The organism is Stenotrophomonas sp. Nf1 (assembly GCF_003028475.1).
Classification (GTDB): domain Bacteria; phylum Pseudomonadota; class Gammaproteobacteria; order Xanthomonadales; family Xanthomonadaceae; genus Stenotrophomonas.
On the sequence record NZ_PYTV01000010.1, the window covers coordinates 57023 to 112350 of the forward strand.

Annotated in this window: 57 protein-coding genes, 1 other RNA gene and 2 pseudogenes (2 of these 60 running past the window's edge); 21 read left to right on the top strand and 39 right to left on the bottom strand. The window is 65.4% G+C overall.

The genetic code is table 11. The features are described from left to right. From C9412_RS16965 to C9412_RS16980, 3 genes are all read right to left on the bottom strand, one after another. A protein-coding gene (locus C9412_RS16965; protein WP_107232713.1) for a prephenate dehydrogenase crosses the window boundary here: on the bottom strand, positions 1-707 show its 5' portion. It extends 418 nt beyond the left edge of the window; the window shows 707 of its 1125 coding nt (coding positions 1-707); the start codon lies at positions 705-707; its stop codon lies off the left edge, out of view. Next, complete coding sequence (pdxY, locus tag C9412_RS16970) at positions 704-1612, bottom strand: pyridoxal kinase (protein WP_107232714.1); 909 nt, start codon at positions 1610-1612, stop codon at positions 704-706. The genes C9412_RS16965 and pdxY overlap by 4 nt, the downstream gene beginning before the upstream one ends. Positions 1613-2065: 453 nt before the next feature. Then, complete coding sequence (locus C9412_RS16980) at positions 2066-3265, bottom strand: MFS transporter (protein ID WP_107232715.1); 1200 nt, start codon at positions 3263-3265, stop codon at positions 2066-2068. 72 nt (positions 3266-3337) lie between these two features. Here C9412_RS16980 and C9412_RS16985 point away from each other — a divergent pair, with 72 nt between their 5' ends. Beyond that, positions 3338-4135 carry a helix-turn-helix transcriptional regulator gene (locus tag C9412_RS16985; protein WP_107232716.1) on the top strand — a complete coding sequence of 266 codons (798 nt, stop codon included), beginning with the start codon at positions 3338-3340 and terminating at the stop codon, positions 4133-4135. A gap of 59 nt (positions 4136-4194) precedes the next feature. Here C9412_RS16985 and dnaJ read toward each other — a convergent pair whose 3' ends face one another. From dnaJ to hrcA, 4 genes are all read right to left on the bottom strand, one after another. Then, entirely contained in the window at positions 4195-5319 is a 1125-nt protein-coding gene (dnaJ, locus tag C9412_RS16990) for a molecular chaperone DnaJ (protein WP_107232717.1), read from the bottom strand. Between the two features lie 154 nt (positions 5320-5473). Further along, the gene (dnaK, locus tag C9412_RS16995) at positions 5474-7396 is read right to left on the bottom strand and encodes a molecular chaperone DnaK (RefSeq protein ID WP_107232718.1); all 1923 of its coding nucleotides are present in this window, start codon (positions 7394-7396) and stop codon (positions 5474-5476) included. A gap of 182 nt (positions 7397-7578) precedes the next feature. After that, positions 7579-8094, bottom strand: coding sequence for a nucleotide exchange factor GrpE (grpE, locus tag C9412_RS17000; RefSeq protein ID WP_008267012.1), 516 nt, complete (start codon positions 8092-8094; stop codon positions 7579-7581). A gap of 63 nt (positions 8095-8157) precedes the next feature. Beyond that, the gene (hrcA, locus tag C9412_RS17005) at positions 8158-9222 is read right to left on the bottom strand and encodes a heat-inducible transcriptional repressor HrcA (RefSeq protein ID WP_008266321.1); all 1065 of its coding nucleotides are present in this window, start codon (positions 9220-9222) and stop codon (positions 8158-8160) included. Between the two features lie 114 nt (positions 9223-9336). Between hrcA and recN the strand changes: the two genes are divergently transcribed. Further along, positions 9337-10998 carry a DNA repair protein RecN gene (gene recN / locus C9412_RS17010; RefSeq protein WP_107232719.1) on the top strand — a complete coding sequence of 554 codons (1662 nt, stop codon included), beginning with the start codon at positions 9337-9339 and terminating at the stop codon, positions 10996-10998. Positions 10999-11098: 100 nt separating this feature from the next. Here recN and C9412_RS17015 read toward each other — a convergent pair whose 3' ends face one another. Beyond that, positions 11099-12016 carry a LysR family transcriptional regulator gene (locus tag C9412_RS17015; protein ID WP_107232720.1) on the bottom strand — a complete coding sequence of 306 codons (918 nt, stop codon included), beginning with the start codon at positions 12014-12016 and terminating at the stop codon, positions 11099-11101. Between the two features lie 96 nt (positions 12017-12112). On the opposite strand from C9412_RS17015, the gene C9412_RS17020 reads away from it, so the two are divergent. Continuing rightward, entirely contained in the window at positions 12113-13369 is a 1257-nt protein-coding gene (locus C9412_RS17020) for an SGNH/GDSL hydrolase family protein (protein WP_107232721.1), read from the top strand. Positions 13370-13484: 115 nt separating this feature from the next. Here C9412_RS17020 and fur read toward each other — a convergent pair whose 3' ends face one another. After that, on the bottom strand, positions 13485-13892 hold the full coding sequence (gene fur, locus C9412_RS17025) for a ferric iron uptake transcriptional regulator (RefSeq protein WP_005409235.1): 408 nt from the start codon (positions 13890-13892) through the stop codon (positions 13485-13487). 103 nt (positions 13893-13995) lie between these two features. On the opposite strand from fur, the gene bamE reads away from it, so the two are divergent. After that, a complete protein-coding gene (gene bamE, locus C9412_RS17030; protein ID WP_107232722.1) occupies positions 13996-14388 on the top strand; it encodes an outer membrane protein assembly factor BamE in 393 nt (130 codons plus the stop codon). Between the two features lie 35 nt (positions 14389-14423). Here bamE and C9412_RS17035 read toward each other — a convergent pair whose 3' ends face one another. Together C9412_RS17035 and C9412_RS17040 are read right to left on the bottom strand one after the other, a co-directional pair. Further along, the gene (locus C9412_RS17035; protein WP_107232723.1) at positions 14424-14681 is read right to left on the bottom strand and encodes an RnfH family protein; all 258 of its coding nucleotides are present in this window, start codon (positions 14679-14681) and stop codon (positions 14424-14426) included. Between the two features lie 3 nt (positions 14682-14684). Continuing rightward, positions 14685-15110, bottom strand: coding sequence for a type II toxin-antitoxin system RatA family toxin (locus C9412_RS17040; RefSeq protein ID WP_107232724.1), 426 nt, complete (start codon positions 15108-15110; stop codon positions 14685-14687). Between the two features lie 57 nt (positions 15111-15167). Between C9412_RS17040 and smpB the strand changes: the two genes are divergently transcribed. After that, entirely contained in the window at positions 15168-15671 is a 504-nt protein-coding gene (gene smpB / locus C9412_RS17045; protein WP_057496832.1) for an SsrA-binding protein SmpB, read from the top strand. A gap of 117 nt (positions 15672-15788) precedes the next feature. Here smpB and C9412_RS17050 read toward each other — a convergent pair whose 3' ends face one another. Both C9412_RS17050 and C9412_RS17055 read right to left on the bottom strand, forming a co-directional pair. Next, positions 15789-16361: a hypothetical protein gene (locus C9412_RS17050; RefSeq protein ID WP_107232725.1), complete on the bottom strand. Its 573-nt coding sequence runs from the start codon at positions 16359-16361 to the stop codon at positions 15789-15791. A 158-nt stretch (positions 16362-16519) separates the two neighbouring features. Then, positions 16520-17608: a hypothetical protein gene (locus tag C9412_RS17055; protein WP_258190333.1), complete on the bottom strand. Its 1089-nt coding sequence runs from the start codon at positions 17606-17608 to the stop codon at positions 16520-16522. A 248-nt stretch (positions 17609-17856) separates the two neighbouring features. On the opposite strand from C9412_RS17055, the gene ssrA reads away from it, so the two are divergent. Together ssrA and C9412_RS17065 are read left to right on the top strand one after the other, a co-directional pair. Continuing rightward, positions 17857-18210, top strand: a transfer-messenger RNA (tmRNA) gene (gene ssrA / locus C9412_RS17060). A gap of 256 nt (positions 18211-18466) precedes the next feature. Beyond that, positions 18467-19579, top strand: coding sequence for an integrase arm-type DNA-binding domain-containing protein (locus C9412_RS17065; protein ID WP_258190334.1), 1113 nt, complete (start codon positions 18467-18469; stop codon positions 19577-19579). A 3-nt stretch (positions 19580-19582) separates the two neighbouring features. Here the strand turns inward: C9412_RS17065 and C9412_RS17070 are convergent, their stop codons facing one another. Continuing rightward, positions 19583-20092 carry a hypothetical protein gene (locus C9412_RS17070; protein ID WP_107232726.1) on the bottom strand — a complete coding sequence of 170 codons (510 nt, stop codon included), beginning with the start codon at positions 20090-20092 and terminating at the stop codon, positions 19583-19585. 493 nt (positions 20093-20585) lie between these two features. On the opposite strand from C9412_RS17070, the gene C9412_RS17075 reads away from it, so the two are divergent. The 3 genes and pseudogenes from C9412_RS17075 to C9412_RS17090 all read left to right on the top strand — a co-directional run bounded on the left by C9412_RS17075 (position 20586) and on the right by C9412_RS17090 (position 22817). Continuing rightward, positions 20586-21497, top strand: coding sequence for a hypothetical protein (locus C9412_RS17075; RefSeq protein WP_146160169.1), 912 nt, complete (start codon positions 20586-20588; stop codon positions 21495-21497). Positions 21498-22082: 585 nt separating this feature from the next. Then, positions 22083-22286, top strand: a pseudogene (locus tag C9412_RS17085) (SOS response-associated peptidase family protein); the annotation flags it as partial. Between the two features lie 99 nt (positions 22287-22385). Then, positions 22386-22817 carry a hypothetical protein gene (locus tag C9412_RS17090; protein ID WP_107232729.1) on the top strand — a complete coding sequence of 144 codons (432 nt, stop codon included), beginning with the start codon at positions 22386-22388 and terminating at the stop codon, positions 22815-22817. Positions 22818-22845: 28 nt separating this feature from the next. On the opposite strand, the gene C9412_RS17095 is transcribed toward C9412_RS17090, so the two are convergent. After that, positions 22846-23532 (bottom strand): hypothetical protein, encoded by a 687-nt coding sequence (locus C9412_RS17095; protein WP_107232730.1) that lies wholly within the window; start codon positions 23530-23532, stop codon positions 22846-22848. A gap of 49 nt (positions 23533-23581) precedes the next feature. Between C9412_RS17095 and C9412_RS17100 the strand changes: the two genes are divergently transcribed. Then, positions 23582-23953: a hypothetical protein gene (locus C9412_RS17100; protein ID WP_181358740.1), complete on the top strand. Its 372-nt coding sequence runs from the start codon at positions 23582-23584 to the stop codon at positions 23951-23953. A 352-nt stretch (positions 23954-24305) separates the two neighbouring features. Further along, complete coding sequence (locus C9412_RS17105) at positions 24306-24710, top strand: DUF4145 domain-containing protein (protein ID WP_107232731.1); 405 nt, start codon at positions 24306-24308, stop codon at positions 24708-24710. On the opposite strand, the gene C9412_RS17110 is transcribed toward C9412_RS17105, so the two are convergent. The 3 genes and pseudogenes from C9412_RS17110 to C9412_RS17120 form a co-directional block, all read right to left on the bottom strand. Then, positions 24697-25125: a hypothetical protein gene (locus C9412_RS17110; RefSeq protein ID WP_107232732.1), complete on the bottom strand. Its 429-nt coding sequence runs from the start codon at positions 25123-25125 to the stop codon at positions 24697-24699. The two genes, C9412_RS17105 and C9412_RS17110, sit on opposite strands and share 14 nt — an antisense overlap. Continuing rightward, a pseudogene (locus C9412_RS17115) lies at positions 25115-25561 on the bottom strand (hypothetical protein). The gene C9412_RS17110 and the pseudogene C9412_RS17115 overlap by 11 nt, the downstream one beginning before the upstream one ends. Continuing rightward, positions 25524-25757 carry a hypothetical protein gene (locus C9412_RS17120; RefSeq protein ID WP_107232733.1) on the bottom strand — a complete coding sequence of 78 codons (234 nt, stop codon included), beginning with the start codon at positions 25755-25757 and terminating at the stop codon, positions 25524-25526. The pseudogene C9412_RS17115 and the gene C9412_RS17120 overlap by 38 nt, the downstream one beginning before the upstream one ends. Before the next feature lie 291 nt (positions 25758-26048). Here C9412_RS17120 and C9412_RS17125 point away from each other — a divergent pair, with 291 nt between their 5' ends. Then, positions 26049-26645 (top strand): DUF4145 domain-containing protein, encoded by a 597-nt coding sequence (locus C9412_RS17125; protein ID WP_181358741.1) that lies wholly within the window; start codon positions 26049-26051, stop codon positions 26643-26645. 23 nt (positions 26646-26668) lie between these two features. Here C9412_RS17125 and C9412_RS20730 read toward each other — a convergent pair whose 3' ends face one another. Together C9412_RS20730 and C9412_RS17130 are read right to left on the bottom strand one after the other, a co-directional pair. Beyond that, positions 26669-26872, bottom strand: a complete 204-nt coding sequence (locus C9412_RS20730; protein ID WP_181358744.1) for a hypothetical protein — start codon at positions 26870-26872, stop codon at positions 26669-26671. After that, positions 26869-27060 (bottom strand): Ref family recombination enhancement nuclease, encoded by a 192-nt coding sequence (locus C9412_RS17130; RefSeq protein WP_258190336.1) that lies wholly within the window; start codon positions 27058-27060, stop codon positions 26869-26871. The genes C9412_RS20730 and C9412_RS17130 overlap by 4 nt, the downstream gene beginning before the upstream one ends. 50 nt (positions 27061-27110) lie before the next feature. On the opposite strand from C9412_RS17130, the gene C9412_RS17135 reads away from it, so the two are divergent. The 3 genes from C9412_RS17135 to C9412_RS20735 are packed head-to-tail and all read left to right on the top strand — an operon-like array spanning position 27111 to position 28564. Beyond that, on the top strand, positions 27111-27458 hold the full coding sequence (locus tag C9412_RS17135; protein ID WP_258190337.1) for a DNA cytosine methyltransferase: 348 nt from the start codon (positions 27111-27113) through the stop codon (positions 27456-27458). Then, positions 27421-27798 carry a hypothetical protein gene (locus C9412_RS17140; protein WP_107232735.1) on the top strand — a complete coding sequence of 126 codons (378 nt, stop codon included), beginning with the start codon at positions 27421-27423 and terminating at the stop codon, positions 27796-27798. Before C9412_RS17135 ends, C9412_RS17140 begins: the two co-directional genes overlap by 38 nt. A 1-nt stretch (position 27799) precedes the next feature. Then, positions 27800-28564 (top strand): hypothetical protein, encoded by a 765-nt coding sequence (locus tag C9412_RS20735; protein ID WP_146160171.1) that lies wholly within the window; start codon positions 27800-27802, stop codon positions 28562-28564. 199 nt (positions 28565-28763) lie between these two features. Here the strand turns inward: C9412_RS20735 and C9412_RS20740 are convergent, their stop codons facing one another. After that, complete coding sequence (locus tag C9412_RS20740) at positions 28764-29447, bottom strand: hypothetical protein (protein WP_181358742.1); 684 nt, start codon at positions 29445-29447, stop codon at positions 28764-28766. A 19-nt stretch (positions 29448-29466) separates the two neighbouring features. Between C9412_RS20740 and C9412_RS17160 the strand changes: the two genes are divergently transcribed. Next, positions 29467-29766, top strand: a complete 300-nt coding sequence (locus tag C9412_RS17160; RefSeq protein ID WP_258190338.1) for a hypothetical protein — start codon at positions 29467-29469, stop codon at positions 29764-29766. 652 nt (positions 29767-30418) lie between these two features. On the opposite strand, the gene C9412_RS17170 is transcribed toward C9412_RS17160, so the two are convergent. The 3 genes from C9412_RS17170 to C9412_RS17180 all read right to left on the bottom strand — a co-directional run bounded on the left by C9412_RS17170 (position 30419) and on the right by C9412_RS17180 (position 32451). Then, complete coding sequence (locus C9412_RS17170) at positions 30419-30805, bottom strand: hypothetical protein (protein WP_146160173.1); 387 nt, start codon at positions 30803-30805, stop codon at positions 30419-30421. Next, the gene (locus tag C9412_RS17175; RefSeq protein ID WP_146161740.1) at positions 30802-31722 is read right to left on the bottom strand and encodes a hypothetical protein; all 921 of its coding nucleotides are present in this window, start codon (positions 31720-31722) and stop codon (positions 30802-30804) included. Before C9412_RS17175 ends, C9412_RS17170 begins: the two co-directional genes overlap by 4 nt. Positions 31723-31989: 267 nt before the next feature. Further along, entirely contained in the window at positions 31990-32451 is a 462-nt protein-coding gene (locus C9412_RS17180; RefSeq protein ID WP_107232742.1) for an isoprenylcysteine carboxylmethyltransferase family protein, read from the bottom strand. 153 nt (positions 32452-32604) lie between these two features. Here C9412_RS17180 and C9412_RS17185 point away from each other — a divergent pair, with 153 nt between their 5' ends. After that, positions 32605-34611, top strand: coding sequence for an alpha/beta fold hydrolase (locus tag C9412_RS17185; RefSeq protein WP_107232743.1), 2007 nt, complete (start codon positions 32605-32607; stop codon positions 34609-34611). Positions 34612-34629: 18 nt separating this feature from the next. Here the strand turns inward: C9412_RS17185 and C9412_RS17190 are convergent, their stop codons facing one another. Next, positions 34630-35853 carry a cytochrome P450 gene (locus tag C9412_RS17190; protein WP_107232744.1) on the bottom strand — a complete coding sequence of 408 codons (1224 nt, stop codon included), beginning with the start codon at positions 35851-35853 and terminating at the stop codon, positions 34630-34632. A 385-nt stretch (positions 35854-36238) separates the two neighbouring features. Here C9412_RS17190 and hchA point away from each other — a divergent pair, with 385 nt between their 5' ends. Then, positions 36239-37111: a glyoxalase III HchA gene (gene hchA / locus C9412_RS17195; protein ID WP_107232745.1), complete on the top strand. Its 873-nt coding sequence runs from the start codon at positions 36239-36241 to the stop codon at positions 37109-37111. Positions 37112-37173: 62 nt separating this feature from the next. On the opposite strand, the gene C9412_RS17200 is transcribed toward hchA, so the two are convergent. Further along, a complete protein-coding gene (locus C9412_RS17200) occupies positions 37174-38397 on the bottom strand; it encodes a cytochrome P450 (protein WP_107232746.1) in 1224 nt (407 codons plus the stop codon). A 407-nt stretch (positions 38398-38804) separates the two neighbouring features. Here C9412_RS17200 and C9412_RS17205 point away from each other — a divergent pair, with 407 nt between their 5' ends. Next, complete coding sequence (locus tag C9412_RS17205) at positions 38805-39659, top strand: endonuclease/exonuclease/phosphatase family protein (protein WP_107232821.1); 855 nt, start codon at positions 38805-38807, stop codon at positions 39657-39659. A gap of 17 nt (positions 39660-39676) precedes the next feature. Here the strand turns inward: C9412_RS17205 and C9412_RS17210 are convergent, their stop codons facing one another. The 7 genes from C9412_RS17210 to C9412_RS17240 all read right to left on the bottom strand — a co-directional run bounded on the left by C9412_RS17210 (position 39677) and on the right by C9412_RS17240 (position 47916). Further along, a complete protein-coding gene (locus tag C9412_RS17210) occupies positions 39677-39940 on the bottom strand; it encodes a hypothetical protein (RefSeq protein WP_107232747.1) in 264 nt (87 codons plus the stop codon). A 151-nt stretch (positions 39941-40091) separates the two neighbouring features. After that, positions 40092-41513, bottom strand: coding sequence for an efflux transporter outer membrane subunit (locus C9412_RS17215; protein ID WP_107232748.1), 1422 nt, complete (start codon positions 41511-41513; stop codon positions 40092-40094). Beyond that, positions 41507-42244 carry an SDR family oxidoreductase gene (locus C9412_RS17220; RefSeq protein WP_006433769.1) on the bottom strand — a complete coding sequence of 246 codons (738 nt, stop codon included), beginning with the start codon at positions 42242-42244 and terminating at the stop codon, positions 41507-41509. The genes C9412_RS17215 and C9412_RS17220 overlap by 7 nt, the downstream gene beginning before the upstream one ends. Positions 42245-42308: 64 nt before the next feature. After that, positions 42309-45479: a multidrug efflux RND transporter permease subunit gene (locus tag C9412_RS17225; protein ID WP_107232749.1), complete on the bottom strand. Its 3171-nt coding sequence runs from the start codon at positions 45477-45479 to the stop codon at positions 42309-42311. Positions 45480-45606: 127 nt separating this feature from the next. Then, entirely contained in the window at positions 45607-46830 is a 1224-nt protein-coding gene (locus C9412_RS17230) for an efflux RND transporter periplasmic adaptor subunit (protein WP_107232750.1), read from the bottom strand. A 91-nt stretch (positions 46831-46921) separates the two neighbouring features. Next, complete coding sequence (locus C9412_RS17235) at positions 46922-47692, bottom strand: SDR family oxidoreductase (protein WP_107232751.1); 771 nt, start codon at positions 47690-47692, stop codon at positions 46922-46924. Beyond that, positions 47689-47916: a hypothetical protein gene (locus C9412_RS17240; protein WP_107232752.1), complete on the bottom strand. Its 228-nt coding sequence runs from the start codon at positions 47914-47916 to the stop codon at positions 47689-47691. Before C9412_RS17240 ends, C9412_RS17235 begins: the two co-directional genes overlap by 4 nt. 147 nt (positions 47917-48063) lie before the next feature. On the opposite strand from C9412_RS17240, the gene C9412_RS17245 reads away from it, so the two are divergent. Next, positions 48064-49095 (top strand): LysR family transcriptional regulator, encoded by a 1032-nt coding sequence (locus C9412_RS17245; protein ID WP_005416157.1) that lies wholly within the window; start codon positions 48064-48066, stop codon positions 49093-49095. Positions 49096-49570: 475 nt separating this feature from the next. Here the strand turns inward: C9412_RS17245 and C9412_RS17250 are convergent, their stop codons facing one another. The 6 genes from C9412_RS17250 to C9412_RS17275 form a co-directional block, all read right to left on the bottom strand. After that, positions 49571-50266 (bottom strand): OmpA family lipoprotein, encoded by a 696-nt coding sequence (locus C9412_RS17250; RefSeq protein WP_010484399.1) that lies wholly within the window; start codon positions 50264-50266, stop codon positions 49571-49573. A 139-nt stretch (positions 50267-50405) separates the two neighbouring features. Further along, positions 50406-51821, bottom strand: a complete 1416-nt coding sequence (locus C9412_RS17255) for a deoxyribodipyrimidine photo-lyase (protein WP_107232753.1) — start codon at positions 51819-51821, stop codon at positions 50406-50408. An 88-nt stretch (positions 51822-51909) separates the two neighbouring features. Beyond that, the gene (locus C9412_RS17260; RefSeq protein WP_107232754.1) at positions 51910-52524 is read right to left on the bottom strand and encodes an inorganic diphosphatase; all 615 of its coding nucleotides are present in this window, start codon (positions 52522-52524) and stop codon (positions 51910-51912) included. Between the two features lie 10 nt (positions 52525-52534). Then, complete coding sequence (locus C9412_RS17265; protein WP_258190343.1) at positions 52535-53884, bottom strand: metallophosphoesterase family protein; 1350 nt, start codon at positions 53882-53884, stop codon at positions 52535-52537. A 14-nt stretch (positions 53885-53898) separates the two neighbouring features. Then, complete coding sequence (locus C9412_RS17270; protein ID WP_107232756.1) at positions 53899-55014, bottom strand: phytase; 1116 nt, start codon at positions 55012-55014, stop codon at positions 53899-53901. Then, positions 55014-55328: the 3' portion of a TonB-dependent receptor gene (locus C9412_RS17275; RefSeq protein WP_107232757.1), read on the bottom strand. It continues 2247 nt past the right edge of the window; 315 of the gene's 2562 nt are visible here — the last part of the coding sequence; the start codon falls outside the window, past its right edge; its stop codon occupies positions 55014-55016. Before C9412_RS17275 ends, C9412_RS17270 begins: the two co-directional genes overlap by 1 nt.

Consider the following 55328-nt stretch of genomic DNA (forward strand, 5'->3'; position numbering starts at 1 on the left):
GGCGCCACATACGGGTTGCCGAACTGGATGTCCTCGTAGATCGCTGGGTTCAGCGACAGGATGCGCGAGATGATCGCGGTGTCCAGCTCGAACGACGCCGAGCGGTACGGCATCATCGCGGCCAGATCGCCCAGGTGTGGCTGGTACTGGCGCAGCACGCCGGCCTGGGCCAGATGGGTGGCGTGCACCATCGCCTGCACCAGCGCCATCATCTGGTCGTGGTGCTGCGGCGTTGCGCGCACGCATTCGGCCTGCAACGCCGCGCACAGCGTATCGACCCACGGCTGCCAGTGCTGCAGGCGCGCTTCACAGACCACCATCACCCGGCCCTTCAGCGTCGGTGCCTTGGGCGGTGCGGTCATCGGGTGCAGCCCGACCACCTCGGCCTGCGAGGCCAGCATGGCCTGCACCGGCGCCTCCTTCACCGAGGTCACGTCCAGCCACAGCCGGTCGCGTTCACGGCCAGCCGACTGCCGTACGTACCCGGCAATCAGCGCCGGCGTGTGCCGGATCGGTGCCGAGAACACCAGCACGTCGGCCTGCGCCAGCAGCTGTTCCGGCCTATGCGATTCCGGATCCGCCGGATCGTGACCGATCACCTGCAGCTGCATGTGCTGCTGGAAGAAGCGGGTCAGCCAACGCCCATAGGCGCCGGCACTACCGACGATGCCGACCGTGCGCGGCGTGCGTGCGTTCAGGCCGCTCATGCCACGCGTTCGGCGCGGAAGCGCGTCCCCTCGGCCAGCGCAGCGGGCGCAGCGGCGATCACATCGAATTCCTCGAAGCCGCTTTCCAGGGTCGCCTCCAGGGCCGCATGGGTCCCGGCAATGGCGCGCGAGATCGCTTGCTGCATCGATTCGCCGCGCAGCAGGAACGACACCACCAGCGACATCAGCACATCGCCGGTACCGGCCACGTCCACCGGCAGCAGCGGCGAGGTCCAGCGCCAGGTTTCCTCGCGACCGACCGCCAGCGTCACCAGTTCGCCCGGATTGCCGCCAACGCTGTGCGCGATCACCCAGTGCGGGCCACGATCGAGCAGCGTACGTGCGGCGGCAATGGCATCGGCTTCAGCCAACGCCGGCATGCCGGTGAGGCGATTGAGTTCGAAGGCGTTCGGCGTGACCAGCCACGCATGCGGCAGCAGGCGCTGCGCGAAGATCGCTTCCAGGCCGGGCTCCACGTAGGGGCCGGTATGGGTATCGCCGATCACCGGGTCCAGGCAGTAGCGCAGCTGCGGGCAGCCCGGGAGGATCTCGTCCAGCCAGTCGGCGAAGGCGGCACCGTTGGCGGTACTGCCGAAGTAGCCGGAGACCAGCATCTTCGCCCGCTGCGGCAGGCCACGTTCGCGGGTGCCGAGCAGCAGGTCGGCGAACCAGTCGGCGGGCAGCACGCGGCCGCGCGTGGTGTCGTAGAACGGCGCGTTGCTGAGCAGGACGGTCGGAATTTCCGCCACGCGCACGCCGAGCGCGCGCATTGGCGGTATGGCGGCGCTGTTGCCGGCGTGGCCGTAGACCAGTTGCGACTGGACCGAGATGACATCGATCGGCGATGGGCCATCGGGGCGCTGGCGGCGGCCGTGGACCAGATGATTATCAAGGGATTCGCTCATGCCCGCATTCTACGCCCGGTGAGGGGTTCGGCAGGGCTTGGTAGTGCCGGCCGCTGGCCGGCAACAGCAACATCAAAAGCCGGCATCCCGTGGGATGGCGGGGCGGTGTCGGAGTGCGGGGACGCCGCAAGTACGTCCCTGTAGGCTTGGCAGCGGCATCCATGCCGCTGACACCCCGCACTCCGACACCGCCCCACCTTCGACAGGTTCACTCAGCTGTTGGTAGGTGTCGACCTTGGTCGACACATCTGTCAGATATCGATACACAAAAGGGGTCAGATCCGTTTTCCTGCGGAAAACGGATCTGACCCTACGAGCGTTTCCGACAGATCGCGGAAAACTGTCGAAGGCGGGGTCCCCCGCAACCGGACCCACCTCGCCCACTCACGGATAGCCAGCTGTTGCTGTTGCCGGCCAGCGGCCGGCACTACCCGCCCTGCAACCTACGCGCCCTCAATGCGCAGCAGGCCGCGACGGTGGCAGCCAGGCCGCCACGATGCCCAGCAGCGGCAGGAACGCGGTCAGCTGATAGACGTATTCGATGCTGGTCTTGTCCGCCAGCAGGCCGAGCACGGCTGCACCCAGCCCGCCCATGCCGAAGGCAAAGCCGAAGAACAGACCGGAGACCATGCCGATGCGGTGCGGCATCATTTCCTGCGCATACACCACGATGGCCGAGAACGCCGAGGACAACACGAAACCGATCAGCACCGCCAGCACCGTGGTCCACAGCAGATCGGCATGCGGCAGCATCAGCGCGAACGGCGCCACACCCAGGATCGAAGTCCAGATGATCGGCTTGCGGCCGATGCGATCGCCCAGCGGGCCACCCAGGAAGCCACCGGCAGCGGACGCCACCAGGAACGCGAACAGGTGCAGCTGCGCCTGCGCCACCGGAATGCCGAAGTGGTGGATCAGGTAGAAGGTGAAGTAGCTGCCGATGCTGGCCATGTAGAAGTACTTGCTGAAGATCAGCACCAGCAGGATCGCCAGTACCTTGGCGACGGTGCGCGGGGGATGGCGCGGCGCCATCGACGCAGTGCTGGCCGGACGCGGCGTACCCAGGTGCAGCGCATACCAGCGGCCGACATAGGTCAGCAACGCGATCCCGATCAGGGCGGCGCCGGCGAACCACGACGCGGCATGCTGGCCGTACGGCACGATCACCGCTGCAGCAATCAGCGGGCCGAGCGCGGTACCGAAATTGCCGCCGACCTGGAACACCGACTGCGCGAAGCCATGGCGGCCGCCCGAGGCCAGCCGCGCGATGCGCGAGGCCTCCGGGTGGAAGATCGCCGAACCAATGCCGACCATCGCGGCGGCCAGCAGCACCACGGCATAACTCGACGCGAAGCCGAGCAGCAGCATGCCGCACAGGGTCGAGGCCATGCCGATCGGCAGCGAATACGGCGCCGGGCGCCGGTCGGTGGCCATGCCGACCAACGGCTGGAAGATCGAGGCGGTGAGCTGGTAGGTCAGCGTGATCAGGCCGATCTGGGTGAAGCTGAGGTTGAACCCGCCCTTGATCACCGGGTAGATGGCCAGGATCAACGACTGCATCATGTCGTTGACGACGTGCGAGGTGGAAATGGCAGCCAGCACGCCGGGAGCCACCGGGCGTGAGGTCGTTGCAGGAGAAGCCAGGGCGGACATGGACGCAGTCAGGTTGGGGGCGAGCCCCGCATGCTACGGTTGCCCTCCCCTCCCTTCTGCCGCGTTCGGGTCATGGCCTATCGCAAAAAGGACATTGCCAGCGATGTCGACCCGGCCGCACCGTGGCGGGAGGTGCCGCTGCACCGCCCGGTCACCTACCGGGTCACTCAATACCCGGCCGGCAGCCACATCGCAGGCCACAAGCACCAGCGCCACCAACTGGTCTATGCCATTTCGGGGCTGATGGTGGTGCGCTCGGAAGTGGGGCGCTGGGTGGTGCCCTCGACGCGCGCGATCTGGATGCCGGCGGGCATGGTGCACGCGGTGGACTGCATCGCCGCCGTGCACATGCGCAGCCTGTACATCGATCCATTGTTTGCGCCGCAGTTGCCGGCCGAACCGTTCGCGGTGCAGGTGGCCCCCCTGCTGCGCGAACTGCTGCAAGCAGCCACGCTGATCAAGGGCGAGCACATCGAAGACAGCCGCGATGGCCGCGTGGTGCGCCTGCTGCTGGACGAGCTGCATCGCATGGACGTGCTGCCGTTGCATCTGCCTGCCGCGACCGACCCGCGCCTGCAGCGGATCTGCCAGCACATCCAGAAGCACCCTGGCGATGACGCCACGCTGCAGGACTGGGCGCAGGCACTGGAGGTGGACGTGAAGACCATCCAGCGGCATTTCGGCAGCGAACTGGGCATGACCTTCGGCCAGTGGCGGCAGCAGGCACGGTTGCTGGCCGCGCTGGAACGGCTGGCGGTCGGCGACAAGGTCATCGATGTCGCGTTGGCGATGGGGTATGACAGCCCGAGTGCGTTCACCAGCATGTTCAAGCGTCAGCTGGGGCAGACGCCGGCGGCATTTTTCCGCTGAGCGCAAACGAAAACGCCGGGCATGGCCCGGCGCTACCGTTCACCGTTTGCGTTGCGAACTCAGGACGTCATCCGGTCCCAGAAGCCCTTCACGCCATCCATGAAGGTGGCCGACTTCGGCGAATGCTTGCGCGCTTCCTCGCCGACGAAGGTGGCTTCGAACTGTTCCAGCAGCTTGCGCTGCTCGTTGGTGAGGTTGACCGGGGTCTCCACCACCACGCGGCAGTACAGGTCGCCTTCGCTGCGGCTGCGCACCGAACGCACGCCCTTGCCGCGCAGGCGGAACAGCTTGCCGGTCTGGGTCTCGGCCGGGATGCGGATCTCCGCTTCGCCGCCGAGCGTGGCCACGCGCACGGTGTCACCCAGTGCCGCCTGCGAGATGCGGATCGGCACTTCGCAGTGCAGGTCGTCGCCATCACGCTGGAAGATGGCGTGCTCGCGCACGCGCACTTCCACGTACAGGTCACCCGGCGGCGTACCGGCCGGGCCGGCTTCGCCTTCGCCCTGCAGGCGGATGCGGTCGCCGGTATCGACGCCGGCCGGCACCTTCACCGACAGCACCTTGTCTTCCTCGACACGGCCATTGCCGTGGCAGGTCTTGCAGGGCTTGGCGATGATCTGGCCACGGCCGTTGCAGTTGTGGCAGGCCTGCTGCATGGCGAAGATGCCGCGCTGGATGCGCACCTGGCCGCGACCATGGCACACATTGCAGGTTTCGACCTTGCCGTCTTCCGAGCCACTGCCATCGCAGTCGCCGCACTCGGCCAGGGTCGGAATCTCGATGCGGCGCTCGACGCCACGCACCGCTTCTTCCAGGTCCAGCTCCATCACGTAGCCGATGTCGGCACCGCGGCGCGCCTGGCGCGGACCGCCGCCGGCACCGCCAAAGATGTTGCCGAAGATATCGCCGAAGATATCGTTCATGTCCGGGCCGCCCGGACCGCCACCGCCCATGCCATGCTCGAACGCGGCGTGGCCATGGCTGTCGTACATGCGGCGCTTGTTGCCGTCGGACAGCACTTCGTAGGCTTCCTTGCACTCCTTGAAGGAGGCTTCGGCAGCCGTATCGCCCGGGTTGCGGTCCGGGTGGAACTTCATCGCGCAGCGACGGTAGGCCTTCTTCAGTTCTTCGTCGTTGGCGGTGCGGGCAACGCCCAGCACTTCGTAGTAATCGCGCTTGCTCATATCGTGGATCGCATTCCGGAAAGTCGGGATTCGTCAAAGCGGAAGAGCGGAACCAGGTCCGCTCTTGCGTCGGGCGCCCCGACACGCCGGGTGGCGGTCAGGACCCTGATGCGACAACGGGACGCTGCCAGGCAGCGTCCCGTGTCGGTCCGGATCAGGACTTCTTGTCGTCCTTGACTTCGGTGAACTCGGCATCCACCACGTCGTCGTTGCCCTTGCCAGCGTTGCCGGCGTCGGCACCCGGGGCACCGCCCTGGTCGGCCGAGGCGGCAGCGAACAGCGACTGGCCGGCTTCTTCCAGCACCTTCGACTTGGCTTCGATCTGTGCCTTGTCGTCACCCTTCATCGCGGTTTCCAGATCGGCCAGCGCCGCTTCGACCTTGCCGATGACATCGCCGCCGACCTTGCTGCCGTGCTCGGTGATGGCGCTGCGGGTGCCGTGGATCAGGGCGTCGGCCTGGTTGCGGGCCTGCACCAGCTCCTGGAACTTCTTGTCTTCTTCGCGGTTGGCTTCGGCGTCCGCCACCATGCGCGCGATTTCTTCCTCGGACAGGCCCGAACCGGCCTTGATCTCGACCTTCTGTTCCTTGTTGGTCTTCTTGTCCTTGGCCGACACGTGCAGGATGCCGTTGGCGTCGATGTCGAAGGACACTTCCACCTGCGGCAGGCCACGCGGGGCCGGCTCGATGCCGGACAGGTCGAACTTGGCCAGCGACTTGTTGAAGCGGGCCTGTTCGCGCTCACCCTGCAGCACGTGCACGGTCACCGCCGACTGGTTGTCCTCGGCGGTGGAGAACACCTGCGAGGCCTTGGTCGGGATGGTGGTGTTCTTCTCGATGATCTTGGTGAACACGCCGCCCATGGTTTCGATGCCCAGCGACAGCGGGGTCACGTCCAGCAGCAGCACGTCCTTGACGTCGCCGCCCAGCACGCCGCCCTGGATCGCCGCACCCAGTGCCACGGCTTCGTCCGGGTTGACGTCCTTGCGCGGTTCCTTGCCGAAGAACTCGGTCACCGCCTGCTGCACCTTCGGCATGCGGGTCTGGCCACCGACCAGGATCACTTCGCTGATGTCGCTCGAACGCAGGCCGGCATCGTTCAGGGCGACACGGCACGGTTCGATCGACTTCTTGATCAGGTCTTCCACCAGCGCTTCCAGCTTGGCGCGGGTCAGCTTGATGTTCAGGTGCTTCGGACCGGAGGCATCAGCGGTGACGTACGGCAGGTTCACTTCGGTCTGCTGGGCGCTGGACAGCTCGATCTTGGCGCGCTCGGCAGCATCCTTCAGGCGCTGCAGGGCCAGCGGATCCTTGCGCAGGTCGATGCCCTGGTCCTTGTTGAACTCTTCAACCAGATACTCGATGACGCGGTTGTCGAAGTCTTCGCCGCCCAGGAAGGTGTCGCCGTTGGTGGCCAGCACTTCGAACTGCTTTTCACCATCGACGTTGGCGATCTCGATCACCGAGACGTCGAAGGTGCCGCCGCCCAGGTCGTAGACCACGATCTTGCGATCCTTGTTGTCACCCTTGTCCAGGCCGTAGGCCAGCGCGGCCGCGGTCGGCTCGTTGATGATGCGCTTGACGTCCAGACCGGCGATGCGGCCGGCGTCCTTGGTGGCCTGGCGCTGGCTGTCGTTGAAGTAGGCCGGCACGGTGATGACCGCTTCGGTGACCTTCTCACCGAGGAAGTCCTCGGCGGTCTTCTTCATCTTCTCCAGCACCTTGGCCGAGATTTCCTGCGGGGCCATCTTCTTGCCGTCGCTGGTGGCCACCCAGGCGTCGCCATTGTCATGGGCCAGGATGCTGTACGGGACGTGGGCGATGTCCTTCTGCACTTCGGCGTCGGTGAACTTGCGGCCGATCAGGCGCTTCACCGCGTAGAAGGTGTTCTTCGGGTTGGTCACGGCCTGGCGCTTGGCCGAGGCACCGACCAGGACTTCGCCGTCCTTGGTGTAGGCGACGATCGACGGGGTGGTGCGATCGCCTTCCGAATTCTCGATGACGCGGGCCTTGCCGCCGTCCATGATCGCCACGCACGAGTTGGTGGTGCCGAGGTCGATACCAATGATCTTGCCCATGGGGGAGACTCCTGAGGATGCTTGTTGGGGTCAGTCCGGCCGTTCGGCCGGTGGATGAATACGATGTGGGGGAGGCTCGTGGAACATTCAAGCCATCTCCCGAACGCTGTGTTTCCGGTCGCCCGGCGCGTTCAGCGTCGGGCCGGGTCGCGGGTCATTCCCGCCGCCCGGCCCGGCAGGGGTCAGTCGGCGGCCACCACCACCAGCGCCGGCCGCAGCAGGCGCTCGTTGAGCAGGTAGCCCTTCTGGAACACGGTCACCACGGTGCCCGGAGCCGCACCCGGGGTCGGCACCTGGCTGATCGCCTGGTGGTGTTCCGGGTTGAACGGCTGGCCGGTCGGGTCGAGCAGGACCAGCCCATTGTCGGCGGCGACCTTCAGCAGCTGCTTGTAGGTCAGCTCCAGGCCTTCGCGCAGCGGGTGCGGGTCATCACCGGCGGCCTTCAGGCCGGCATCCAGGCTGTCGAACACCGGCAGCAGCTCGCCCAGCAGCTTCTCGTTGGCAAACTTGCGGGCCTGCTCGATGTCGCGGGCCACGCGCTTGCGCTGGTTCTCCAGGTCGGCGCGCTCACGCAGCGCATCGGCCTTGATCTGCTCGACTTCGGCGCGCAGGCGCTCCACTTCGTCATTGACGCCGGCGGCGGCGGCCGCATCGGCGGCACTCTGCTGGGATTCGATATCTGGATGTTCGTGGTTCATGTCTGGGTCCCTGGCGGTCAATCTCCGCCTCCACCCACCCTAGTGTGGGCGGGATGCTGCGTTTCAAGCGTCGGATGTTCCCGGCGTGCGGCCGGCCGGCGAAAAGGCCGCCCCCAGCACATCGGCGGTGGCCTGGACCAGCGGGATCATGCGGTCGTAGGCCATACGCTTCGGGCCGATCACCCCCAGCACGCCCAGCACCTGACCGTTGGCGGTATACGGCGCGGTGACCAGCGAGACCCCCTGCAGCGGCATCATCCCGGTCTCTTCGCCGATGAAGATGCGCACGCCCGGCGCCTGGATGGTCCGCTCCAGCAGCTGCAGGATCTCGCGCTTGCTGGAGAACAGTTCGAACAGCTCGCGCAGGCGCTCCAGGTCGGACAGGTCCTGCACCCCCATCAGCCGGGTCTGGCCGGCCACCAGCATGTCGTCGGCCGCCGGCTGCAGGGCCTGCTCGGCCAGCTCGATGCTGTGCGCCAGCAGCTGTTCCAGCTCGGAACGGGCATCGCGCAGCTCCAGCAGCAGGCGGGTGCGGATCTCGGCCATCGGCAGGCCGGCGAAATGAGCATTGAGGTAGTTGGCCACCTGCTCCAGCTGGCCCGGCGCGAACTCCTGGCGGGTCTCGATGACCCGGTTCTGCACCTCGTTGTCGGCGAACACCAGGATCGCCAGCACCCGGCGCCCGTCCAGCGCCACGAAATCGATCTGGCGGAAGGCGAACTGCTCGCGTCGCGGCGCGCTGACCACGCCGACGAAGTGGCTCATCGCCGACAGCAGTTCCGAGGCGCTGCCGAGCAGGGCCTGGGTGCTGCCGCCGCCGGCCAGCTCCTGGCGCAACCGGGCCAGCTCGCCCTCGCCCGGCGGCTGCATCTGCAGCAGGCTGTCGACGAACACCCGGTAGCCATGCGCGGTCGGGATGCGCCCGGCCGAGGTGTGCGGCGACGCCAGCAGCCCCAGGTCCTCCAGGTCGCCGAGGATGTTGCGGATGGTGGCCGGGCTGACCTCCAGGCCGGCTACACGCGCCAGCGTCTGCGAGCCGACCGGCTCACCGTCCTGGATGTAGCGCGCGATCAGCGTACGCAATAGATGGCGCGCACGCGGGGCAAGCTGGTCGGGGGAACCGTGCATGGAATCAACCTGTGAGACACGGACACTAGATAATGGCGGCGCTTCACCTTGGCAAGTCATTGGACCTCCCTCGCCCGCGTGCTAGCGTTGCGCGGCTGCTGATACCCCTTACCCATGCTCAGACATCTTTCGATCAAGGATTTCGCCGTCGTCCGCGCCACCGAACTGGAGTTCGGGCCCGGCATGACCGTCGTTTCAGGCGAGACCGGCGCCGGCAAGTCGCTGATGGTCGACGCGCTGGGCTTCCTGTCCGGGCTGCGCGCCGACAGCGGCGTGGTCCGCCACGGCGCAGCCCGTGCCGAGCTCTCGGCCGAGTTCGCGCTGGACCAGCTGCAGGCCGCGCGCCAGTGGTTGGCCGACAACGAGCTGGACGATGAGGAGCAATGCCAGCTGCGCCGGGTGATCCGCGCCGACGGCGGCTCGCGGTCCTGGATCAACGGCCGTCCGGTCACCCTCGCACAGCTGGCCGACCTGGCCGGGTTGCTGGTCGAAATCCACGGCCAGCATGAGCAGCAGGCGCTGCTGACCCGTCCGTCGCAGCTGGCCCTGCTCGACGCCTATGCCGGCAACGAGGCCGAGCGCCGTCAGGTACGCCGTACCGCCGCGGCCTGGCAGGCGCTGGTCGACGAGTCGCTGGCGCTGTCGCAACAGGGCGACGTCAGTGACCGGATCGGCTTCCTGGAGCACCAGCTGCGCGAGCTGGACCGTGAGGACCTGGAGCCGGAGTCGATTGCCGCGCTGGGCGCCAGCCATCGCCGCCAGGCCCATGCGAGCGCCCTGCTGAGCGCCTGCCAGGCGGCCAGCAACCAGCTCAACGGCGACGACGGCAACTCTGCGCTGGACCTGCTGCAGCAGGTGCGCCACGAACTGTCGCGGCTGATCGAACACGACCCACGCCTGGGCGAGGTGGACGGCCTGATCGACAACGCCTCGATCCAGCTGCACGAAGCCCTGTCGCTGCTGGACCGGGTGCACGACGACCTCGACGCCGACCCGGAGCAGTTCGAGGAGAACGAGCGCCGCCTCGGCCGCCTGCACGACCTGGCGCGCAAGCACCGCGTACCGATGGACGAGCTGGGCGCGCAGCGCGAGCGCATGCACGCCGAAGTGGAACAGCTGCGCGGCGCCGATGAGCGCCTGCAGCGCCTGGCCGGCGAAATCGACAAGGCCGCGGCCGCCTGGCGTGTGCAGGCCGAGCTGCTGACCGCCAGCCGCCGCTCCGCCGCCACCGAACTGTCGGCCACCACCACCGGCATCATCGCCGAGCTGGGCATGGGTGGTGGCCAGTTCCTGATCGAACTGGAGCCGCAGGATTCCGGCAAGCCCGATCCGCAGGGTGCGGAGCGCGTGGAGTTCCTGGTCGCCGCCAACGCCGGCCAGCCGCCGCGGGCCCTGCGCAAGGTCGCCTCGGGCGGTGAGCTGTCACGCATCTCGCTGGCCATCGAAGTGGCCGCGCTGGACCTGGATGCGGTGCCGACCATGGTGTTCGACGAAGTGGATTCGGGCATCGGTGGCGCGGTGGCCGACATCGTCGGCCAGAAGCTGCGTGCACTGGGCGAGAAGCGCCAGGTACTGTGCGTCACCCACCTGCCGCAGGTCGCCTCCAAGGGCCACGCGCATTACCGGGTCAGCAAGGCGCCGGTGGAAGGCATGACCCAGAGCGCGGTGGAGAAGCTGGACAGCAAGGCGCGCGAGGAAGAGCTGGCGCGCATGCTCGGCGGCGTGGAAGTCAGCAAGGAAGCGCGCGCCGCTGCGCGCAAGCTGCTGGCGCATTGAGCCGAGCATAGGCTCGGCTTCCGCACGGTAGTGCCGGCCGCTGGCCGGCAGCGCGCAATAGGTGGACGAGGATCATGAGGTTGCCGGCCAGCGGCCGGCACTACCCCCGTGGCCGCGCCAGGTCGACGTGCTCCACCAGGAAATCCAGGAACGCGCGCACCCGCAGCGGCAGGTAGCCGCCCTGCCCCAGGAACACCGCGTGCACCTCTTCCAGGTCTCCGGGGTTGGCCGCTTCCAGCACCGGCAGCAGACGCCCGGCGGCGATGTCGGCCTGCACCTGGAACGCCGCCAGCCGTGCCAGCCCCAGACCGCCCAGCACCAGCTGGCGCAGCGCATCGCCATTGCTGGCGCGGGCGTTGCCACTGGGCAGCAGCATCCGCTCGCGACCGTCCTGCAGCAGCGGCCAGCCCTGCATCGCGCGCGCATGGCCGATATCCAGCCGGTTGTGCGACTGCAGCGCCTCGACGTCGGCCGGCAGGCCGTGGCGCTGCGCGTAGGCCGGTGCGGCCACGATCATCATCCGCGTCGCCCCAAGCCGCCGCGCCACCAGGCTGGAGCTCTTCAGCGGACCGGCCCGCACCGCCACATCGGTGCGCTGCTCCAGCAGGTCGATCACCTCATCATTGAGGGTCAAGTCCACGCCCACCTGCGGGTTGCCGTCAAGGAAGCGCGGTAGCAGCGGCAGCAGGAAATGCTGGCCAAACGGCACGTTGGAATTGACCCGCAGCCGCCCACGCGGCTCGGCATGGGCGCTGGCGCAGCGCTCGGCCTCGTCCAGGTCGGCCAGCACGCGCAGGCCACGCTCGTAGAACGCGCAGCCTTCCGGGGTCAGCTGCAATTGCCGGGTGGACCGCTGCAGCAGGCGCGTACCCAGCCGCTGCTCCAGCCGCGCCACCAGCTTGCTGACCGCCGACGGGGTCATGTCCAGCGTCCGGGCGGCGGCGGAGAAGCCGCCGGTCTCGATCACCCGTACGAACACTTCCAGTTCGCCGGATCGGTTGATGTCGGAGCGTGCCATGGCGATGAATTCAGTTCACAGATGATTATCCCTGCGCAGTCTAGTTCACAGATGAGCCTGGAATCACCATGCCGCCATTCCACCCGGGATCGCCCGATGAACCGCCTCCGCCAGTTCACTGCCACCACCCTGCTCGCCCTGTCCGGCGCCACCAGCGCCGCCCCCGCCCCCCACTGGGTCGCCAGCTGGCAGGCCAGCCCGCAACCGGTGTGGGACGCCGATTTCCTGTTCCCGACCCTGGTGCCGGAGACACTGCAGGACCAGACCTTCCGCCAGACCGCGCGTATCAGCCTGGGCGGCACGCGCCTGCGCATCCGGCTGAGCAATGCCTATGGCACGCAGCCGCTGCGGGTCGGGGCGGCCAGCGTGGCCACACAGGCAGGCGCCACACCGCAGGCGCTCAGTTTCGACGGCCAGCCCGGGGCGTTGATCGGCCCTGGCCAGGAACGGTTGAGCGATCCGTTGCCGCTGGCTGTGCAGGGTGGTCAGGCGCTGCAGGTCAGCGTCTTTGTGTCGGCGTCGACGCCGCTGCAAACCTTCCACTGGGACGGCCGCCAGACCAGCTGGATCGCCCCCGGCAACCAGAGCCTGACGCGCGACCTGAGCAATGCCACCGCCACCACGGCCCGGCTGTTCCTGACCGGCATCGAGGTCGAAGCGCCGGCCAGCGCACGCAGCGTCGTGGTCATCGGCGATTCGATCACCGACGGCGCGACCGCCAGCCTGGACCAGGACCAGCGCTGGACCGATCATCTGGCCGCACGGCTGTCGCCGCGTGGCGTGGCAGTGGTCAACGCCGGAATCTCCGGCGGCCGCCTGCTGAGCGACGGCATGGGGGAATCCGCACGGGCCCGCTTCCAACGTGATGTACTGGATCAGCCTGGTGTGGCCAGCGTGATCGTGCTGATCGGCATCAATGACATCAGCTGGCCCGGCACGGCCTTCGCCCGGCGGCAGGCCCGGCCCACGCTGGCGCAGCTGCAGGCCGGCTACCGCGCCCTGGCCGCGCAGGCGCATCGCCGGGGCGTTCGGATCGTGGGGGCGACCCTGCCACCGTTCGCCGACGCCCTGCCCGGCACGCCGCTGGACGACTACTACCACCCGGACAAGGACGCGCTGCGCCGGCAGCTCAATGCCTGGCTGCGCGCGAGCAGCCCATTCGATGCGGTGATCGACCTCGACGCGGCCCTGCGCGACCCGGCCGATCCGTCGCGGATGGCCGCCGCCCATGACTCCGGCGACCACCTGCACCCAGGCGACGCCGGCAACCGGGCGATGGCCGAGGCGGTGGATCTGGAGGCACTGCTTGGAGGTCAGGGGTCAGAGCCCTTTTCTTTGGGAAAAGGGATCTGACCCCGCAAGGTCGGCCGGGGTCAGAACCCTTTGCGCCCGCAAAGGGCTCTGACCCCACCAACAAAAAACCCCGGGCAGGCCCGGGGTTTCGTCGCATCTGGCTGGCCGGAACGGCTTACTTGCGCTTCTTGCGCACGTACAGCACCAGCGAGTGTTCTTCCAGCTCGTAGCCGTGATCTGCGGCGATCTTGCGCTGCAGCTCCTCGATCTCGTGGCTTTCGAACTCGATGATCTTGCCGCTGTCGACGTCGACCATGTGGTCGTGGTGGCCGCCGCGGTCCAGCTCGTAGACGGCCTGGCCGCCTTCGAAGTTGTGCTTGAGCACGAGGCCGGCGGCCTCGAACTGGGTCAGCACGCGGTAGACCGTCGCCAGCCCGATCTCGTCGCCATGCTCCAGCAGCTGGCGGTAGATGTCTTCGGCGGTCATGTGGTGCTGGGCATTGCGCTGCTCGAGCAGCGCCAGGATCCGCATCCGCGGATGGGTCACCTTCAGGCCGACTTTGCGCAGGTCGTGGGTTTCCATAGGTCTCCGTTCATTGGCGATTTAGCGCCAGCTGCCTCGGATTGGGTCGCGGTGGCACGCCGGGAGTGTATCATCGGTTCGATTTCCCCAACCGCCATTCCCGATGCGCAATCTTCTGCTGGTCGCCGCCGTCGCCCTGTCCACCACCGGGTGCGGCATCATCTACAAGCAACCCATCTATCAGGGCAACCTGATCCGGGAAGATGCCGTGGCCAAGCTGCAGGTCGGGCAGAGCAAGCAGCAGGTCACCGCGCTGCTGGGTACCCCGTCCATTCCCGATCCGTTCCATGCCCAGCGCTGGGACTACACCGCCAGCCAGCGCGTGAACCGCCTGGGCCGTACCGAAGTGAAGAACTTCGTGGTGTTCTTCGAGAACGACAGCGTCACCCGCTGGGAAGGCGACTACTTCCCGGGCAACGACAAGGACCTGGCCGGGCAGACCGTGCGCCAGTTCGGCCGCAACCTGCCGAAGGACAAGAAGAAGAAGGGCCGCTGAGGCCCCTGCCCGTCAGCAAGGACGGGGTGCGGCAATCAACCGCCGAGCGCGCGACGCCGGCGGTTGTCCTTGGGATCGGCCAGCAACGGGCGCAGCAGCTCGATGCGATCGCCCTCCAGCAGCGGCTGCTGCGGACGTGCCAGCACGCCATGTACGGCCACCGCCGGGCAATCGGCACTGCCTTCCAGCCCAGCCGCCGCGATGGCATCGGCCACGGTCGCGCCCTCATCCAGCTGCAGACGGCGCGACAGCACCTGCGTTGGCCACGCCAGCACCACCTCGACCTCGATCATCGCTCAGCCTTCGTCGGCGACGCGGACGAAATCGTTGACCATGCGATCGGCCAACCCCTGGAAACCGATCGCCAGCGCCGGCCCCAGCAGTCGTGAGCTGGGTTCGAACTCCAGGGTCAGGGTGACCTTGCAGGCATCTTCGGCCAGTGCGTGGAATTCCCAGCGGCCGTGCAACTGCTTGAACGGGCCATCGCGCAGCTGCATGTCGATGCTGTGCGGGCGCTGCAGGGTGTTTTCGGTCTGGAACCAGGTACTGAACGAGCCCAGCCCCAGGTCCAGGCGCGCCACCAGCCGGTCCTCGCCCTGCTCCAGGATCTGGGCAGCCGAGCACCAGCGGAAGCGGTGCGGATAGGCCTGGACATCGTTGACCAGGTCGAACATGCGCGCGGCCGAATGTTCGACCAGGGCGCTGCGGCGGATAGTAGGCATGAATACAGGACGTTTCGGCAATCGACCGGGCGGGCCCGAATCGGAGACAATACGGAAATGAGCAAGAACAGCGGCAAGGATAAAGCAAAGAACGCGACGGCCACCAAGACCATCGCGCTGAACAAGCGTGCCCGCCACGAGTACCACATCGAAGAGCGCTTCGAGGCCGGCCTGGCCCTGCAGGGCTGGGAGGTGAAATCGATCCGTGCCGGCCGCGGCAACATCATCGACGCCTACGCCTATGTGAAGCGCGGCGAGATCTACCTGATCGGCGCCCAGATCACCCCGTTGATCCAGGCCTCCACCCACGTGGTGGCCGAAGACCGCCGCGAGCGCAAGCTGCTGCTGCACCGGAACGAGATCGACAAGCTGATCGGCAAGGTCGAGCGCGATGGCTACACGATCGTGCCCACCGCGATGTACTGGAGCAAGAACAAGATCAAGCTCGAGATCGCGCTGGCCAAGGGCAAGCAGAACCACGACAAGCGCGATGCCGCCAAGGACCGCGACTGGGCGATCGAGAAGCAGCGCGTGATGCGTCGCGGCAACCGCGACGCGTAAGCGGCTGCAGATTCCCCGGTAGAGTCGAGCTTGCTCGACTGCTTTGGCTGTAGAGCCGAGCCATGCTCGGCTTCGGCGAAGAAGCAGCCGAGCAAGCTCGACTCTACAAAAAGCCGGTCACCCCGCCAGCATGCCCTGCCCGCGCAGGCGCGGCGCCAGCGCGGCGTGCATCACCGCCAGGTGCATGACCACCGCCAGCTCCGGCGCATGGCGGTCATCGCCGGACCGCCATTGCTGTGCCAGGTGCGCTGCGTCGGCCGGCAACAACGCCAGCAACTGGGCGTCATCCAGCGCATCGGCAGCGCCCTGCAGCTGCCGCGCCAACTGGCGCGATTGCAGCACGTGCACGCCGATGCTGAGGCTGGCCAACGACATCAGGACCAAGGCCAGCCCGTGTTCGAACCACTGCGCCAGCACCTCCGGCCCCCACAACAGTGCGGCCATCACCGCCAGTGCCGGCAGGCGCCAGCCCAGCCAGTGCGTGCGACCGCGCTGCGGCCAATGCACCACCACCGCGCTGGCCACCAGGGCTGCCGCTGCCGTTGCCGGCAATTCGGTCAACGCGGTGGCCGCCAGCAGCACGCCCAGCACGGCCCACACCCAGCCGGGGGGCAGCGCCCGCCGCTGGTAGTCAGCGCCGACCGGGCCGACCAGCTGTCGCAGGCTGCGTTGTTGGCTTGCCTCGATCACCCACACTCTCCGTGTCTGTCCTGGCCTGGATCGTGATGGCCAGTGTGTCGCAAATTCGTGCCAGGGAGGTTAGCAATCCGCTATGACCGTGGCTCTACAACGAGTTGCGGATTGCCAAAAGCCATCCGGCCTGCGGATACCCATGCCGGACCCGCCACTCAAGGCGCCCCGTCCTTGGTCGCGCCGCAGGCAGACGCCGCCGCCTGCAACAGGCGCCCGGCCTCCAGCGACGGCGCCGATTCGGTGGCGGGAAAGGCTGCGGCCAGCGCCTTGGCTGCATGATCGGCATGCGGCTGCACGTACCAGGCCGACGCCACTGGCAGCGCCTGTCCCCGCACCTGCTGCTCGAACCGGTACTGGCCCCAATAGATGGCCAACGGCTCCTCCAGCGCATTGAGCGGGTTGGGCAACGCCAGCGCAGCCGGACACGCCACAACGAACGCGTCGGCCAGCGCCCGCCGCTGCGTCAGTGGCTGTCCTGCCGAAAGGTAGTGGCTGTACTCGTGCATCACGATGGGTGCCCAGTCGTCTTCGGTCTCGAAGGTCGAAAACAGCAGGATGTAGCCGCCGCGCAGCTTGGCCTGGGTCCGCCGCGCCTCCGGCCACCAGACGAAGCGGACCTGGAAGGCAGGCGAGTCATCCACGTGGAAGAACGCCTTCATCTGTTCGGCCAGGTCCACGACCGCAGGCGCGGCCAGTTGCCGGACCAGCGCGGCCTGCTGCGCCGCGAAGGGTGCCTGCGCGGCCAGCAGCTGTGCCGCACGCGGTGCGAAGTGCGCGTAGTACTGCCGCAGCAGCCGCTGGTCTTTCCCGTCCAGCCCGGCAAGGGCCGCGTCTACGCCGGCATCGAAGGTCCGAGTAGCCAGGAAATGGCGCGAATAGGGATCGCCGGTGCGGGTGTCGGCTCCCGCGAACAAGCGGTCAGCAGGTGCAGTCGATTCCACCTCATCGCGCGCGAGCGGCGAGGTACGCCGCCGGAATGCTGCATAGCCGGCCAGCAGCGCCCGATCCTGGTCATCCAGCCCGAAGCGGCGCTGCCACTCCTTCTGGTACACCGACGAGGTGTATCCGGGCAACCAGTCCGGCAGGTTGTCCAGCAGATTGAACAGATCCAGCGCCGGGCTGTAACCGACCTCCACCGAGTAAGGGCGTTCGGCAGCCTGGAGCGCGCACCACGGCATCACCAGCAGGCAGGCGAGCACGGCAAGCGCGCCACGGAATCGCAGAGTGCGGGAGCTGAAGCGCATGGGAAAGGTTCAGCGGTTAAGGGCGTTGGCCGATTCGATCACGCCACCGGTGCCTCCACAACGTGCCAAGCGGCACGGGCGGAGGCATGCGGCGCTGGACCCCATCTGCGCAACCCGGCCCTGCCAGGCCCGGGCTCGACGCCCGCACGTGACTGTTCAGCAGGATTGCCGTAACATTCGCAGCGTTGGGCAGGCCCTGCCCGTGGCGACACGGAATCGGCCCTGTACCTTGCAGCACTGTAGAAACCGGGGGTGCATTGGTTTCGACGGGGGTTGTGAAGTCGCCTGGCGCATGCCGAGGGGGTAGCTTTCCTCGTAAATCCAGCTGCAAAACTCTAGTTGCCAACGACGACAACTACGCTCTGGCCGCTTAAGGCCTAAGCCTCGAAACCGCTTGTGTCCATGCTCGCGGTGTAGAGTCACTATCATGGAATCGCGCTGGACGGCTGCCTGTCAGTCCGGCACTAGAACACAACAGGCTGGTTCCCGGATGCGCTTTGCGCGCCGTGCTGTTCGGGGACGAGATCCAACGGCGAGCTAAGCATGTAGTGCTGGGGATGGAGTGCCTTCGGACGGCGGTTCAATTCCGCCCACCTCCACCAATACCGGGTTCGTAAGGGCCCACGAAAAGCCGGAATCCCTCGTCAAACAAGGGGTTCCGGCTTTTTCGTTTTCCACCCTTGTCCATGCCGTTCCGTTGCAGGCTATGAGACGGTGGGGGTATATCTAGGGGTATCGCACCGCCCACGAAAAGCCGATACGCCCATGCCCCTGACCGACGTCGCGATCCGCCGTGCGAAGCCCGCCGACAGGCCGCAGAAGCTGTCCGATGCTGGTGGCCTCTACCTCTAGATCACTGTGGCCGGCGCCAAGAGCTGGCGCTGGAAGTACCGCTTCGGGGGAAAGGAGAAGGTGCTGGCGCTGGGTCTGTACCCAGACGTGAGCCTGGCCTGCGCCAGGGTCGCACGCGACGATGCCCGGCGCCTGCTGCGCGGCGGAGTGGACCCCGGCGAGCAGAAGAAGGCTGCCGCCACTGCTGCCGTCGTGGATGCTGCTTCCAGCTTCGAGGCGATTGCCCGGGAGTGGCTGACGGCCCGCCCTTGGGTGCCGACGTACAGCAAGAAGGTAGAGGCGTGGTTTGAGAATGACGCCTTCCCCCACATCGGGAAGCTGCGCGCTGCAGATCTGAAGGCCTCCGACTTCCTGAAGATCGCCCGGAAGATGGAGGAGCGCCAGGCGTTCGAGTCCGCGCACCGTGTCATGCAGAACTGCGGCCAGGTCATGCGATACGCCGTGGCGACCGACCGAGCCGAGCGGAACCCCGTCGCGGACCTACGCAGCGCTCTGGTCCCGCCTCCAGAACGGAACCACGCCGAGGTGGTAGACCCGGTCCAGCTGGGCGGCCTGCTCCGCGCCCTACACGCCTACCGTGGCGCGGGTATCGTCAGCGCGGCGCTGAAGATGGCGCCTTTGGTCTTCGTGCGTTCAGGGGAGCTGCGGCAGGCCGAATGGACGGAGATGGACCTTGATGCCGCCCTGTGGTCGATCCCTGCGGCACGCATGAAGATGCGGCAGCCTCACATCGTGCCGCTGGCGCGCCAGGCGGTTGAGATCCTGCGCGAGCTGAAGCCCTACACCGAGTCGGGAAAGTACGTGTTCCCCGCCCTGGGCAAGAAGGATCGGCCAATGTCGGAGGTGGCGGTGCTGGCCGCGCTGCGCGCCATGGGCAACGACAAGGATACGGTGACGGGCCACGGCTTCCGCGCCACCGCGCGCACGCTGCTGGACGAGGTGCTGGGCTTCCGCCCGGACATCATCGAGCACCAGCTGGCGCATGCCGTGCGCGCCCCGAACGGACGCGCCTACAACCGCACGACCCACCTCGATGAGCGAATCCGGATGATGCAGGAGTGGGCGGACTACCTGGACCAGCTGCGCGACGGAACTGTGGTGAAACTGCGGGTTGCCTGACGACTACACGCCGCGGCGCAGCTGCTGAAGCCCTGCCCTCACCCACGCCTTGCGGGCGTCCCTTGGCCTGGGTTTGGTCGCCGGCGGCGGCCTGGGCGGCTCCAACGCTTCCTTGACCCGCGCCATGGCGGTAGCCGTTGCGTCGGCCAGACGCCGGGCCTGTTGCTGCTGCTCAGGCGTAGGGGGCAGACCAGGCAGCGGTTCGAGCGGATTGCTCGGCGTCGCGTCCAGCAGCCGGGCAACGGCAACGCGCAGCCGCAGCTCTGGGTAGAGCCTGGCCGCGCACCAGCGCTCGGCGTGGCGCTTGCCCTGGGCGATGCTGGCGGCGCGCTCATCCTTGGTCTGCCACATCCTCCGGGCGTCGAGGTGCACACGCACGCCATGGTCCTTGGTCGGCGTGAGCTGGGCAATCTGTCGTCCACTCCACCACAGCACCCAAGCATCGTCCATCTGGCCCCAGCCAGCGGGCATCGGGGCGGTGCGGAATCCTTTGTAGCCGTGCGAGGGAAGCATGGCCGCAAGGATACGACCGGCCGTCGCAGTTCCTGCGAACAGGCGGCGACCTGGCTGAATCGTTCGGGCAGAGTCGAGTCATAGTCGACTCTGTGTCGGGACGCGATTGTTAAGGCCTGCATTGCCAGTTTGACGATTTCGACAATTTGCCGATTCGCAGGGTCGAGCCTGACTCGACTCTGTGCCGGCGCGGCGCTTCTCAAGCGCCTCCGGGTCGAGCTGCACGTGCCTCGGGACCTCACAAGGAAAGGATGCCTAAACAGTCGTATCGGTCTTATCGGTCAACTATGCGCTGACAATCGGAGCTCACCCATCACTACCCGCATCTGCTTGCGACCAAACCACCAGCAGCCCTCGCCGGCCCCATCTATTGGCCCCACCGCGCGCGTTACAAACAGCAATACAAAATTGATTGACAGCAAACAATCTCGATGCCGTACTAAACACAGCCTCACGAACCAGCTTTCTGTTGAAGCTGATCCGGTCGGTTGAAATGGCAGCTCTGATCCCAAGGAATGGAAAAATGAGAGTATCCAAACTGTCGGCATTGGCGATTATCGCCATTCTCACCGCGTCAACTGCAGCATTCCTCACGCTTCGAAAGGGCGAAAGTCCCCCCTCCTCGGCAACAGCAGCACTCCTGCAAGGAAAGGAGCAGAGCGCGCCATCCTCCACTGGCAGAACCAAGCTCCCTCCCTACGCGAGAAGAGAGAAAGGAAACTCCTTTGTCTTCGCGCGTGGGCAGGAACTGAGACCACCAGGGGACCCGCGCGCATGGATCGATTCACTTAAGCCCGTGGCCGAGGCTGGCGATGCTGACGCCTCCTACAGCATCTACTTGGCCCTGACGGACTGCGCGATGTATCTAAGGGCAAGTACTCCAGAAGAACTGACCGAATCGAGAGCCATCGGGGCCTCACCCGAGTATGAAAAAAAGCTACTGAGGAAGCTCATCGAGTGTGAGTCTCTTTCCCCTTCCCAGTCGGACCAGATTGGGTACTGGCTGGCAAAAGCTGCTGGCCAAGGATCAATAGAGGCCATGGTTGCTTATGCAGCCATGCCGAATGCAATACTCGGTGACAAGCCGGATCCCGAATCAACAGAATTCAAGGATTGGCAGAGCAGCGCCGCTTCGTACCTCAATGAGGCAATGCTAAAGGGAAGCGTCGATGCGCTGGCGCAATTATCGAATGCGTACATGGCTGGTTACGCACTCCCCCGCGATCCAGAGAAGGCCTACGCCGCACAGCTTGCACTGGGCGAAATCAACCCGGACTACTCCAGCGAGGCCTACAGAAACAGCATCGCCAATGAACTTTCGGCGCAACAACTTGCTCAGGCTCGAAAGAAGAGCAAGGAGCTCTTTCAGATCGTAACCCAAGCGAAGGGGATGGAACCTCAATGAATCCGTACAAATCAGTGATCGCGGTCATCCTCTTGGCAACCTGCTCCATAGTCCTTTCTCCGTCGAGAGCGGGACAGGTGGTATCAAGATACGGCCCCTACACATGCAAGAGCTGCCTGTTGCAAACACCCATGCCTGATTTGGCAACCCTGAACTTCATCCACAACACTCGAGCATTTCCAACAATGACCCATGGAAATGTCATTACCATCTGCAGCGCTACTGCTTGTGTTTCCTATAGAAAAACTGATGGGCGAAACTTCGAAGGCGGCCCAGTCCAGGAGATTAAACAGGGGAACCCTGGCGGTGCCGGTGGCGGTGGGGACGGTGGTGACGGTGGTGGAGCTGCAGGCGGCAACGGGGGGATGGACCGCCCTGGCAGCAACTGGGGAAACGAGCCTCCAACGTGCGGCCGCGGCCCTTGTAGCGGCACAGTAACCGTCGGCGGGTAGCCACTGGCCTCACTGACTGATGCGATGGGTAGCGTTGAAGCCCATCGAATCACTTCCTCGCCCTACGCTACTAGCAGTACCTTCGGGGTGTACCACGAGACGAGAATCAGTGCCCTGCGCCGCCTACGACGACAGCGGCGCCTCCGCCGACATCCACGACCGCATGCCCGTCTGGCTGCATGCCAGCCAGATCGATGAGTGGATGGTCGCCACTCCCGACGATGCGATGGCAATGCTGCTGGCCAGCGAGCCGCCGGCCATGGACGCTTACCGGGTCAGCCGGGCCGTCAATACACCGCGGAACAACCGAGAGGATCTGCTGCAGCAGATCGCCTGACATTCGCGCCGGCGAGACGCGAATGGTTCTCCGTAAGCACCGGGACAACCCGAAGCGCTACCCTCTGCCTTGTCCGCAGCGCAGCACAAGGAGAGAGTTATGCGCGTACCACTGATCACCGCCATCGCGGCAGCACTGATCACAGCCTGTAGCACCTCGCCGGGGGTCATACACGGCCGCACCGTCGACCTGCACCAGGAAGCATCCATCGCCGGCGAAAGCCTGGATGCTTTCGTGGTCCGCATCGCTCCTCGAGCGCTGGAGGCGTCCCAAACGGCCCGCGCAACCGTCTGCGGACAGGTCGAAGAGAACGCTGGACAGTACACGGTGCAACTGAAGACCGACGGCTACGTCAGCGACTGCGCCCTGCCCAGGACTGACCGGCCCTACCTTCTGGTCAATGGAACCGCCACGGAAGCACGCGAGAACCATTTCTCGCAGGTCAACTGGCAGCGCCCTGGCTACCTGATCACCCCGTGGTCGGTGAAGTACCAGGACGGCAACAGCAAGCGCTCCCGCATCGTTCGCTAGTAGTTCCGCATATCCAGAATCAGGCCGGTCAGGTTGTTGTAGCCCATGGCGGCCCCGGGCCTTCATCCGTCGCGCTGCGAGTGTTGATCAGTCCGACGTTGATGGTCCCATTCGCATTGGTTCGAACGCCAGCCACGTAGCCCACGGTCTGGGTGCGCCAGCCGCCTCCGCCGGTGATCGGACCGCCATCCACGCGGGTATAGAGGCCTGTGTTGCAGATGCCCACTGCATACCCCGATGAGAGAGGGACCGGGATATCCACGGTCCCCGTTCCGACAAGGGTATTCACCATTTGCAGCACCCGCATGTACTTATAGCGGGAGTCGAAGATCACCCGGTTGTTGGCCGGATTCCGCATCCGCAGCCCCTTGGTGGTGATGAATTTCATCTGAGCCACGTCAGTGGTATCGAACACCCAGTAGGTAACGCTCGCCCCCACGATGTCAGTGCTGATGACCCACTCGTAGGTAGATCCGGACTGGCTCTTGCTAACGACACCTACAAGCGCGCTGGAGCAGTTGACCGCCAGGATCGGCTCGTTACAGCCGGCGACCTGAATCACGGCCCTGCCGATCGTTCTGCCGCCGACGCCTGGAACCGTGTAGGCACTTGTCTGAACCACGAAAGGTCCGGTCTTCATGCCCAGACACTCCCAACTCGGGTCGATCTGGATCAGCGAGCCGCCTTCATTGCGGATGCGCCCTCCCCTTGCCATCGGTCAGTACCTTCCATAGACGAGCACACCGGATCGGTTAAACAGCGGGTTGGCCGACGAGTATGCCGCCGTCGCCGCCCAGTGGTCCCAGCCCCTGACCGATGCCTGCACGGCGTTCGGCATCAGCACCCCGAAGCGGGTGGCCGCGTTCCTGGCGCAGGTCGGCCACGAGTCGGCGAGCCTGACCCGTACCGTCGAGAACCTGAACTACGGTGCGCAGGGCATGGCCGACACCTGGCCCAGTCGCTACGCCGTTGACCCCAAGGCCAAGCCGAGGAAGCCGAACGACCTGGCGCGCGCGCTGGAGCGGAAGCCGGTCGCAATCGAAAACAACGCTTACGCCATTGCAGCCGACCGCCTGCTGGATTGTCGAGGCGGTCAGAATCATGGCTGGTCCGAAAAAAGAAAAGCCCCCGGATAGCTCCGGAGGCTTCTATGTCACTACGCCTTAAAGGCTAGACTAGAGGTGTGCACCTGTCAAGAGGTAAACCAAAGATGCACAATTCGTCTACAGCGTGGAGGAAACACATATGGGGAAGCATTTTGCAGCACAGTTCAGGGCCGCCGAATTCAGCTGCGTGCTCTGCGACGTCTACGCGAGTCAAGCCTTCAATAATCTACCGATCTCTCATTCCAGCAATTCCCGATCGTTGATTTGGAGGTCGACCTGCAGCGCCTGCAAAAATTCCATATTCTGGCTTGCGAATGAGGACGCTACTACTGGAAGAATCCTCATTCCTAACGTCGTCGGCACACCGCGCGCTCATGAACATATGCCTGACGCCGTCAAAGCTGACTATGAAGAGGCTGCTTCCATTTATGCCCTTTCACCCAGAGGGTCGGCCGCTCTCTTGCGGCTAGCTGTCCAGAAACTAATGGTATCCCTAGGGAAGCCAGGCAAGAACATCAACGAGGACATCAAGTCCCTCGTCGCCGAGGGACTTCCGGCGGTGGTTCAACAAGCACTTGACTACTGTCGAGTTGTAGGAAACAACGCCGTGCACCCTGGAGAACTAGATCTCGGCGATACGCCCGATATGGCTTGGACGATGTTCGAGATGCTGAACCTCATAGTTCAAGTGAAGATCGCGGCACCCTTGGAGTTCAAGGCCCGATATGAGCAGCTTCCCGAAGGTGCCAGAGCCGCCATTGCGAAGCGTGACGCTAAGCAGCAATAGCTGCCGCCTCAAGACGGCCGCGAAGGCGTTGGAATCCCAACTCCACTAAGTTCAAGTACTGGCGGGTCGAAACAGCACAATGGCCACTATTTGCCATCAGAAGGATCGCAGTCTCGAATCTTTCGACCTTCTTTCGCCCGTGCCCGCAGTAGTAGGCTCGCAGGGCGCAAGCCATCGCGACATTGTCCCTGCTAATGCTGGCGACGATATCTTCGATCATCTGCGCCCGATGGTCGGTCTCCAAAGGCTTGTAGCCCTGCGCCCTGCCCGGCATCTCGCCTCTGTGCTCAATCAGGACCGCAAGCAGATTCTTCGCCTGGTGGCCCAGATAGTCGCAGTCGCGGTGAAGGGCGAACTCCCGACCCCAGTGCTCAAGCTCCGCGCGAACGTATGCTCCAAACGTGTCAACCTGCATCGATCTTCTCCCCTCGCTGAGGGCCTTCCGGTTCCGGCCAGCCTGTAATCCGCACCACCACCTGGCCACCCGGCCGGCGCTCGCTGCTCACGACCAGGTGGCTGGTGAACCGCTTGTCGTCTATTCCAAGCACCTAGGCGATGCCGTCCCGATACGCCTTGAACCGTCCGAGCATGTTGTCGTCGTCCGGCAGGGCCTTGCCCGGCGCCTGGTGGAAGCTCATCCACAGGTGCAGCTTCCCTGCCGGCAGCTGCAGCGCGCGCCATCCAGCCTCGTGCGCCAGCACCACCGCAGTCTGCCGGGCATGCTTCGTGGCCCTGGCCTTCCTGCTCCAGTGCACCCGGCCATTCGGCGACAGATCCTTGCTCGGCCAGGGCAGCACCAGCTCCAGCGCGCGGTCAGCCTCCATGGGCGGCCTCGTTCTGGCCGATGGCATCGCGGAATGCAGCACGCCACCGGAACGCCGTTGCCCGGCTGATCCCGAAGTCCGCCCGAAGCTGGGCAATCGACGGAAGGCGGTCGCCGTACATGCGGACCATCCGCAGGGCGGCTGTCAGCGTGATGTTCTCGCGGCCCCACTCCGGCCAGCCCGGCTCGCGGTTGTGGTGGTGATCTGCTGGTTGCTGGCTCATGGAAGGTCTCGGCCAGCAGATTCGCCCTCGACTTCTTCGAGCAGGTCATACCTGGGACCGACTCCCCTACGCCGGCGCTGTTCGCTGACACACAAGGCGATCGCAAGCGCCGCAACATAATCTTTTCGTTGACTTTCCAAGCACCGTTAATAATGCTCAACAAGTCGGCCAGGAGTTTTACAGTCGACCAATAGCATCTCGCCCAGGATCTTCTTTGACTGAAGAGCGATTTCATTCATGGCAAACACCTTCGTTGATACCTGCCCTCACTGCCGGACGGAGTCTGTGGGAATGAGTTACGTGGTGACATCTGCGCCTCGCGGAAAAGATCCCACCGTCGTATTTCGCTGCAATGCCTGCAATGACTTGGTGTGTGTGGCAACGAAACATGGAGCGTTCGACCACAGCTGGATCACTCAAAGCCACGGCGAGTTTCGTGCAGAATGCAAGGCACGGGGAGCAGTGATAACAGGGATCTACCCGACGCCAAAGCGCATAGAAGTTCCAGAACACATCTCTGCGGCCGTTCAAAGGGCATATATGCAAGGCTCGGATAACGCTGCCCGAGGCCACGCCGATGCTGCAGCAGCCATGTATAGGAAGGCTCTCGACGTGGCGACCAGGGAGCTTGATAGCAGCCTCGCAGGAAAGAACCTCGCTCCAAGGATTGATGCCCTTCATAAGGCGGGAAAGCTGACCGATGATCTGAAGGAGTGGGCCCACCTGATCCGGCTTGATGGCAATCAGGGAGCACATGACGACGATGAACTGAGCTCGGAAGAAATCTTCCAATTGGCTAGCTTTACTGAGCTTTTCCTCACCTACACTTTTACGCTTCCCGCTCAAGTCGCTGCTAGAAAGGCAGCTGCGGCTCTTAGCTCGGGGTAGCGAAACATTGGCACAGGCGCCGGTCATGCTGCCTGTTCCCAGCTGGCGGCCAGGCGCTGCACCTGTCCGCCGCGCGCCTCGAACTCCTCCACCGTCTCGGCGGTGCAGCAGAAGCTGATGCCGGGCTTCGGGCGCATGGGGCGGGAAACGGTGTTGTGGTCCATGCGCCGCTCGCGGGGCGCCACCTGGGGATTCAACCTAGGCGCCAGGGCCTTCGTCGTCTTCATGCTGCTACCCTCAGTTCGTCGACGTACGTCTGGTTTGCGATCAGCTCGTCGTCGGAGCCGTACGTCTCGTGGAACGTCCGCGAGCCATCCAACAGGCTCGGGCCGTAGATCTGACGCATCGTCGCGAAGGTGTTCCCCTCCATCGGATGCCGCACGTGGTGCCACTTGCAGAGGGCGTAGCCCAACATGTGGCCGCGTCGGACGTTGCCGCTCTTGGCGTGGTTGTAGTCGCAGCCGCATGGACCCGTGGCACGTGGTGCGCTGGTGCACCGAACTCCGCGTCGCCCGCGTGTTGGTGGCGAACGTCCCGGAGTTCATGGACTGGGGCCCGAGCAGCCTCGTCACCGGCCGGCCGATCAAGTCGCGCCGCGGGGAGTACTTCCGCGCATGGGTTGCCGAGCTGGAGGCCGTCGGCTTCAAGGTGGACTGGAAGGTCGTCTGCTGCGCCGACTTCGGCGACCCAACCACCCGCCGCCGCTTCTTCCTGATCGGCCGCAGCGACGGAAAGCGCCTGTCCTGGCCAGAGTTCACGCACGATCGCGTGGGCGGTGACCAAAGCCGCGCGCCGCGTAATCAGCGACGTTGATAGCGGTGACTATCACGGCGAGATCTCGGAGGCCACGTATGCCGCACTGGAAGCAGCACTCGCCGCCCGCCAGCCGGTGGGGCAGGAGCGCGTTGCGTGGGCCAGCAATGGCGCAACCGACCACAAGGTCGTCGCCATGCCCGGCCTGCACAAGCTGCCCTATGGCGATTACGACCTGTACGCAGCTCCGCCACCGCAGGCCGTGGACCTAGACGCGCTGCAGGGTGTCGCTTCCGAGTCCCAGAATTGGATCGAATTCCATTCTGCTGGCAACTGGGACTATGACGACTTCCTGCGCAAGCACGTCTTCACCGAAAGCCACGCGGTAGGCAATGGCTGAAATGACAGCCAACACCATTTGCTACTGCGCAATTCTATGCGACCTCGGGATCCTGCTCATCGCGAATGGGCCGTCAAATCGCGTGCTCCTTTCCGTACTCCGTTTCTTGAAGATCTTCCCCATGCCTAATCATCGGCAGCAGGCGCTTCCCCTCCTTGGGCAGGATCACAAATACCTCACGAGCAAGGTTTGCTGTTCTGACAAGGACACCTGTCGCGGCTTCTTCCAACATCGGCGCAAGAGCTTTCACCATTTCAGCGTCAATGACAAAATTCTTGCTGTCGAAAAGCTGGCAACAGCGATTCTACTCAACGATCTGCTTTCGCAATGCAGTCAGGGCCTTGATCGCTTCACTTCGTTCTGGAATTACCTTCATTTCAGGGAGCTCGGTATACAGAGATATGCGAGCCACAAAATCCTCATCGGGATCGGCGCGCCCTTCTTTGATCATGCTGACCAGTGTCATGGTCGTCTCCAAATCGCGCTTGATGGCCGACAGATCTGGGATAACGTCGGCAAGCACCATCCTGGTGACCGCAGACTCCTCCCGCCTCGCCCTCCAGTACGGAAGGGCCACAGCTACCACCGTTCCCACGGCGGCCGCACACCCACCTACGGCAGCTACCGCAACCCAATCCATCCTGCAGTTCGCGCCGGACTCAAAGCACGGAACCATGATCTCGGCGAAGTACATGCATTAACTCTCCCTGTTGAGGGGCCGCATTCTGCCACGGTTGCAGCCAGGGAGGTCCTACCCCATGGCTGACCGGCTGATCACCGCTGCACTGACCTGGGCGATTGCCGGTAGCCTGTTCGTCGCCGGCATGGGCGCCCTGTGGGCGATCAGCCGCACAAGTCGCGGTGTGCACACAGCGGTGCGCCGAGTTGACGGAAGTAGGTGGCATCTCTATGAAGCACGACGGCGGCTGTACCTCCCCGCGGCTAGCTTTCGCTTCCTTCACAGATTAGCTTTTGGTGGAGTTACGTTGCTGCATCCGCTCTACAGCCTTGTCGTACTGCTCCTTTGCCTTCGCGTTTCGCCAATCATTCTCGTGTGCAAGCGCCACTTTGCGAAGGTTCTCGGCAAGCGTTCTTGCATCATCCGCGAAGATCTGCGGTTCGCTACCTATCCACCTATGAAGCGCAACTCTCAGTTTGAGAATGTCTGCAGCCACACTCTCATACCAACCGATGTCACCTGCGATCGTGTAGGACTGCCCGGGCTTGGGATCAGCGAGAAAAACTATGCGTTGACGGGCAATACTAAGCATGGCAGCACACTGTGCCACGGCACTGACTAGATAGCTTGGAAGATTGGGACTGAAAGAAATCAGGTCCATTACAGGTTGTGCGTTCAAGAACGCGATTGCCTTGGATATCTGTTGGTACTCCCAGGCGGTGACGCGACCATCCTGTGCATTGGGAACCTGCATTGCAGCCCGAAGATGGAGCTCCTGAATGGAAAGATCATCCGCCAGGACCTGAGCCAACACTTTCGCTTGGCGTTTGCGCCTTGCGTTGGCAAGAAGGAGGGGCAGAATTCCCACAAGGAGCGCAATAAACGCCGCAAAGCCTGTCATGACAGCCGAGATTGCATTCCAGTTCCACGAGCTCACCGCAACACGGCCAACTTCGACAACAACGCTCATTCCCTGAATCCCCTATTCGTTGCTGGGCATTCTGCCACGGGCCTATGTCACGAGGTGGCCGCACACGGCTGACCTGTTGCAGGGCACCGACGTGCCCGACTTCCGCGAGCTGGGCCACGTGCTGGCCAGCCTGTCGGGGGTGGACATCTCCAAGGCCAGCAAAACCGCCGTGCGCGCGTGGGAGGCCAGGGGCCTGGCACTGATCGCACTCTCCCGTGCGGACCGGGCCGAAGCCGATCGGATCATGGCCTGCGTATCGAAGCGCCGCCGTCGCGGCACCAATCTGGTCGCCGCCGGCGTGCCGAAGGAGGAAGCATGAACGAGAGCACCGCAGTCACCCCAAGCCGCCTCCTTCGCCGAGCGGAGGTTCTGGCCCGGATCGGGATGGCAAAGTCGACCCTGTACTTGCGCATTTCGGCCGGGAAGTTCCCCAAACCGGTCCACCTCGGCAGTTCAGTTCGCTAGGTCGAATCGGAGATCGATTCCTGGAATCAGGACCAGATGCAGCAGCGCGACCAGACCGACGATACCGAGGGCATGGATGGGGGTATCGCCGACGCAGCATAGGGTTCGAACCACTCAGCACAAAGGCCTGAGACGCGACTACGGTAGAGCCCACCTCCAACAACGAACGGTCCGTCAAGGATCGGAGAAGCCCGGAAACCCATTTGCAGTTTGGGTTTCCGAGCTCTTTACTCTACAGCGCTCCGCCTGCCCACTCATTGCTCCCGCGTGAGCCGGAGGCTCCCTTCTGACGGGGCCGTCGAACGGTAGGACTGTCGATCCCCGGCAGCAAGCGTAAGGTTCTGCGAAGTTGAAATGTTTGCGCAGAGCCCACCACCGGTCGAAAGCTTCAGGAAGTACGAGCCTGGAGCAACGTAAAGGGTTGCAGCTTCGGACTGCCGTACAGACGTCCAAGAACCCACGCTCAGCATGGGTTTCCGGGCTTTCTCATTGCCTGTTTGAACGGTCTACCGGTACTGCGTATGGCACGAACCGCAGCGCAGCGTGACCTGCTTCTTGGTCATCTGGCTGCCGGCAATGATGACCGCACCCACGGTTGAACGCGGATCGTTGATGACCGCCTTTTCAATGGACCCATCGGGCCACATGAAGGTGACGGTATCGCCGGCCTTGATCGAACCCAGGCCATGCGCGAGCCGGTGCTGACCGATCATCTCGAACATGCCCGCCTGCCGGATCTCGACCATCTCCGACACATTGACGTTCTTGACGTTGTTGAGATTGCGGTAAAGCGCATCACCGCCGTTGATGATCTTGGTGCCCTTCAATGCCAGGGCGACGCCTGGAACCAGTACCGCTAACAGCAACACCTTCCGCAGGGTCCTTCCCTTCATTTCATCGTCCTTGATTGCGCAATGATCTCGTCGGCCCGCTCGCGGGCCCGCTGCATCTGCTCCGGCGCCAGCACTTCGTTGCTGTACAGCGCCTCGACCGAGTCGTAACCGCACATGCCCGAACGGCACAGGCGATTCAACATCGGCGACTGCGCATCACAGGGTACGCCCTTGCGGCAACCTGCCAGCATCCATGCGGCTTCTTCTACGGCCGTTCCCACCTTGTACGGCTTCATCTGCTCGATGCGCAGGGAGGCGCCTTCTCCCATCATGGCCGCCAGCGCCATGTAGGCCTCGCCATCGTCCTGGGTCAGCACCGCTTCGACGAACGTCTTGTGATCGTCGATGGAAAGGTTCTGGTCGGCACGATGAAGGCCAGGCGCGGCCGCTTCGATCTGCGCAGCAAGATTGCCCTGCTTCACCGCCAGCGCCTGGTAGTGCTTGACGTTGCGGATGGCGGCAACCACGTCGGTGGACATGCCCTCGCAACGGCGCTTGAACCACGCACCGCTGCGCTCGATGGCACGCTTCCTGGCCTGCGGGATATCGAGCTGCGCCAGCGATCCGGCATCAGGAATCACAGCACAGTCATCGTAGATCCGGCTCAGCATGAAGCTCGCATCCGCGTCGCCGCCCTTGGACAGGAACTCAAGGTCGGCGATCAGCGGCTGCACCTGTGGTGCGCTGTAGTACTTTGCATAACTGGCGGCGATAGAGCGCCCGCCTTCGGTGTTGGTGCCTGCGATTTCTGTGGCTGAGATGGCCATTGCCTGGGGGGCAGCGGCTGCATCCGTGGCTTCAGAGGGGCGCTTGTCGTTCGTGCATGCCGACGCCGCCAATCCCAGCGTCAGTGCCAGCAGCGTCCTGCTGCATCGAACCAGTGCCCGCTTCCCACGTACTCGTCGCAAAATCATCATCCTGATGTGAAGGAACGACGCACTCTAGAGAGGCTGCACCACGCGCACAAGCGCCTGCACGGCAGACCGGGCGCGGTAGTTTCCGTATGCAAACCCGCACAGGCTTCATTGGCCCGCGTCGCGTGAGCATGTGCCGCTGCGATGCAACACACTCATGGCACCACGCATCTGCGCACATCGCACGCATGCCGCTGGCATCCGGCACAGATGGAACCGGAAATGCCAGAGGCAACATCGCACCCGAGCGGATGCACCCTCTGACCTGACCTAGAGCCAGCGCGGTACGCGCCTGCAGAAGGCTGCAAACTCGCCGGGGAAGCGCGCCGACAACACGCGTTCTTCGGGCAGGATCTGAAAGCGTGTGATGTACACGACAAACAGGGGGACCGCCAACAGCGCGCGCAGATCCTGCAGGTAAAGCATGGCGCCGAGCAGGACCAGCGCCTGCCCCAGGTACATGGGATTGCGCGTATGCCGGTACACGCCGTGCGTGACCAGCGCGCTGGCCGCCTGCGGCCGCAGAGGATTGATCGTGGTACCGGCGCGCCGGAACGCCAGCTTCGGCAGCAGATTCAACGCCACGCCGGTAGCCATCACGGCCGCCGGAACCAGCGCCGGAACCGCTGCGGGCCCGGTCCACAAGCTTTCCCAGCGACTGGCGGCAAGACCTGCCATCGCGCAGGCCAGCATCACCAGCGGTGGGGGAATCCGGGTTTCCAGCCATCTCATCGGCATTGCCTGTCGGCGTCCATTCATTTCAGTGTCACACACCGGTGCCCCAATCGCCCGGCGGTCACAGCCCCGTCGTTCGAGGCGTCCGCCCGGGATATTCCGCTTTGACAGGCCGACCGCTACAGTGGCGCCACCGCGCAGGAGGATCGTATGGCTACCACGGGCTTGGGCTTCATCGGCCGCACGACCCTCATCATTACCGTGCTGCTCGGCCTGGGCGGTTGCGCAACGCTGCGCCAGTTCGGGCCATCGGTGCAGGTCGCCTCGGTCACGCCGGGCCAGTACATCGCGCTCAAGCGCGGCGACATCCTCACCACCGGCAAGCTCAGCTCGGCAACGATGGAAACGCTGCGCGTGGCGGGGCTCGACGAGGGTGTCTGTGCCAAGCCTGGCCTGCCCTGCATCGAGGCGATGGAAGGCAGCATCGTGGTGCGCGAGGAAGACAAGCGCTCCAGCCTGGCCGAGCTGTGGCTGCAGTACGCCATGACCCTGCCGGCGCCGAAGCGCGAATACTCGGCCTCGGGGCGCGCCAAGACTGCCGTCACTGAACTGGATGCCGAGTTCCAGCCGCGCCTGGACGCCTGGATGCAGGTTGCGCGGCAGGCCTACGCATACCTGTTCTTCACCGAGCGCACCGCCAACCAGCGTGGCTTCGAAGACCGCCAGACCCAGGTACGCGACTACTACAACCTGGCCGTGCAGGAAGCCTCGGTGCAGTTGTACAACGCCTACGCCACCGGACGCGTGCGCAACGATGCCAGCCATTTCCAGCTGGGCCGCTGGACCTTCGTACTGGCGCCGGCCGATGAAGCCTCGCCGCTGGATACCCGCACCCCGACCGAGCTGGTACCGGCCGCGTCGCTGTCTTTCACCGGCACCCTGCGCAGCGTGCACCGCCGCGATGGCTTCGGTGCCGAACTGGTGGCGGTGATGGACGATTCCGATGCCAGCATCGCGCCGGCCGCCGCCGGGACTGGTACGGCGCCGGCACAGCGCAGCTGGAGCGAGATGCCCTCCCCGTCGATGAGCGTGCTGCTGCGCTTCTCGGGGAAGAATCTCTGGGAAGTGCTGCATGATGATTCGCCGGAACTGGAGATCCACGATCCCTACCAGGTCTCCGAAGTCACCCTGCACGGCCAGCAGGTGCCGCTGGCAGCCAACTTCACCGCAGGCTACGCACTGTGGCTGGCGCGCTCGAACTTCAGCCACCAGTCGCTGCGCTCGCTGTTCGGCGGCAAGGGCGGCATCGACACGCCGCATCTGTACATGATGCAGCCGTACGACCCGAACCGCCGCGTGCTGCTGATGATCCACGGACTGGCCAGCAGCCCGGAAGCCTGGGTGAATGTTGCCAACGAACTGATGCGCGATGATGAGATCCGCCGCGACTTCCAGGTCTGGCAGTTCTACTACCCGACCAACATGCCCATCGCGATGAGCCACGATGCGATGCGCCACACGTTGGCCGAAGTGTTCCAGCACTTCGACCCGGGTGCCAAGGCGCAGGCGTCCCACGACATGGTGCTGGTCGGCCACAGCATGGGCGGGGTGATCGCGCGGCTGATGGTCTCTTCCTCCGGCGACCATCTGGTCGAAACCCTGCTGGCCACTGCGCAGATGACGCCGGCCCAGCGCGAACTGCTGCGCACCAAGGGCGCTCCGGTGCTGACGTTCGTGCCGGAGCCGGAAGTATCGCGGGTGGTGTTCATCGCCACCCCGCACCGTGGCACCGACGTGGCCGGCACCCGCCTCGGGCGCTGGATCGGGCGCCTGGTCCGGCTGCCGTTGACCGTGCTGGAGGACGTCACCACGCTGGCCAACGATGGCCAGATCGATCGCAACGATGGCAAGCACGGCTACCAGATGAACAGCATCCAGAACCTGGACAAGGATGACCCGTTCGTGCGCGCGGTGGCCGATCTGCCGATGTCACCGAAGGTGCGCTACCACTCCATCATCGCCCGCGCCAAGGCCGAGGGCCCGCTGGAGAAAACCGATGATGGGCTGGTGCCGTACTGGAGCTCGCACCTGCCGCGTGCGGATTCGGAAAAGGTGATCGTATCCGGCCACAGCGTGCAGGAAGCCACGCCGGCCATCGTCGAGCTGCGCCGCATCCTGCATGAGGACATGCAGGCGCATGGGCGGGGCAGCAACTAGCCGCCCCTGCCCCTGCGCTCAGGCGGCCGGTGCGCGGCGCGAGAACGTGCCGTGCAATGCAGCGGGAATCGCAAAGCCCTCCATGCGCACCTCCGGCCGGTAGCCACTGCCTGGCGTGAAGCGGTACTCGCGCGCCAACAACGCGCACAGCAGCACCAGCTGCGCATTGCCCACCGCCGAACCCACACACGAACGGGTGGGAAACCCGTAGGGCACGTAGATGCCGGCGGTGCGCTTGCGCCGTTCGGGGAGCCAGCGGTCCGGGTCGAACCGCAGCGGATCATCCCAGTACTTGGCCGAACGGTGCTGGATGAACGAGCTCAGTTCGAACACCGTGCCTTCGGCGATCGCCTGCCCTTCCACTTCAAGATCACAGGCGGCCACCCGGCGGTTGTTGAATGGCGTGGAGTACAGCCGCATCACCTCTTTCAGGAAGCGCATGGTGGCCGGAATACGCCCCATCGGCAGTGCGTGGATCTCGGCATCGGACAGCGCGGCGAACTCCTCTTCGATGCGCTGCTGCCATTGCGGATGCATCTGCAACGCCAGCAGCAGGCAGGCGGCCATCATGCCCGGCACGCCGGAGATGGCGATCAGCTGCACGGTGACCAGATAGGTGACCTTATCCAGGCCGATGCGCTGGTGCAGCGATAGCAGCGACTGTGCGTAATCCAGATGGGAATGACCCGCACGCACGCGCCGTTTCAGCTCGGCGTGGATCACGCGCGACTCGGCGCGGTTGATGAGGAAATTGCGCAACAGGTCGCGACGATGGATGACCTGCTCGACCTGGATGCTGTAGCGAAGATGCAGCGCGCGTTCGATGGCGGCCACGCCCCGCGCGTCCAATCCATCGATGACCAGTGGAATCAACGGATGGGCCATCACCTTCCAGATGGCCGGCGTTGCGTCCTGCTCGACATCACAGAGCGCGTCCAGCGCCCGCCGCATGCGCGACTGCAGCACCTGCAATGTCTCCGCGTCGGTGAGTTCGGCACTGCGCGTGGCGATCAGGTTGCGCACTTCGGTCCAACGCACGCGCTCATGCCGCCGGAACAGGTCCGCCAGCGATTCGATCACGAACAGATGCTCGGAATTTTCCTTGTCGATCTTTCCGGCCAGCTCCGGGCAGAACACCCCGACCCCGCCCGTGTCCAGCTTCAGCACCGGCCCCTCGCGCTCCACGCGTGCGGCCAGGCGCTCGGCAGCGACGGTGCTGCCTTCGTTCGACGTCCCTTGCATGAAGTACGCCTCCGGCAAGAAGGGACTCGAAGACGAGTCCCTTCGTCCTGCTGCAGATCAGATCCGGGCCGAAACCCGGGGAATCAGAACTCTACCCAGATCTGCCAGACCGTCCACACACTGCTCTTTTCGGTCGGATGGATGTTGAGGCTGACGCGCAATGCTCGGGCGAATCTTTTCATGATCACTCCTTTGATTGTGCTTGCTGTGTGGTTATGCCGGGGTTATCCGGCCCCGGTTAGATAACACGACATAATCGCGCTGTCCAATCCATTCGGGTGGCGCGGTGCAACATGCCGTGGCGTGAATGTCGCGGGTAAACCCTCATCCTGCGTGTGCAGGCACGCTTCTATGCTGGCCGCACATCCCCCCCACGGAGATTGCCATGAATACGCACGATTCCAGCCGCCAGCCCCGTCCCGATCCGGCCGAGCGCGATGCCTTTTTCCCCTCGCCCTATTCGCTGTCGCAGTTCACCTCGGCACTGAGCAATCTGTCCGGCGCCGATTATCCCGACGCGCGCCGCGATGGCCGCTGGAAAGTGCTGATGATCGGCGCCGATGAGCGCTACCTGCCCACGGCCAATGGCCACCTGTTCTCCACCGGCAATCATCCGGTGGAAACCCTGCTGCCCATGTATCACCTGGACAAGGCCGGGCTGGACATCGATGTGGCGACGCTATCCGGCAACCCCGTCAAGTTCGAGTGGTGGGCGTTTCCGCGCGAGGACCGGGAGATCGGCGGGCTGTACGAACGCTACCAGACACGGTTCCGCCAACCGCTGCGCCTGGATGACGTGGTGGCGGCCCTCGGCGCGGACTCGGACTATGCCGCGGTGTTCATTCCCGGCGGCCATGGCGCGCTGCTCGGCCTGCCCGACAGCCGCGCAGTGAAAGCCACCCTGCACTGGGCGATGGCCCAGCAGCGGCACATCATCACGCTGTGTCATGGCCCCGCCGCGCTGCTGGCCGCAGGCGTCGACGAGGCCGACGGCGGTTCACTGTTCCGTGGCTACCGCATCTGCGCCTTCCCCGACGCCATGGACCGGCAGACACCGGAGATCGGCTACATGCCGGGACAGCTGCGCTGGTTCTTCGGCGAGCGCCTGGCGCAGCAGGGGGTGCAGATCGTCAACGCAGGCATTGATGGCAGTGTGCTGCAGGACCGTCTGCTGCTGACCGGCGACAGCCCGCTGGCCGGCAATGCGCTGGGCAAACTGGCCGCACGTACGCTGCTGGACACATTGGCCGGGCGCTGAGCACGGCCGCCCACGCTGCGGACCGAGGCGCCCACCGACGTGCTGCACGCGGTGGGCGCGGCTCAGCCGCGCGGGATCAACCGGCCGACGAAATCGACCGGATACGCAAAGCCTTCCAGCTGCATCCACGGCGTGGGCTGGGCCTGCACCTGCAGCTCGAAATCACGCGTGACCAGCGCGCAGAACAGCAGCAGCTGGGCGTGCCCGACCGCGCTTCCGATGCAGGCGCGGGAGGAGAATCCGAACGGGACATAGGCGCCCTTGTTGGACTGGCGACGCTCCGGTAACCAGCGATCCGGGTCGAAGCTGTCCGGCGCCTCCCAGAAGTCGGGGGAGTGATGCTGGAAGTAGGACGACAACTCGTACGCACCGCCCTTGCGGATGCAGACGCCCTCGATATCGATGTCATGCGAGGCAGGACGATGCAGGGCGAACAGGCCCGGCCAGAGCCTGAGCGTTTCCTTGACGAAGCGCGAGGTGCACGGCAGCGATCTGATCGGCAGCGCATACAACTCATCCAGGCTGAGCGCCGAGGTTTCCTCGCGGATGCGGGCGTGCCACTGCGGGAAACGATGCATGGCGTACAGCAGGCTGGCCGCAGTGATGCCCGGCAGGCCTGACATGCCGGCCAGCACCATCGACACCAGGTAGGCCACCCGATCCACCCCCACCCGCGGCACCAGGGGCAGCAGGGAGTGCAGGAAATCCTCGCGCGGCTGCGGCTCGCGCGCCCGGCGCCGGATGTGCCGCGAGACGGTGCGTGCGGCACGGCGCGAGAGATGGAAATCGATGACCCGGCGCCACCACGAGAAGTTCTGCAGCACGATGGCGTTGTAGCGGGTCTTCTGCTCGCCGATGAGCGCTGCCACATCGGCACGACTCAGCCCATCGATCAGCAGCGGCAACAGCGACTGCGATATCGCCCACCAGCTCAACCCACCCAGATCCTGCGGACGCGCCGCACGCTGCACAAGAAACGCATGCATGCGTTCATACAGTGCGCGCATCTGCGCGGGCGCAGCCAAGCGCCCGGCCTGCTCGCTCAACAGTGTGCGTACCTCGCGCCACGCCACCGGGTCCTGCTTGCCACGCAGGCCCAGAAAATCGGTCAACGAGTCCGGCACCGTATGCCGGTCGGTGTTGGCCTTGTCGATCCTGACCGCCAGCGCCGGATCGAAAATACCCACCACATCATTCTGGAACCGCAGCACCGGCCCTTCACGACGTACCCGCTCAAGCAGGTCGTCGATGGACATCACTTCCGCATCCGCTGCACGCTCATCCATGCCCAGCTCCTGACGCCAGGGAGGGCATCGGCCCTCCCTGGCGATGTCATCGAATACGTCGCGTCCTGCTGCTCAGAACAGATTCCAATAGCGATACCTGGAACGGATGCACTGCGTCGAATTGTCCGAACGCAGGTTCAGCGACACCTGCAACGCACGAATCAGTCGTGTCATGGCACAGCTCCTTGTGGTTCCATCATGGGTTGACGGTTGCGACTGCCCGGGCGAAGGCCCGGGCACCGCCGTTCTAGCACGCAGCCGCGCGCGCCCGGGTCAAGGCACCATGAAGAACGGCCTGAATACGCAGGAGGCATCGCTTCCGATACCGCCAGTGCAGGCACATCCGGCCCCGCTCGATTCGTGCGATGCTGCATGAAACCGTTTTCATGGAATGGAGGGATTCCACGATGTTGTCGCGTTTCCGTTGCCCGGCACTGGTCGCGTTGCTGGCCTTTGCTCTACCCGCCGTCAGCTGGGCCGCAGCCCCGGCGCCGCTGAAGGTGATGTCGTTCAACGTCCGCACGCCGGCCGATACCGAGTCGGGCAAGCGCTGGCCGGACCGCCGCGATGCGATGGTCAAGGTCATTCTTGATGCCCATCCTGCAGTGATCGGTACCCAGGAACTGGTGCAGGAACAGGCCGACTACCTTGTCCAGCATCTGCCGGGCTATCGCTGGTTCGGCGAAGGTCGCCGCGGCGGCAATGGCGATGAACACATGGGCGTGTTCTACGACGGCACGCGCCTGAGCGTGGAATCGTCAGGCAATTTCTGGCTGTCCGATACACCCGAGGTTGCCGGCAGCATCACCTGGGGCAACCTGTACCCGCGCATGGTCACGTGGGCGGTGTTCCGCCGCCTTGACGACGGTCGCCGCTTCTACTTCATGAATACCCACCTGCCCTACCGCGACGAGGACGAGCCCCGCCGGGTGAAGGGGGCCGAACTGATCGCCACGCGCCTGGCGACGCTGCCGCCCGATCTGCCGGTGGTACTGACCGGGGACTTCAACAGCGAACCGGGAGGCGAGACCTACAAGGCGTTCACCCGCGTGCTGCAGGACACGCGGACCCAGGTGGCAACGCCACAGGGGCCGCGCCTGACCTTCCATGATTTCACCGGCACACCCACCGTGCAGCTTGACTGGGTGCTGGTGCGCGGATTCCACGCACGCAGCTTCCTCACCGATGACCGCCGCATCAAGGGCGTGCTGCCTTCGGACCACTTCCCGCTGGTGGTGGAACTGGACTGGCCGAAGCGTTGAACCGGCTGTCGCGGCGGCTACAGCGATGCCCGCCGCGACAACAGCCGGTACAGTGCCTGGTGCTGATCGCGCGCCTGACAGATCCGCGCGCCGATGGCCAGGAACACCGCGATCCCGATCAGCCCCAGGCCCAGCATCGAATCGACCAGCCGCAGGAAACCGACCGCTGCGGCCAACGTCGCCAGCACCATCAATGCCACGACCGCCACCGACAGCCCGGCGCCGGGCAGCCCGGGATCGCCGAACAACATGCGCTGGGTGTCTCGCTTTTCGTCTGTCATTGCCGTTCCTCCCAAGGGCCACCCCACTAGTTACACGGGGCGGCGGCGTTCCGGCAGAGTCAGAAGCGACATGACTGTGAACTGCACCACGACCTGAGACATCGGGTCGGGTACGAAAGGGGCGACGGCCTCGGCCAGCGCCCCTTCCGGCTTACTGCGCCTGCGCCACGCGGGGCGGCTGCGGCGACTGCCCCCAGCCGCCCAGCGCCTTGTACACGCCCACCACGCTGACGTTGACTTCGGCTTCGGCCGCCGCCAACGCATCGTCAGCGGCCAACTGCGTGCGCTGCGCATCCAGCAGGGTCAGGAAATCTTCCGAACCCTCGCGGTAGCGGATCTGCGCCAGCGACTCGGCCCGCCGCGCCGCCTGCGCCTGTTCGACCACGATGCCCAACCGTGCCTGCTGCTTGGAATAGCGGGTCAGCGCATTCTCGGTGTCTTCCAGGGCCAGCAGCACCGCCTGCTCGTACTGCGCGGCAACGCCTTCGGCCTCGGCCTTGCTGGCACGCAGGCGTGCGCGCACGGTGCCGAAATCGAATGCCGCCCAGCTCAGCGACGGCGTCAGCGACCACGCCTTGTTGTTGCCGTTGACCAGGCCGCTGGCATCACCGCCGAGGAAGCCGACAAAACCGGACAGCGACAGCCGCGGGAACAGATCGGCGGTGGCCACACCCACCCGTGCCGTAGCAGCGGCCAGGCGACGCTCGGCCACACGCACGTCGGCACGCTGGCGCAGCAGTTCGCGGGTATCACCCAACGGCAGTGCCTTGGCGAAAGCGGGCACCTCATGCGGTGCCAGCATGTCGGCCAGCACTTCCGGGCGCTGGCCCAGCAGTACCGCCAGGCGGTTGCGCGACTGCGTCTCGGCCACTTCCAGCAGCGGGATGTCGGCCTCGATCGCCTTCAAGCGGGCACGGCTGCTCTGCACATCCAGTTCGCTGCCGGCACCCAGTTCCCAGCGTGCCTCGGTCAGCTTCTGCGTATCGCGCAGGTTGACCAGGGTGTGCTGGGCCACGGCGATGCGCTTCTGCGTACCGCGCAGCTCGAAGTAGTTGCGTGCCACTTCGGCGGCGACCAGCACCTGCGCGTCGGCCAGATTGGCCTGCTCGGCGTCGAGGTCGGCGCGCGCGGCTTCGGCAGCACGGCGCTTGCGGCCGAACAGATCCAGCTCCCAGCCGGCGTCGAAGCCGAGCTGGTAGCTTTCACTGAACACCCGCTGCCCACCCAGCTGCGGATCGGGTTGCTTGCGGCGGTCATAGCTGCCGCCTGCGGTGATGTGCGGGGCCTGGTCGAAACGGCTTTCGACGAACACCGCACGGGCCTGGCTGACGCGGGCCACGGCCACGCGCAGGTCGAGGTTGTCCGACAGCGCACCGTGCACCAGCTGCTCCAGCACCGGATCATCGAACTGCGCCCACCAGCTGGCCACCGGCGAGGCGGTGCTGAACACCGGCTGCTGGGCACCCTGCAGCACCACCGGTTCCTGCACCGGCGCCTTGTAGTTCGGGCCGACGCTGACACAGCCTGCCAGCACCAGGCTGGAGACGGCCATCGCCAACGTGCGGATCACCATGGCAGCACCTCGCCCAGGTAGGTGAAGCTGCCACTGGCGCCGGATTCACCGATCAGCGCCATTTCCACGCTGGAACGTGCGCCTTCGCTGATTTCGATCTCGCCGTTGCCACCGTTCATGTCGGTCTTCACGTAACCGGGGTGCACGGTGTTGACCTTGATCGGGGTGTTGCGCAGTTCGTAGGCCAGGCTCAGGGTCCAGCTGTTCACCGCCGCCTTGGAAGCGTTGTAGGCCGGGATCTTGAAATCGTAGATGCCCGAGGCCGGGTCGGCATGCAGGGTCTGCGAGCCGAGCATGCTGGACACGTTGACGATGCGGCCGGACTTGGCCTGCTTGACCAGCGGCAGGAAGGCCTGGGTGACTGCCACCAGCGCATACACGTTGGTGTCAAAGGTGCGCTTCCAGGTGTCGAGCGACTGTTCCGACGGCGCCTGCGCCGGGTTCTCGATCATGATGCCGGCGTTGTTGACCAGGATGTCGAGGCGGCCATGGCGCTGGCGCACCTGCTCGACCGCTTCGGCGATGCTGGCCGCATCGGTCACGTCCAGCTGGATGGCTTCCACCGGCAGGCCCTCGGCCTGCAGCTTCAGCGCCTGCTCCACGGCGGTCTCGCGCTTGCGGCCGGCCAGCAGCGTGTGCACGCCGGCCTGGGCCAGCTGGCGCACGGTCTCGGCACCGATGCCGCGGGTGGCGCCGGTGACCAGCGCGATCTTGTTCTGATGGGTATTCATGGATTCATGCCTTGTGAGGGGGAGGCCGCCGCCGGCCAGTGACCGGCGGCGACGGGGTTCCATGTCAGTGGTGGATGGTCGGCTCGCCGTGCTGCACCAGCTGGCCACCACCATTACGGGTGACGAACTTGCGCAGGGCTACGTAGAACACCGGGGTGAGGAACAGGCCGAACAGGGTCACGCCCAGCATGCCGGCGAACACGGTGATACCGGTCACCGAGCGCACTTCGGCGCCTGCACCGTGCGACAGCACCAGCGGCACGGTGCCGGCGATGAACGCGATGGAGGTCATCACGATCGGACGCAGACGCAGGCGGCAGGCTTCCAGCGCGGCTTCGACGATGCCCTTGCCGCCCATCTCCAGCTCTCTGGCGAATTCGACGATCAGGATCGCGTTCTTGCACGCCAGGCCCATCAGCACCACCAGGCCGACCTGCACGAACACGTTGTTGTCACCACCGGTCAGCCACACACCGAACAGCGCGGACAGCAGGGTCATCGGCACGATCAGGATCACCGCCAGCGGCAGCGACCAGCTCTCGTACAGCGCGGCCAGCACCAGGAAGGCCAGCATGATCGCCACCGGGAACACGATGAAGGCGGCCTTGCCCTGGGTGGCCTGCTGATAGCTCAGGTCGGTCCATTCGGTGGTCATGCCCACCGGCAGCACCTTGCCGGCGATCTCGGTCAGCTTGTTCATCGCTTCGGCCGAAGACAGCAGGCGCGGGTCGGCTTCACCGGCCAGGTCCGCGGCCGGGTAACCGTTGAAGCGCAGCACCGGGTCCGGGCCGAAGGTCTGCTTGATGGTGACCATCGAACCGATCGGCACCATTTCGCCGCGGTCGTTGCGGGTACGCAGCTTGCCGATGTCCTCGACCGTCTCGCGGTACGGGCCATCTGCCTGGGCGATCACCTGCCATGTACGGCCGAACTGGTTGAAGTCGTTGACGTAGGCCGAACCCAGGTAGGTCTGCAGCGTGTCGAACAGCTCGGTGAGCTGCACGCCCTGTGCCTTCGCCTTCACGCGGTCCACCTCGGCATCCAGCTGCGGCACGTTGGCCTGGTAGCTGGAAATCGGGAAGGCCATGCCCGGGGTCTGCGCAACGGTGCCCTGCATCGCCTGCACGGCGTTCTGCAGCGCGCCGTAGCCCAGGTTGCCGCGGTCCTCGATGAACATCTGGTAGCCGTTGCCGTTGCCCAGGCCGAGGATCGGCGGCGGCATCATCGCGAAGGCGAAGCCTTCCTGCAGCCCGGCGATCTTCTGGTTGATCTCGGCATTGATCTGCGCAGCGGTACGGCCATGACGCTCGGCGAACGGCTTGAGCGGAATGAACGCCACACCGGTATTGGGCGTGTTGGTGAACTGCAGCGCGTTCAGGCCCGGGAACGAAATGGTGTGGGCCACGCCGTCGGTTTCCTGGGCGATCTTGGCGACCTTGCGCAGCATTTCATCGGTGCGCGCGATCGACGAGCCTTCCGGCAGCTTCACACCGGCAATCAGGTACAGCTTGTCCTGGGTCGGGATGAAGCCCGGCGGCACCAGCTTGAAGATCACGCCGGTACCGACCAGCAGGATCGCGTAGACCACGAACACCGCGCCGCGACGGCCAAGGATGCGCGCCACGCCACGCTCGTACTTCTCCGAACTGGACTTGAAGAAGCGGTTGAACGGACGGAACACCCAGCCGAACAGGCGGTCGATCAGGCGGCTCGGGCCGTCCTTCGGAGCGCCATGGGCCTTCAGCAGGCGCGCGGCCAGGGCCGGCGACAGGGTCAGCGAGTTGATCGCCGAGATCACCGTGGAAATGGCGATGGTGACCGCGAACTGCTTGTAGAACTGGCCGGTGACACCGGACAGGAACGCCATCGGCACGAATACGGCACACAGCACCAGCGCGATCGCCACGATCGGGCCGGACACTTCACGCATGGCCTGGTGTGCCGCCGCGGTGGGCGACAGGCCTTCTTCGATGTTGCGCTCGACGTTCTCCACCACCACGATCGCGTCATCGACCACGATGCCGATCGCCAGCACCAGTCCGAACAGGCTCAGCGTGTTGATCGAGAAGCCCAGCAGGTACAGTGCAGCGAAGGTACCCACCACCGACACCGGCACCGCGATGAGCGGGATGATCGAAGCACGCCAGGTCTGCAGGAACAGGATCACCACCAGCACCACCAGCGCGATGGCTTCCAGCAGCGTGGAGACCACGGCCTTGATCGAGTCGCGCACGAAGATGGTGGTGTCATACACCGCTTCGTACTTCACATCGGCCGGCATGGTCTTCTGCATCTCGTCCATCGTCGAGATGACCTGGTCGCGGATTTCCAGCGCGTTGGCACCGGGCGACTGGAAGATACCGATACCCACCGCGTTCTTGCCGTCCAGCTGCGAGCGCAGGGTGTAGTCGCCGGCACCCAGTTCCAGGCGGGCCACGTCGGCCAGGCGCACGATCTCGCCATCGGTGCCGCTCTTGAGCACGATGTCGCCGAATTCCTTTTCGGTCTTCAGGCGGCCCTGGGCATTGATCAGGGTCAGGAACTGGCTGTTCGGCAGCGGTTCGGCGCCGAGCTGGCCGGCCGATACCTGCACGTTCTGCTCGCGCATGGCGCGCACCACGTCGCTGGCGGTCAGGCCGCGCGAGGCCACCTTGTCCGGGTCCAGCCAGGCGCGCATGGCGTAGTCGCCACCACCGAAGATCTGCGCGTCACCGACGCCGGGGATACGCGCCAGCGCATCCTTGACGTGCAGTCGCGCGTAGTTGCGCAGGTACAGGGTGTCGTACTTGCCTTGCGGCGAGGTCAGGTGCACCACCATCAGGAAGGTCGGCGACTGCTTCTGCGTGGTCACGCCCTGCCGGCGCACGTCCTCGGGCAGGCGCGCCTGCGCCTGCGCCACGCGGTTCTGCACCTTCACCGCCGCCGCGTCCGGGTCGGTGCCCGGGCGGAAGGTCACGGTCATCTGCAGCACGCCGTCGGAGCCGGCCACCGACTTCAGGTACATCATGCCTTCGACGCCGTTGATGGCCTCTTCAAGCGGCGTGGCAACGGTCTCGGCAATGACCTTGGGGTTGGCGCCCGGATACACCGTGCGCACGACCACCGACGGCGGCACCACTTCCGGGTACTCGCTGATCGGCAGGATCGGAATCGTGATCAGGCCTGCGGCGAAGATCACGATCGACAGCACCGCCGCGAAGATCGGCCTGTCGATGAAGAAACGGGAAAAGTCCATGGAGGAATTCCTGGGAAAGGCATTCGGCGGGCAACAGCCACCCTGCCCCTCGCCGAGATGACGAAGGCAGGGAAGGCTGCCGCTGGCGCCGGCAGCTAAGCGGAAACTCGGATCAGGAGACGGCGGATCAGTGCTTCAGGGCGGCGGTGGCATCGCGGCCCGGTGCCGGCGCCGGCTGTGGCTGCATCGCCACCGCCTTGGCCTGCACCGGCATGCCCGGCATGAAGACCTTCTGCACGCCGTCGATGATCACCTTGTCACCGGCGGCCAAGCCGTGCTCGACAATGCGCAGGCCATCGGCGGTGCGGCCGAGCTGGATGTCGCGGCGCTGGGCCTTGCCATCCTTGTCGACCACGTAGACGTACTTGCGGTCCTGGTCGGTCAGCACCGCCTTGTCGTCGATCAGCAGGGCCTGGAACTGACCGCTGCCAAGCAGCTGCACGCGGGCGAACAGGCCCGGCGTGAACTGGCGGTCGGCGTTGTCCAGCAATGCGCGGACGCGGATGGTGCCAGTGCTGCGCGCGACCTGGTTGTCGAGGAAGTCGACCTTGCCCGCATGCGGGTAGCCGTCTTCACCGGACAGGCCGACCTTCACCGGCAGCTCGCTGTCACGCTCGCTCGGGCGTTCGCCCTTGCGGGCCATCTGGGCATAGCGCAGGAAGGTGCTTTCGTCGGCATCGAAGTAGACGAACACGGTATCCAGCGAGACCAGCGTGGTCAGCACGCTGGCGCTGTCGCCGGCGGTGACCAGGTTGCCGGCGGTGACCATCGCGCGGCCGGCACGGCCGTCGATCGGTGCACGCACCTTGGTGAACTCCAGGTTGAGGCGGGCCGCATCCAGCGCAGCCTGCGCCGCCTGCACGGCGGCACCGGACTGGTCGGCGGCGGCGCGACGCTGCTCGGCGGTCTCGGTGGAGATCGCCTGCTGCTCGGACAGCCGCTTGGCACGCTCGGATTCGCTGCGGGCCAGCGTGGCCTGGGTGCGGGCGCGGGCCAGCTCGGCGGCGGCGCGATCGTACTCGGCCTGGTAGCTGCGCGCGTCGATGGTGAAGAGCACTTCGCCCTTCTTCACTTCCTGGCCTTCGACATAGTTGACCTTGTCGATGTAGCCGGACACGCGCGGACGCAGTTCAACGCTCTGTACCGCTTCGACGCGGCCGCTGAACTCGTCCCACTGGCTGACTTGCTTGACCAGCACCGGCGCGGCGCTGACCTGCGGCGGCGGCGGCGCACCGGCTTCTTCGGCATGGCCGCCGCTGCACGCTGCCAGCACGGCCGCGGCGAGGATCGACACGCCGACCATCGCGATGCGATGGCCGAAACGATGTGGGGTGGTATTGGGGGAAGTCATGGCATGCATCCGTACGGAGGGGTGGTACAGCTATAGGAAAACGTGTTGCAAAAAGCGGCGGCGAATACTGCGACCTCAACCTTGGTCGAGGTCAAGCGACGCCGGCGGTATCGCGCCACAAGGGAGGAATCTCCAGGTGCAGCAGGCCGCGTGGCAGTTCGGCGTCGCTGCTGTCACAGCGCACGATCGCGCGGTTGTCACGGCAACCATCGAGCAGCGAGACCACCCGACGGCCGACCAGCAGCGAGCTGGGCCACTCGATGCAGGCATTGGCGGCGTTGGCCGGGGTGCAGACCGGGCTGCAGACTTCCAGCATCTGCGCGCGTACGCCCAGTGCCTGCGCTTCCTGGTGCACCACCTGCGCGTACATGCGCATCGCCGCCGCGGTGATCGAGCTTTCGCCGTAGCCCGCCCACGGTTTTACCGCCGCCGGGCTGCCGATCATCACGTAGCGGCGCGCGTGCACGTTGTCCTGCAGCAGCGGCAGCAGGTGACGCACCGCATGCACGTGCGGCATCAGATCGGCCTGCATCGCGCCGAGCAGTTCGTCGCCATTGCGATCAACCACGCGGCCGCGGCGATATGGGCCACCCATGGCCGCGATCACCGCCGCCAGCGGGCGCGGGCGCTGCGCGATGCGCTCGGCCAGCGCGCGCGCCGAGCCGTCGTCGCTGAGCGAACCCAGCATCGTCTCCAGGCCCGGCTCATCGGCGAACTGCTCGTGCAGCGCGGCCAGCCGGCCCGGATCGCGGCCCACCACCAGCACCGGGCTGCCCGCTTCCAGCAGCGCACCGACCACGCCCTGGCCGACGGCGCCGGTACCGCCGAGGACCAGGACTTCGGGCGTCAGCATCCCATTCACGGGACATTTCCTCCCAAATCCGGGATAGTCCCAATTCGACGCAGCCGGTCACCCCCGTGGGGGATCAGCCGGATGACACCGCCACGTTGCTGACGCATGGGCGCGGTAAACTCACGAAAGTCCTTGTGTACCAAGGAACTCGGACGGGCTTCGACGGTCATCGCCAGGTCCAGGGTGTTCTGGCCGGCGTTCCGGAGTCGGGCAAGAATGTTGCGCAGGCTCATGGCGGACGGGCTCCAATTAACGAATGGCGCCACGATAGACCTCAAACCTTTACTTGATTAGTCCTGATTAAGGGGAATAATCATCCCGCTCCCGGTCCAATCGTTCTGTCACGATTGTCCCATCCCCGACGTCCAGGATCCCCGACCATGTCCCACGATCTCAACGAGACGCTGATCTTCGTCAAGGTGGTTGAGCAGGGCAGCTTCATTGCCGCTGCCAAATCGCTCGGCCTGCCCAAGACCACGGTCAGCCGCAAAGTGCAGGAGCTGGAGACGCGCCTGGGCGCGCGCCTGCTGCACCGGACCACGCGCCGCCTCGGCCTGACCGAAGCCGGTTCGATCTACCACGAACATTGCCAGCGCATCGCCCGCGAGCTGGAAGAAGCCGAGAGCGCGGTGAGCCAGCTGCAGTCCGGCCCGCGTGGCTGGCTGCGCTTCACCGTGCCCTATTCGATCGGCATCACCTGGATCGCCCCGCTGCTGGGCCAGTTCCATGCGCAGTACCCGGAAATCCGCCTGGACATGCATATGGGCAACGAGAAGCTGGACCTGATTGCAGGTGAAGCCGACCTTGCGCTGCGCGTGGGTGCCCTGCCCGATTCCAACCTGGTGGCGCGCAAGCTGGGCAGCCTGCGCACGCAGGTGTTCGCCAGCCCGGCCTACATCGAGCGCTACGGCGAGCCGCTGCACCCGGAAGAGCTGCAGTTCCACCGCATCCTGGCGATGCGCAAGCCCTACCACACCGGCAACTCGCCACGCTTCACCTGGCAGCTGGGCGAGAACGGCGGCGAGCTGCGCGACTTCCCGGTCACGCCGCTGATGACCGCCAACGACATGTCTGCGCTGAACGGTGCGCTGGTGTGTGGCGAAGGCCTGCTGTTGACCGGCGATGTGATGGCCAAGCCGTTCGTCGAGTCGGGCATGGTGCGCCGCGTGCTGGCCGGCTGGACCGGGCCGGAAGTGGATTTCAACGCGGTGTTCGCCGGTGGCCGCCTGGTCTCGCCGAAGGTGCGTGCGTTTGTCGACTTCCTGGTCGAGAAGCTCAACTTCGATGCCAACTACATGCTGGCGCAGTGCCCCGGCGCGAAGCTGGCACAGCAGCAGAAGGCGCAGGAAGATGCCGCGCTGGAAAGCAGCGGCAAGCGCATCCTGGAGAAGGTGGCCGCTTCGGCGGCATGACCGGAAGCATCCACGCATGGCGTGGATCTACCGGCATTCCGTAGCGTCGAGCTTGCTCGACTGCTCTTGCGCTTCAGTCGAGCAAGCTCGACTCTACGGGCGCTATCGGGGTGCCGAGCAACGCTCGGCACCTACAAAAATGCCGCCTGCAAGGGCGGCATTTTCGTTCCGGCTACGCCCGGCTTCCGGTAGATGCCAACCTTGGTCGGCGCCGTTGGGAGAAGCCGCGAACGGGAAGGCTATCGGCGTGCCGAGCAACGCTCGGCACCTACAAAAATGCCGCCTGCAAGGGCGGCATTTTCGTTCCGGCTGCGCCCGGCTTCCGGTAGATGCCGACCTTGGTCGGCGCTGTTGGGAGAAGCCGCGAACGGGAACGCTATCGGCGTGCCGAGCAACGCTCGGCACCTACAAAAATGCCGCCTGCAAGGGCGGCATTTTCGTTCCGGCTGCGCCGGAACCGCAATAACGCTGCGCGTTATTGCTTCAGCGGAATCACGCGGATTTCGACGCGGCGGTTCTTGGCGCGGCCGGCATCGGTGCTGTTGTCGGCAATCGGGTAAGACTTGCCGGCGCCCAACGTTTCAATGCGCACGCTCTGCACGCCCTGGCCGATCAGGTACTGCGCCACCGAGTCGGCACGTTCCTTCGACAGGCGGTTGTTGACCGCGTCGCTGCCGATGCTGTCGGTATGGCCGACCACTTCGATCATGGTCTGGTTGTAATCACGCAGGGTGCCCGCCACGCCGTTGAGCGAACCATAGAACTGCGGCTTCAGGGTCGACTTGCCGAAGTCGAAGGTGATGCCGTCCGGCAGGTTCAGCATGATGTTGTCGCCCTGGCGCTGCACATCAATGCCGGTGTTGGCAGTGCGCTCGCGCAGCGCGCGTTCCTGGCGATCCTGGTACTGGCCAACGGCGGCGCCGCTGAGCGCGCCGATACCGGCACCGATCAGCGCATGCTGGCGACGCTCGGTGGCGCTGTCGCCGGTCAGCAGGCCAGCGGCCACACCAATGGCGGTACCGATCAGGGCGTTGCGGCCGGTGCGGTTCTGCTGCTCGGTCGGGTTGCCGTACTGGTCACTCTGTACGTAGGAGCCGCCGGTGGCGCAGGCCGACAGGACGGCCGCACTCATCAGGGCCAGTGCGACGTTGCGGGTGGTGTTGCGGATCATGAGGTTCTCCTTGGTTTCCGGTCGGCCGGCGGCCTGCGGGCGCAAAGAGAATAAACAGCCCGATGCGATGCCGGAATGATGATCCGAGCCCTCGACAGGGGCGCGTTCAGCTAGCTGACTGAATCGCTCAGCCAGCACTTTACCCTGCCCCCGACTGGCGGTAGGCCGCCAACGCAGCATCGCGGCCTGCGGCCAGGTCCACCAGTGGCGTACGCGGATAGTCCGGTGCATGCGTCGCCAGCAGCAACGGATGCTGCCAGGGCGCAAACCGTGCTTTCACCGGCAGCGCGGCCAGTTCGGGCACCCAACGGCTGATGTAGCGCGCCTGCGGATCGAACTTCTCGGCCTGGGTCACGGGGTTGAACACACGAAAATACGGTGCGGCATCGGCACCGGTTCCCGCCACCCACTGCCAGCCCATCGTGTTGTTGGCCAGGTCGGCATCGACCAGGGTATCCCAGAACCAGCGCGCGCCATGCAGCCAGTGTGCCCGCAGGTGCTTGCACAGGTAGCTGGCGACGATCATCCGCACCCGGTTGTGCATGTAGCCGGTGTGCCACAGCTCGCGCAGGCCGGCATCAACGATCGGCACGCCGGTGTGGCCGCGCTGCCAGTCGCGCAGCTGCGCGGCGCTGGGGTCTGCCCAGGGGAAGCGATCGAAGCGCGGGTTGAGGTTGTCGGTGGGCGTCTTCGGGAAGTGATGCAGCAGGTGGTAGGCAAAGTCACGCCAACCCAGCTGGCGCAGGTAGCCATCAATGTCGGCGTCGGTACCGGCGCTGCGCAGCCCCTCCAGCGCGTGGGCGATGCGCCATGGCGCGATCTCGCCGAAATGCAGGTGCGGCGACATCCGCGAGGTCCCGACCCGGTCCGGCAGGTCACGCTGCTCCCGGTAGCCGCGCAGGGCACCATCCTCGAACACCGACAGCGCTTCCCGTGCCCCGGCCTCGCCCGGCTGCCAGTGCTCCCAGAAACCGGTGTCCCAGTCCAGCGTCGGCGCAAGCCGCAACGCGTCCAGCGCGAGGCTGTCGACCGTGTGCGCTGCCAGTGCCTCCGGCGCGGCCTGCAGCGCGGGCAGGCGCCAGTGGCTGAGCACGTTGCGCCAGTACGGGGTGAACACCTTGTACGGCTGGCCCTGCTGGGTGGCAATGTCCCAGGGCTCGAACAGCAGGCTGCCGTTGCAGCTCTGCGCGTCGATGCCCTGCTCGCGCAGCATGCGCTTGATGGTGGCGTCGCGTGGCTGCGTGGCCGGCTCGTACTTGCGGTTCCAGTACACCGCTTCGGCGCCGGTCTGCTCGATCAGCGCCTGCAGCGTCGGCAGGCTGTCACCGCTGCGCAGCACCAGCGAAGAGCCACGCGCGCGCAGATCGGCATCCAGTGCCGCCAGCGAACGATGCCGCCACGCATCCGAGGCCGCACCCGGTGCCCACTCGCCTTCCTCATGCGGTGCATGCAGGTAGACCGGTACCACGTCGTGGCCCGCTTCCAACGCGGCCTGCAGGGCCGGATTGTCCTGCAGCCGCAGATCACGGCGGAACCATAGCAACGCTACCGACACAGACACCGCCTTCGTTGTGGAAGGCACACATGATAGCCAGCGGCGGTGAAGGCGATGCGTGGGCGGGGCAGCCACGCATCGCGTGGATCTACTGCTTGAAGCGCTGCATCGCCTCGCTGATCAGCGCGCGCGCCTCGGCCGCATTGCCCCAGCCGTTGAGCTGCACCGGATTGCGCCCGGCCGGCAGGTCCTTGTAGACCCGGAAGAACGCCTCGATGCGTTGCCGCTCGATCTCCGGCAGATCGTCCAGATCGCGGATGCCGGCGTAGCTCGGATCCACCTTGTCGGTGGGCACGCCGATGATCTTCTCATCATGCTCGCCGCCGTCGATCATCTTCAGGTAGCCGATCGGGCGGAAGCGCACGATCACGCCCGGATGCAGCGGCTCGCGGGTCAGCACCAGCGCGTCCAGCGGATCGTTGTCGCCAGCCAACGTCCGCGGCATCGAGCCGTAGTTGGCCGGATAGGCGACCGGCATCGACTGGAAGCGGTCCACATGCACCAGACCGTCTTCCTTGATCTCGTACTTGGTGAAGCTGCCGGCCGGAATCTCCACGGCCAGATTCACCTCCTGCGGCGCCTGCTTCGGCTGCGCCACCAGGAACGGGTGCAGCACAGCATCTGCGGCGGTCACCGCGGTCGCGAGCAGCAGCAGGGCGCCGCCGATGGCAGCCATGGGGACAACACGGCGTGCAGCGTTCATCCGGATCTCCTCATTCCCAGCAACGGTCGGCGCGACCCTTGGCGGTCTGCGCACGCGGGCAGTCGCGTGGTGCGATGCGCCCTTCGGTCAGCTCCGTACGCTGCTTGCCCCCTTGGGCATCGCGGCGCAGTTCGAAGCTGTCGTACAGGCGTCCGGTTACCGTACGCGCTTCGTAGCGCAGGCGCTGTGGGTCGATGCGCAGCACCTGGAACAGCTGGGTATCCTCGGCCACCGGATCCATCGTCCTGCGCGCCTCATCGGAAAGGCGGTACTGCTTCGGCCCGGCCACGGTCACCACGTACTGCGGCGTCGCGGCCTGCCCTTCGCCACGGCGTCCGTAGGTGTGATCGTGGCCCTGCAGCACCAGATCCACCTTGTGGCGACGCACCACCGGCAGCAGCACATCACGCAGCGCGGCGTTCTCGCGCCCTTCCCGCGGCGAATAGAACGGCTGGTGCAGCAGCACGAGGGTCCATGGCTGCGGGTTTGCCGTCAGCACCTTGTCCAGCCATTGTGCCTGTGCCTTGGCCGTGCCCAGATCCAGTGCCGAGGTACCATCGAGCACCACCACGCGCACGCCCTGCGCGTCGAACCAGTAGCTGGTCTGCTGCGCAGCGCTGGCGCCGTTGCCCGGCAGCGCGAACGTCACCGGCCAGTGCCGGCCCAGCACTCGGCGCTCCTGCGGGGTGTCCTCGAATTCCTCGAAGTATTCGTGGTTGCCGATCGCCGGCGCCACCAGCGTTTCCTGCGCCAACCAGCCGGTGGCGGCGAACCACTCGCCCCACTCGCTGTCGTCCATGTTGTCGCCGCCACTGACCAGATCGCCCGCGAACAGGCTCACGCGCGCGTCCGGCGCCGCCTTCTGCGCGGCGCGCACCACGCGGCTGACATGGCTGAGGTTCTTGTTCTGGGTGTCGCCGAAGTACAGCAGGGTCAGCGGCTGCTCGGCGGTGGCCAGCGTGCGCAGCTGGTTCCAGGCACTCCAGCTGCCGTTGCCCTGCACGCGGTAGACGTACTGGGTATCCGGTTGAAGTCCGTCGATGTCGGCGCGATGGTGGTGCGACACGCCGTTCTCGGTCTGCAGCGCACGGGTCGTCGCGCGGATCTGGCGGATGCCCTCGATGGCCGGTGAATCGGCGGCCAGGGCGAGTTCCAGCAACGGCGCCTGCACACTGCCATCGGTGCGCCAGGCCACGGCGAAACCGTGTCCGGGATCGGCTGCGGGCGAAGCTACGATACGATCCGGCACCGCTGCCGCTGCGTAGTGGCGACTGCCCGCTGGAACCTGGGTATTCGGTTCGGCTGCCGCGAACGCCAGCGACGGCACGGCCAACAGCAGGCCCAACACCCGCGTGCGCATCACCCAAGACCGGCTCATGCGCCACACTCCAGCGGCAGCGCCAGCTGCTTGGCAATGCTCTCCCAATCGAACGCCACCACGCCCTGGTCATCATGCACCGCGTACAGCGCACCATGCGGGAAGCGCGCGCTCGGCTGCTGCATCATCCAGATGCCATCGGTGTTGGCCACGGTATTGCCCTGGAAGGCGCCCACCGGCTTCAACGTGTGGCGATCAAACAGGTGGAACACGCTGCGCTGCTTGCCTTGCTCGGTGGTGATCCACCAACCATCCTTGCCGCAGGTGCGCAGGGTCACGCCCTCGGCCTGCGCCTTGAATACATCGCGGCCGAAGGTGGTGCCGGTGAAACGCCCGGCCAGGGTGTAGACCTTGAATTCGCTGGCGTAGCGCTCGTCCTCTTCGGCGATCAACAGGCGGTCGTTGTCCGGGTCGCCCCAGATCGATTCGACCACGCGCAGCGCACCGGCTTCACTGGTGTCACCGATGCTGGCGACGAGCTTTGCGTCGACCTTCGCACCGTCGCGGCTCACGTGGTACTGGCGCACGCGCTTGTCCAGCTCGGCCAGCGGCGGCAGGATGTCACGCCCCTGTGCATCCTCGCCGTTGTCCCAGGAGTCGGTGACGTAGACGCTGTAGCCATCGGCACGGCGGTCGACCCACAGCCCGTACGGCTTGCGCAGGTCGTCGGCAGCGAACGTCGCCAGCGGGGTGAAGTCCGGCAGGCCCAGCACCTGTACGCGGTGATTGTCGCGCTCCACGATCCACAGCAGGTCGTCGGTCACCGCAATGCCGTTTGGGCGGTCGAACTGCCCAGGCGCGGTGCCGCTGCTGCCGACGTCGCGCAGGTGCTGGCCGGTGCTGCCGTCGTAGACCACCAGCTTGTCGGTGGCCTTGGCAGTGGCGATCAACCACAGCTTTCCGTCGGGTGCGCGCCAGGCGGCAGGGGAATCAATGTTGTCGGCCGGCGTCATCGGCGAAAGGAACGCCTCGGCGATGGTGGTCACCGCACGCTCGGCCGCGGCCTTTGCCTCGGGCGTGGCCACGGACGGATCGTTGCCGGTGGCCGGCGTGCAGCCAGCCACCAGGGTTGCGGCCAGTGCGGCAGCCAGCAGGGTGATGCGACGCGCCATCACAGTGCCACCTTCAGGCCCAGCGCGTAGGTACGGCCATACTCTTCCATCTGCAGGGTGCGCGAGCGTGTGCCCTGGTACAGCTCAAGCGGCTTGTCCAGCAGGTTCTGCGCTTCGAAGTACATGCTCACGCGCGGGGTGAACTTGTAGTCCAGCGAGAAGTCGAGCTGGGTGTTGGGCGCGACATAGATGTCGAAGGCGCGGCCCTTGCCGATGCTGTCGAGGTACTCACTGCGGTACACCGCCGCCAACCGCGTGCTCAGACCATACTTCTCGTAGCCGATGTGCGCACTGTAGACGTGCTTGGACGCGCG

Excerpts from the sequence above, each read along its gene's own strand:
- C9412_RS17245 (WP_005416157.1), top strand. The coding sequence starts at position 48,064 with ATGTCCCACGATCTCAACGAGACGCTGATCTTCGTCAAGGTGGTTGAG.
- C9412_RS17215 (WP_107232748.1), bottom strand. The coding sequence starts at position 41,513 with ATGGTGATCCGCACGTTGGCGATGGCCGTCTCCAGCCTGGTGCTGGCA.
- C9412_RS20740 (WP_181358742.1), bottom strand. The coding sequence starts at position 29,447 with ATGAGCGTTGTTGTCGAAGTTGGCCGTGTTGCGGTGAGCTCGTGGAAC.
- C9412_RS17040 (WP_107232724.1), bottom strand. The coding sequence starts at position 15,110 with ATGCCTACTATCCGCCGCAGCGCCCTGGTCGAACATTCGGCCGCGCGC.
- C9412_RS17035 (WP_107232723.1), bottom strand. The coding sequence starts at position 14,681 with ATGATCGAGGTCGAGGTGGTGCTGGCGTGGCCAACGCAGGTGCTGTCG.
- hrcA (WP_008266321.1), bottom strand. The coding sequence starts at position 9,222 with ATGCACGGTTCCCCCGACCAGCTTGCCCCGCGTGCGCGCCATCTATTG.
- C9412_RS17180 (WP_107232742.1), bottom strand. The coding sequence starts at position 32,451 with ATGAGATGGCTGGAAACCCGGATTCCCCCACCGCTGGTGATGCTGGCC.
- C9412_RS17055 (WP_258190333.1), bottom strand. The coding sequence starts at position 17,608 with ATGCGCTTCAGCTCCCGCACTCTGCGATTCCGTGGCGCGCTTGCCGTG.
- C9412_RS17175 (WP_146161740.1), bottom strand. The coding sequence starts at position 31,722 with ATGATGATTTTGCGACGAGTACGTGGGAAGCGGGCACTGGTTCGATGC.
- C9412_RS20730 (WP_181358744.1), bottom strand. The coding sequence starts at position 26,872 with ATGAAGACGACGAAGGCCCTGGCGCCTAGGTTGAATCCCCAGGTGGCG.
- C9412_RS17220 (WP_006433769.1), bottom strand. The coding sequence starts at position 42,244 with ATGAATACCCATCAGAACAAGATCGCGCTGGTCACCGGCGCCACCCGC.
- C9412_RS16985 (WP_107232716.1), top strand. The coding sequence starts at position 3,338 with ATGGCCTATCGCAAAAAGGACATTGCCAGCGATGTCGACCCGGCCGCA.
- dnaK (WP_107232718.1), bottom strand. The coding sequence starts at position 7,396 with ATGGGCAAGATCATTGGTATCGACCTCGGCACCACCAACTCGTGCGTG.
- C9412_RS17250 (WP_010484399.1), bottom strand. The coding sequence starts at position 50,266 with ATGATCCGCAACACCACCCGCAACGTCGCACTGGCCCTGATGAGTGCG.
- C9412_RS20735 (WP_146160171.1), top strand. The coding sequence starts at position 27,800 with ATGACAGCCAACACCATTTGCTACTGCGCAATTCTATGCGACCTCGGG.
- C9412_RS17185 (WP_107232743.1), top strand. The coding sequence starts at position 32,605 with ATGGCTACCACGGGCTTGGGCTTCATCGGCCGCACGACCCTCATCATT.
- C9412_RS17190 (WP_107232744.1), bottom strand. The coding sequence starts at position 35,853 with ATGCAAGGGACGTCGAACGAAGGCAGCACCGTCGCTGCCGAGCGCCTG.
- C9412_RS17110 (WP_107232732.1), bottom strand. The coding sequence starts at position 25,125 with ATGCAGGTTGACACGTTTGGAGCATACGTTCGCGCGGAGCTTGAGCAC.
- C9412_RS17210 (WP_107232747.1), bottom strand. The coding sequence starts at position 39,940 with ATGACAGACGAAAAGCGAGACACCCAGCGCATGTTGTTCGGCGATCCC.
- grpE (WP_008267012.1), bottom strand. The coding sequence starts at position 8,094 with ATGAACCACGAACATCCAGATATCGAATCCCAGCAGAGTGCCGCCGAT.
- C9412_RS17095 (WP_107232730.1), bottom strand. The coding sequence starts at position 23,532 with ATGGCAAGGGGAGGGCGCATCCGCAATGAAGGCGGCTCGCTGATCCAG.
- C9412_RS17130 (WP_258190336.1), bottom strand. The coding sequence starts at position 27,060 with ATGTTGGGCTACGCCCTCTGCAAGTGGCACCACGTGCGGCATCCGATG.
- pdxY (WP_107232714.1), bottom strand. The coding sequence starts at position 1,612 with ATGAGCGAATCCCTTGATAATCATCTGGTCCACGGCCGCCGCCAGCGC.
- C9412_RS17120 (WP_107232733.1), bottom strand. The coding sequence starts at position 25,757 with ATGAGCCAGCAACCAGCAGATCACCACCACAACCGCGAGCCGGGCTGG.
- C9412_RS17270 (WP_107232756.1), bottom strand. The coding sequence starts at position 55,014 with ATGGCGCGTCGCATCACCCTGCTGGCTGCCGCACTGGCCGCAACCCTG.
- C9412_RS17260 (WP_107232754.1), bottom strand. The coding sequence starts at position 52,524 with ATGAACGCTGCACGCCGTGTTGTCCCCATGGCTGCCATCGGCGGCGCC.
- smpB (WP_057496832.1), top strand. The coding sequence starts at position 15,168 with ATGAGCAAGAACAGCGGCAAGGATAAAGCAAAGAACGCGACGGCCACC.
- C9412_RS17075 (WP_146160169.1), top strand. The coding sequence starts at position 20,586 with ATGGCAGCTCTGATCCCAAGGAATGGAAAAATGAGAGTATCCAAACTG.
- C9412_RS16980 (WP_107232715.1), bottom strand. The coding sequence starts at position 3,265 with ATGTCCGCCCTGGCTTCTCCTGCAACGACCTCACGCCCGGTGGCTCCC.
- C9412_RS17205 (WP_107232821.1), top strand. The coding sequence starts at position 38,805 with ATGTTGTCGCGTTTCCGTTGCCCGGCACTGGTCGCGTTGCTGGCCTTT.
- bamE (WP_107232722.1), top strand. The coding sequence starts at position 13,996 with ATGCGCAATCTTCTGCTGGTCGCCGCCGTCGCCCTGTCCACCACCGGG.
- C9412_RS17240 (WP_107232752.1), bottom strand. The coding sequence starts at position 47,916 with ATGAGCCTGCGCAACATTCTTGCCCGACTCCGGAACGCCGGCCAGAAC.
- recN (WP_107232719.1), top strand. The coding sequence starts at position 9,337 with ATGCTCAGACATCTTTCGATCAAGGATTTCGCCGTCGTCCGCGCCACC.
- C9412_RS17265 (WP_258190343.1), bottom strand. The coding sequence starts at position 53,884 with ATGCGCACGCGGGTGTTGGGCCTGCTGTTGGCCGTGCCGTCGCTGGCG.
- C9412_RS17125 (WP_181358741.1), top strand. The coding sequence starts at position 26,049 with ATGAGTTACGTGGTGACATCTGCGCCTCGCGGAAAAGATCCCACCGTC.
- C9412_RS17230 (WP_107232750.1), bottom strand. The coding sequence starts at position 46,830 with ATGACTTCCCCCAATACCACCCCACATCGTTTCGGCCATCGCATCGCG.
- dnaJ (WP_107232717.1), bottom strand. The coding sequence starts at position 5,319 with ATGAGCAAGCGCGATTACTACGAAGTGCTGGGCGTTGCCCGCACCGCC.
- C9412_RS17015 (WP_107232720.1), bottom strand. The coding sequence starts at position 12,016 with ATGGCACGCTCCGACATCAACCGATCCGGCGAACTGGAAGTGTTCGTA.
- C9412_RS17170 (WP_146160173.1), bottom strand. The coding sequence starts at position 30,805 with ATGAAGGGAAGGACCCTGCGGAAGGTGTTGCTGTTAGCGGTACTGGTT.
- hchA (WP_107232745.1), top strand. The coding sequence starts at position 36,239 with ATGAATACGCACGATTCCAGCCGCCAGCCCCGTCCCGATCCGGCCGAG.
- fur (WP_005409235.1), bottom strand. The coding sequence starts at position 13,892 with ATGGAAACCCACGACCTGCGCAAAGTCGGCCTGAAGGTGACCCATCCG.
- C9412_RS17070 (WP_107232726.1), bottom strand. The coding sequence starts at position 20,092 with ATGCTTCCCTCGCACGGCTACAAAGGATTCCGCACCGCCCCGATGCCC.
- C9412_RS17135 (WP_258190337.1), top strand. The coding sequence starts at position 27,111 with ATGGACCCGTGGCACGTGGTGCGCTGGTGCACCGAACTCCGCGTCGCC.
- C9412_RS17090 (WP_107232729.1), top strand. The coding sequence starts at position 22,386 with ATGCGCGTACCACTGATCACCGCCATCGCGGCAGCACTGATCACAGCC.
- C9412_RS17200 (WP_107232746.1), bottom strand. The coding sequence starts at position 38,397 with ATGGATGAGCGTGCAGCGGATGCGGAAGTGATGTCCATCGACGACCTG.
- C9412_RS17225 (WP_107232749.1), bottom strand. The coding sequence starts at position 45,479 with ATGGACTTTTCCCGTTTCTTCATCGACAGGCCGATCTTCGCGGCGGTG.
- C9412_RS17105 (WP_107232731.1), top strand. The coding sequence starts at position 24,306 with ATGCCTGACGCCGTCAAAGCTGACTATGAAGAGGCTGCTTCCATTTAT.
- C9412_RS17020 (WP_107232721.1), top strand. The coding sequence starts at position 12,113 with ATGAACCGCCTCCGCCAGTTCACTGCCACCACCCTGCTCGCCCTGTCC.